General features: G+C 40.9%; 35 protein-coding genes and 1 pseudogene. 22 read left to right on the top strand and 14 right to left on the bottom strand.

The annotated features are described in order from the left end of the window. Positions 1–153: 153 nt before the first annotated feature. Positions 154–243, top strand: a pseudogene (locus Q0R88_RS27235) (hypothetical protein); the annotation flags it as partial. 453 nt (positions 244–696) lie between these two features. Further along, complete coding sequence (locus Q0R88_RS26035; RefSeq protein ID WP_295721534.1) at positions 697–2,064, top strand: AAA family ATPase; 1,368 nt, start codon at positions 697–699, stop codon at positions 2,062–2,064. A gap of 58 nt (positions 2,065–2,122) precedes the next feature. Here the strand turns inward: Q0R88_RS26035 and Q0R88_RS26040 are convergent, their stop codons facing one another. The 4 genes from Q0R88_RS26040 to Q0R88_RS26055 form a co-directional block, all read right to left on the bottom strand. Next, complete coding sequence (locus Q0R88_RS26040; protein WP_295721536.1) at positions 2,123–2,398, bottom strand: hypothetical protein; 276 nt, start codon at positions 2,396–2,398, stop codon at positions 2,123–2,125. Next, positions 2,374–2,766 (bottom strand): hypothetical protein, encoded by a 393-nt coding sequence (locus Q0R88_RS26045; RefSeq protein ID WP_295721538.1) that lies wholly within the window; start codon positions 2,764–2,766, stop codon positions 2,374–2,376. Before Q0R88_RS26045 ends, Q0R88_RS26040 begins: the two co-directional genes overlap by 25 nt. A 31-nt stretch (positions 2,767–2,797) precedes the next feature. Beyond that, positions 2,798–3,313 carry a hypothetical protein gene (locus Q0R88_RS26050; RefSeq protein WP_295721541.1) on the bottom strand — a complete coding sequence of 172 codons (516 nt, stop codon included), beginning with the start codon at positions 3,311–3,313 and terminating at the stop codon, positions 2,798–2,800. Positions 3,314–3,835: 522 nt separating this feature from the next. Continuing rightward, the gene (locus tag Q0R88_RS26055; protein ID WP_295721543.1) at positions 3,836–5,578 is read right to left on the bottom strand and encodes a hypothetical protein; all 1,743 of its coding nucleotides are present in this window, start codon (positions 5,576–5,578) and stop codon (positions 3,836–3,838) included. A 698-nt stretch (positions 5,579–6,276) separates the two neighbouring features. Here Q0R88_RS26055 and Q0R88_RS26060 point away from each other — a divergent pair. Continuing rightward, positions 6,277–6,849: a hypothetical protein gene (locus Q0R88_RS26060; protein WP_295721545.1), complete on the top strand. Its 573-nt coding sequence runs from the start codon at positions 6,277–6,279 to the stop codon at positions 6,847–6,849. A gap of 188 nt (positions 6,850–7,037) precedes the next feature. Here Q0R88_RS26060 and Q0R88_RS26065 read toward each other — a convergent pair whose 3' ends face one another. The 3 genes from Q0R88_RS26065 to Q0R88_RS26075 form a co-directional block, all read right to left on the bottom strand. Then, positions 7,038–7,478, bottom strand: a complete 441-nt coding sequence (locus tag Q0R88_RS26065; RefSeq protein WP_295721547.1) for a GNAT family N-acetyltransferase — start codon at positions 7,476–7,478, stop codon at positions 7,038–7,040. A gap of 143 nt (positions 7,479–7,621) precedes the next feature. After that, positions 7,622–8,056: a carboxymuconolactone decarboxylase family protein gene (locus Q0R88_RS26070; protein ID WP_295721549.1), complete on the bottom strand. Its 435-nt coding sequence runs from the start codon at positions 8,054–8,056 to the stop codon at positions 7,622–7,624. 91 nt (positions 8,057–8,147) lie between these two features. Further along, entirely contained in the window at positions 8,148–9,611 is a 1,464-nt protein-coding gene (locus tag Q0R88_RS26075) for a PLP-dependent aminotransferase family protein (protein ID WP_295721551.1), read from the bottom strand. Positions 9,612–9,689: 78 nt separating this feature from the next. On the opposite strand from Q0R88_RS26075, the gene Q0R88_RS26080 reads away from it, so the two are divergent. After that, positions 9,690–10,349, top strand: a complete 660-nt coding sequence (locus Q0R88_RS26080; protein WP_295721553.1) for an NAD(P)H-dependent oxidoreductase — start codon at positions 9,690–9,692, stop codon at positions 10,347–10,349. A 180-nt stretch (positions 10,350–10,529) separates the two neighbouring features. Then, entirely contained in the window at positions 10,530–11,480 is a 951-nt protein-coding gene (locus tag Q0R88_RS26085) for a DMT family transporter (RefSeq protein ID WP_295721555.1), read from the top strand. A gap of 91 nt (positions 11,481–11,571) precedes the next feature. Here the strand turns inward: Q0R88_RS26085 and Q0R88_RS26090 are convergent, their stop codons facing one another. From Q0R88_RS26090 to Q0R88_RS26115, 6 genes are all read right to left on the bottom strand, one after another. Then, positions 11,572–12,252, bottom strand: a complete 681-nt coding sequence (locus tag Q0R88_RS26090) for a YoaK family protein (RefSeq protein WP_295721557.1) — start codon at positions 12,250–12,252, stop codon at positions 11,572–11,574. A gap of 4 nt (positions 12,253–12,256) precedes the next feature. Continuing rightward, the gene (locus Q0R88_RS26095) at positions 12,257–12,730 is read right to left on the bottom strand and encodes a DNA starvation/stationary phase protection protein (protein ID WP_295721559.1); all 474 of its coding nucleotides are present in this window, start codon (positions 12,728–12,730) and stop codon (positions 12,257–12,259) included. 235 nt (positions 12,731–12,965) lie between these two features. Continuing rightward, positions 12,966–13,199: a DUF2630 family protein gene (locus tag Q0R88_RS26100; RefSeq protein ID WP_295721561.1), complete on the bottom strand. Its 234-nt coding sequence runs from the start codon at positions 13,197–13,199 to the stop codon at positions 12,966–12,968. A gap of 166 nt (positions 13,200–13,365) precedes the next feature. Beyond that, positions 13,366–13,575 carry a hypothetical protein gene (locus tag Q0R88_RS26105; RefSeq protein WP_295721563.1) on the bottom strand — a complete coding sequence of 70 codons (210 nt, stop codon included), beginning with the start codon at positions 13,573–13,575 and terminating at the stop codon, positions 13,366–13,368. A gap of 225 nt (positions 13,576–13,800) precedes the next feature. Beyond that, positions 13,801–14,361 (bottom strand): elongation factor P, encoded by a 561-nt coding sequence (gene efp, locus Q0R88_RS26110; protein ID WP_295721565.1) that lies wholly within the window; start codon positions 14,359–14,361, stop codon positions 13,801–13,803. A gap of 109 nt (positions 14,362–14,470) precedes the next feature. Further along, a complete protein-coding gene (locus tag Q0R88_RS26115) occupies positions 14,471–15,940 on the bottom strand; it encodes a two-component regulator propeller domain-containing protein (protein ID WP_295721567.1) in 1,470 nt (489 codons plus the stop codon). A 554-nt stretch (positions 15,941–16,494) separates the two neighbouring features. On the opposite strand from Q0R88_RS26115, the gene Q0R88_RS26120 reads away from it, so the two are divergent. From Q0R88_RS26120 to Q0R88_RS26140, 5 genes are all read left to right on the top strand, one after another. Beyond that, a complete protein-coding gene (locus Q0R88_RS26120) occupies positions 16,495–17,103 on the top strand; it encodes a sigma-70 family RNA polymerase sigma factor (protein ID WP_295721569.1) in 609 nt (202 codons plus the stop codon). A 47-nt stretch (positions 17,104–17,150) separates the two neighbouring features. Next, a complete protein-coding gene (locus tag Q0R88_RS26125) occupies positions 17,151–18,095 on the top strand; it encodes a FecR family protein (protein ID WP_295721571.1) in 945 nt (314 codons plus the stop codon). A 109-nt stretch (positions 18,096–18,204) separates the two neighbouring features. Then, on the top strand, positions 18,205–21,561 hold the full coding sequence (locus Q0R88_RS26130; protein WP_295721573.1) for a TonB-dependent receptor: 3,357 nt from the start codon (positions 18,205–18,207) through the stop codon (positions 21,559–21,561). Positions 21,562–21,597: 36 nt separating this feature from the next. Next, the gene (locus Q0R88_RS26135; protein ID WP_295721575.1) at positions 21,598–23,112 is read left to right on the top strand and encodes a RagB/SusD family nutrient uptake outer membrane protein; all 1,515 of its coding nucleotides are present in this window, start codon (positions 21,598–21,600) and stop codon (positions 23,110–23,112) included. A gap of 56 nt (positions 23,113–23,168) precedes the next feature. Beyond that, positions 23,169–25,007 carry an alkaline phosphatase gene (locus Q0R88_RS26140; RefSeq protein ID WP_295721577.1) on the top strand — a complete coding sequence of 613 codons (1,839 nt, stop codon included), beginning with the start codon at positions 23,169–23,171 and terminating at the stop codon, positions 25,005–25,007. Positions 25,008–25,271: 264 nt separating this feature from the next. Here Q0R88_RS26140 and Q0R88_RS26145 read toward each other — a convergent pair whose 3' ends face one another. Next, complete coding sequence (locus Q0R88_RS26145; protein WP_295721579.1) at positions 25,272–26,765, bottom strand: TonB-dependent receptor; 1,494 nt, start codon at positions 26,763–26,765, stop codon at positions 25,272–25,274. Between the two features lie 320 nt (positions 26,766–27,085). Between Q0R88_RS26145 and Q0R88_RS26150 the strand changes: the two genes are divergently transcribed. The 12 genes from Q0R88_RS26150 to Q0R88_RS26205 all read left to right on the top strand — a co-directional run bounded on the left by Q0R88_RS26150 (position 27,086) and on the right by Q0R88_RS26205 (position 43,797). After that, a complete protein-coding gene (locus tag Q0R88_RS26150) occupies positions 27,086–29,629 on the top strand; it encodes a gliding motility-associated C-terminal domain-containing protein (protein WP_295721581.1) in 2,544 nt (847 codons plus the stop codon). After that, positions 29,626–30,612, top strand: a complete 987-nt coding sequence (locus tag Q0R88_RS26155) for a type IX secretion system membrane protein PorP/SprF (RefSeq protein ID WP_295721584.1) — start codon at positions 29,626–29,628, stop codon at positions 30,610–30,612. Before Q0R88_RS26150 ends, Q0R88_RS26155 begins: the two co-directional genes overlap by 4 nt. A gap of 4 nt (positions 30,613–30,616) precedes the next feature. Next, entirely contained in the window at positions 30,617–32,338 is a 1,722-nt protein-coding gene (locus Q0R88_RS26160) for an OmpA family protein (protein WP_295721586.1), read from the top strand. Between the two features lie 247 nt (positions 32,339–32,585). Next, positions 32,586–33,929 carry a deoxyguanosinetriphosphate triphosphohydrolase gene (locus tag Q0R88_RS26165; RefSeq protein ID WP_295721588.1) on the top strand — a complete coding sequence of 448 codons (1,344 nt, stop codon included), beginning with the start codon at positions 32,586–32,588 and terminating at the stop codon, positions 33,927–33,929. Positions 33,930–34,221: 292 nt separating this feature from the next. Further along, positions 34,222–34,404 (top strand): hypothetical protein, encoded by a 183-nt coding sequence (locus Q0R88_RS26170; protein ID WP_295721590.1) that lies wholly within the window; start codon positions 34,222–34,224, stop codon positions 34,402–34,404. A gap of 211 nt (positions 34,405–34,615) precedes the next feature. Continuing rightward, positions 34,616–35,161 (top strand): GNAT family N-acetyltransferase, encoded by a 546-nt coding sequence (locus Q0R88_RS26175; RefSeq protein ID WP_295721592.1) that lies wholly within the window; start codon positions 34,616–34,618, stop codon positions 35,159–35,161. Positions 35,162–35,173: 12 nt separating this feature from the next. Then, a complete protein-coding gene (locus Q0R88_RS26180) occupies positions 35,174–36,343 on the top strand; it encodes a M20 family metallo-hydrolase (protein WP_366088043.1) in 1,170 nt (389 codons plus the stop codon). After that, entirely contained in the window at positions 36,318–37,658 is a 1,341-nt protein-coding gene (locus Q0R88_RS26185; RefSeq protein ID WP_295721594.1) for a sigma-54 dependent transcriptional regulator, read from the top strand. The genes Q0R88_RS26180 and Q0R88_RS26185 overlap by 26 nt, the downstream gene beginning before the upstream one ends. A 230-nt stretch (positions 37,659–37,888) precedes the next feature. After that, the gene (locus Q0R88_RS26190; protein WP_295721597.1) at positions 37,889–39,283 is read left to right on the top strand and encodes an outer membrane beta-barrel protein; all 1,395 of its coding nucleotides are present in this window, start codon (positions 37,889–37,891) and stop codon (positions 39,281–39,283) included. A gap of 146 nt (positions 39,284–39,429) precedes the next feature. Then, a complete protein-coding gene (locus Q0R88_RS26195) occupies positions 39,430–40,032 on the top strand; it encodes a hypothetical protein (RefSeq protein WP_295721599.1) in 603 nt (200 codons plus the stop codon). Between the two features lie 289 nt (positions 40,033–40,321). Then, complete coding sequence (locus Q0R88_RS26200; protein ID WP_295721601.1) at positions 40,322–42,556, top strand: sugar-binding domain-containing protein; 2,235 nt, start codon at positions 40,322–40,324, stop codon at positions 42,554–42,556. Between the two features lie 215 nt (positions 42,557–42,771). Next, positions 42,772–43,797 (top strand): substrate-binding domain-containing protein, encoded by a 1,026-nt coding sequence (locus tag Q0R88_RS26205; protein ID WP_295721603.1) that lies wholly within the window; start codon positions 42,772–42,774, stop codon positions 43,795–43,797. The last annotated feature ends 328 nt before the right edge of the window (positions 43,798–44,125 follow it).

The raw sequence follows: 44,125 nt of genomic DNA on the forward strand, positions 1-44,125 counted from the left end.
GGAAACCAGCTACTAATGAAAATACCTTTTAAATAACTATTTTTGTACACGCTTTTATAGCGTTTGCTGCACGCCCCACGTCAGCTAATTGCCTGGTCAGTTTGGCCCGGAATCAGGTGGTCAACATCTCCATAACATACATACCTATGCTCGGAAATAATCCAAAGACACGATGGTAAGATCTGGGTGGAAAGTGAAGTAGGTAAAGGGAGCACCTTTAAGTTCGCCATCCCGGTAGCCTGATATTATCGGAATGTTTATGCCAGACATGCTATTTAGCAAAGCGCCGCCAGTTCTTTGCGGATCATCACGCTTATCATTTCTCTAAAGCTTCATCAATTAGCGTTATAGATTGATCCCTATATGTAAGTCTTTTCGTTTTTGAGTTATGTGTTGTACTAGTATAAGCTATTTCGCACTTTCTGGATGCTGAAAGTAATTTTCCATCAGATATTTAAATCATTAACCTGTTTTCGTCTATCAAAATGAAACTGTATGCGTCAGCCTTTTAGTTTGAAAAAGTTTACCTCATTTGGAATAGAAACGAATTGTAAATTAGTGTGATATGTGAAAATATTAGTAACTCTACGATTTAACTGCCTTTATTCTATTACAGAAAATAATTAAAACAGGGTTTACTTTGTTACGAATTTGATGTAAATTTGCCTTTATTATGTTACAAACGTAATTTCTATTATGGCTTTTAAAAGGACTATCGAAATTAACCTTAATCGGTGGAAAATGGGCGCAACACGCAAGCCACTTATAATAAGAGGGGCGCGTCAGGTCGGCAAAACCACGTTAATCCGTGATTTTGCCAAAACATATACACATACCATTGTCCTTAACCTGGAAAAACCAGCTGACCGCCGCTATTTCGACGAATTTAACGATGTTCAAACCATCGTTGAAGCTTTATTTTTAGCCCATAATATTCCATCATCGGGTCTTACAAGTACACTCTTATTTATTGATGAAATTCAGGAAAGCCCAAAGGCTATTCAAATGTTACGCTATTTTTATGAAGAAATACCAAAGCTTCATGTGATCAGCGCTGGTTCATTATTGGAGTTTGCGATGCAGAAGGTACATAGTTTTCCGGTAGGGAGGGTAGAGTTTTTATACCTTCACCCTTTGAATTTCCAGGAATATCTGGAAGCTATTGGTAAGGATGCACTGCTGGATCAGTTGCACCAGGTGCCAGTAAAAGCCTTTGCACATCAAACCTTAATGGATGCTTTTCACCGATATGCGATTATCGGTGGGATGCCTGAAGTGGTAAAAACAGACGTTGAGAACCAGAGCCTTTCAGATTTGCGGGTAATCTATGAAAGCATCTGGGGTACATATAAAAACGATGTGGAGAAATACACTTCGAATGAAACGGAAAGGAAGATCATTAAACATTTAATGGATACCGCACCGCTGTACCTTGACGAGCGCATAAAGTATCAGGGATTTGGAAACTCTAATTACCGGTCAAGAGAAGTGGGAGAGGCATTCAGAACGCTTGACGAAGCTAAGATCGTGCGTTTAATTTACCCGACTACAGACCTGCTGCCGCCATTGAAAGCTGATCTGAAGAAAGCGCCGCGTTTGCAGTTTTTGGATACTGGCTTAGTGAATTATTCATTGGGCATACAAGCAGAAATGCTGGCTATGGATGACTTAAATAGTGCTTATAAAGGAGCCGTTATTCCTCATCTTGTAACGCAGGAACTCATATCGCTTCAAAGTATTTCAGCACATACACCGAACTTTTGGGTAAGGGAAAAAGCTCAGTCCAGTGCAGAAGTTGACTTGTTATACGTGTATAATAAGTTCGTTATTCCCATAGAAATAAAGTCAGGCAGTACGGGATCATTAAAATCACTTCACCAGTTTATCGAGGCGGCAGACCATCCTTATGCTATCCGTATGTATGGAGGTGCTTTTAAAGTAGAACAAGCTGTTACACCTAATAAAAAACCATACTATTTAATGAATCTACCATATTATGCAAGTACCGCATTACCCCAATACATTGAATGGTTTGTCACACAGGATAGTAAAACTGAACTATAGAAAATTGATTGATCAGATATAAGTATATATAAATCTGTTAGAACTGTCATTCAGCCCTTTATTTCCGAAGATACCATGGCAATAGTGGCCAGCTCTTTTTTTCAGGCTTGCCTGTATCCTGCGGGGCATTAAAAAAATAACTGCCAGATCTTTGCTCCTCATATTTCATGATCGCATCCCTGTCTATATGGGCCAGCCATTCGTCGGCCTTTTCGACCAAAGGGTCATACCAGTCCGCTTTATCTTTCGCCCATTGCACCCACGCTAATGTTTCTTCACTGGGCTGTTCAGCGGCAAGGGCTTGCTTTTCTACATGGTCGATATAACTACGCAATATATTGGCTTCTGCCAGCGGCCGGCATCCCTCATTGCTTTTTGAAAGGAACTGATCTCCAGTTTTTGCCGTTCCTCGGCAAGTTTTCGCAGGCGCTGCTTTTCTTCATAGGAGGCACTCCATATCTTGTTCTCAATAGCTTTAACACGCCCTTCCTCAGCCATCAGCTCCAGGCGAGCAATTATCTTCGCCAGTTGCTCTTCCATCGGCACAAGGCCGTCCCGGCCGGTAACAGTGGGGTCGTAGCTGCCGAACTTCAATTCAAGCTTGCCGTTCGGGGTAAGGGTTCGAGTCGACCAGCGATCGTCTGAAACCGTAGCTGTGCTTGTTTCCCGCATGACTACTTCTGTATTTTCTTCACCGATCAATACGTAACTGCTTTCATTTCGAAACGTGAACTCACGGCTTCACAAAAGCATCCATGATACAAAGTGCACGGTTGATCTGCGGGTCAGATACCCTGATATTAAGCTGGCCGCCCTCTGTTTGCAGGATGTCGCCTTCCCTGTAATATTGAGTTCTTTTAAGCAGGGTTGCTTGTGCTTTAATGATCAGCGGGTCCGGCTCAGCGAGCTTACCTGTGATATTCAGCTCGGCAGGATGGTCGCGCTCAAGTATCTGCTGCATCGCTGCCTGCGGTGTCATCCCGTCAACGGTAGCCGGATGATTCTCATCCCTCAGATATAGAATAACTTCTTTCTGACCGTAATGATCTTCGGGCAACGATTTGACCGGTGGCTGCTGTCCGTGCTGGATCTTAGCCCAGTACCCGGCTTTCGGCAGCGGCACACCCATGCGGTCACAGACCTTACGGAGACCCACATCGGAGATGTTATATTTCTGGGAAAGGGTTGACAGCGGTTCTGCCCATACAAGGTCGTACAAAGTCTTGCGGTCGAAAGTTTCTTTTTCCACGATTGATTTTCAGATGGTCGAAGGCTCAAGTTACAGGTTTTTGAGACAAAAAAATGCAATGAATCGTATTGTTAACTTTGATTAACGAAAACTATTGACTACTATTGCCAAGTTTTCCACACCCTGGTAACAGGATAGTACCAAAATTGACCTTAATTTAGGTCAAATAAATTGTTTCTAATTTGGTACTGAAATCTCATAATTTACTGATAATCACCGTATAAGTACTTTCTGTATCGGAAAGTAGTCGAAATAACTTATTGATTTTCAATTAGTTATAAACTGAAATAGAAAGTAAAAATCACTGTTTTATTTTATAGATATCATGATATCAGGCTTTTATAAATAAAGCCATTCGGTATATTTATGCTTTATGTTACTATTTGAAAGTAATTTCGTTTTTTTTGGGGTTCCCACGATGAACAACTGTTGGGTAAAAATAAGTCACCGGTGTTTTCAGAAAAAATGTACCTGTGTGCTATATAGTTCTACAGTCTTGATTTTTAAAGCTTAGTTAATTAATCAGAATACAGGTTTGTCAATGGCCGCATCTTTTATTTTCCAGGCGGCTGTTAACTGCTTTTCTACTTTGTTTAAAGCGAAGTCATCACCTGTGTTCTGATAAGCCAGCTTAAGCCCGGTCAATGCCCAACCATTATTCGGGTGAATAGCTAAATCTTTATTTAATACGGAGATTGCCTCCCAATACCTGCCGGTTTGTAATAACAGGTCTCCCAAATATTGCCTTGCAGGTATAGGCCAGTCACGGGGCTCGTTATAAATGAGTTTGTCTTCAGCAGTTACCGCCTTTTTTAAGATATCAGCAGCAGAAGCATAACGTTTTTGCGTTTTTGCTATAACACCTTGCAGGATAAGCTTAGCTACCCCTGCGGCTTGGTAAGCAGAACTGAAATTATCAATAGGTATCTGTAAGGAGGCGTCATGCATTTTAGCATTTAGTAGTTGCAATTCCTGTTCGGCCCGGGCCGAATTGTTTTTGGCACACCAGGCTAAGCCTTTTGAAAAATGTAATAAAATGGAGGCATAGGCAACGGTATCGATAGGTTTGATTTTCAGAATATCATCCCATTTACCAAAACGAACTAATGTTAATGCGGGCTGCATATAAATGTATTGAAAATAATTGCCGTCCCCGCCTTGGAAAGATAAATAAGCGGAAGGTATGATCGCTTTAAGGGAATCGGAAGTATTAATAGCTGTTTTATAATTACCCCCCATTTGCGCGCAGTTAATTTTTAAATGCAGGTTGTGGATCTGGTATAATACAGCCCCGTTTACCACTGGGGCATATTGTTTCAGATAAAGATCATATCCCCGGATTGCTGCCTCATTATCCTTTATTCCCCGCTGATAATCGCCCGTGCGGATATAGATGTGCGAGGGCATATGGGTGATATGCGATACCTGTGGCATCAGTGTATCCAGTAGATAGGCGCTTTTTAAAGCCATTTGCGGCGTAGCGGATGCCTCCATAGTATGGATATAGTAATGATTTGCGCCGGGATTTTTTGGGTTAATAGCGAGTGCTTTTTCTAACAGGATGCGTATCTGCGGTGTCCATGGCCTGGGTATAAAATTAGCTGCGTACAGATCCCAGGGGTGTAATAATAGTAAAGCATCTGCATAAAGTGTTACTATATCGGCGTTTTTGGGGTATTTGGCGTAAACCAGTTGCATAGCCTTAGCATAGCTGGTTCTCAGCTTCTTTACGCTGATGGTACTGTCCATACTGTAACGCTGCCGCATCGCTTTAATGAGTTCTTTTTCCAGTGGAGAACAAGAAAGGCTGAAAGTATTTGCCCGAACAGAGGCTTCATAAGCACCGGAGGGAGGAGTATAGCCATTAGGATAATTAATAGTGGGGCCCATAGCCAGTGATTTGCCATACCAGGCCATTGCACACTTTGGGTCAAAACGGGTTGCTTTGGTAAATGATGCGATTGCCTCTATCGAATGAAAAGCATAATACATGCTTATTCCCTGGTTGAAATAAAATTGAGCACTGTCAGACGCTGTCGTAATTTTCCATTGATAGTTACCCCAGCCTTTTAATGCCGGAATAGCTGAACCCGTGTCTGCAGCGTTATAAGCTGAACCACATACGGCGACACGCTTGCCGGAATCCTTAAACGAAAATTGTTTTGATGGCGCAACTTTCTTCAGATAATTGTAATAAAAAGATTGTGCAACAAAAAAAACTGCGACTAATGCAAAGGTTATTATGAATGTATATCTTAATTTCATTTGAATTGTTTTTGCAGGGTTTACAATGATTCAGCTTTGGATCTTCTATAAGACAAAATCCTCCTCGTATGATTATAGAAGGGTTTTAGATTTTTATGATAAAGTTAGTTAAAATACTGTTTTATAGATGTTTAATTAATAGTAAAAAAAGATGCATAAAGGGCGGGGCTGATTTATTATTAAGTTGGGGCGGATTTTCCGTGCTGCTATACCAGTATTCTGCGTTAGGAATTTTACCTTATTTACGGTGTGTTTTGTGTTTTCAAATAATCAAACTCATAACTTACTGATAATCATTGTACAGATATTTTCTGTATCGGCAAATAGTCGGAATAACTAATGGATTTTTTAATATTTATGATTTATTTGCAAGAATAAAAATCTTGTTTTATATTTATAAATAACAGATTTTCAAGCAATTGAAAATTAATTCCGTTGGTGTATTTTTGTTACTGATAGCTGTTTTTTTGATGATTGAAAACCGAAAAACAATCCGTTTTTATGAAAGAAACGAAACTAATAATTGGCATTATATCTTTAATAATGTCGGTTTATTTCTTTTATACAAGGGAAGATGTCGTGACTACGATTTTTAGCAGGGGCGTAAAATATGCCGAATTGGGATTGCTGATACTTCCCTTACTTTTATTTGTTATTGGGCTTTTTTTAATATTCTACAAAACTAAACCAAAACTCAAATGAAAAAGCTAATTCTTGCCGCACTTCTGTGTATTTCGATAGTAATGCCATCTTTTGCTCAGGATAAAGAACAACCAAGCTTTTTGAGCAGTATTAATAATTTCTTATCATGGATAAAAAATCTTGATAGTGCAATTAATTCAATAAATGACAAGGAGAAATTACGCAAAGTTTATAGATTAGTTGGGTACATTAATCTTGATCTTGATAATCTGCAGGGAGAGAATTATATATTCGCTATTAGTCTAAATAAGGCCAAAATCGATCAAGAGGACTTAAAATCTCAACTGACACAGATCACAAAAGACAATTCGAAACTGACGACTGAGTTAAATAGCCTGGCCGCCATACTAAATCAAACCAGTATTGATTTTAATGTAAATGGAGTAAGAAACCAGTTAGTAGGCTATTCAATGGTTGATCTTAGCAACATTGATAATGAATTGAATAAACAACTTATCGACAAAAAGAAAGTGCTCGTTGAAGCTAATCAATGTAAAGCCACAATTGAAAGTGTGAATATCGCATTAAGTAAAATGCGGGAAAAAGTTTTATTGGAATTAGTAAAATAAATATCTACCCCGCTAAATTAAAAAGCGGGCCGTCTTCACGATTAATGATGCAATTGGTAAAATCTAATCACGATAATGCCTTTAAAAGTCTCATTTAACCTAAGAAAATTACAATCTACAAAAAACAAAAAAGGGCGTTTCAGACACCCTCTTTTAAAATCAAACCCCTCAAATTCCCAATATTAGTGCTACTTTCTTAAATCACAGGAGAGATGAAGCGCTGTGAGTTGAAATCCATTGTTCAGGTACAACTTTTGTGCTGTATTATTATTGAAATTTGTATCAAGTACTACGGCATCTTTATTATTTGATATGGCAATAGCTTTCACATGTTTTAACAATTGAGAGGCCAGGCCTTTCCCCCTGTAAGATTCCAGCGTGCAGAGATCATCAATATAAATTATATTACCACTGTGCAATGACGTCATGATGCGGTATCCTGCAAATGCGACAACCTTGTCATTATCCATAATCCCGGCGATGCTGTATTTTTCATGTTGCATCATCTCTGAAATCATGGAAGGCCAGTTATTTTTATTCAGATGTGGCCTTAACAAAAATGCGACTTCCCAGCATTGTTCAATTTCAAAATCTGTCTTGATTATTTTAACCTGATATGTATTATTCATAATTGTTTGTTTGCCACAAAATTAGGCCACTAACGTGGATGCTAAATATGCCAATTACAAAATAAAGGGTGGCCCAGCGAACTTAAATATAAAAGCAAAGCCCTCGGTTAGAGGGCTTTAATTATCGATTTTCAGCATCAACGTTATGCTGGTATTAGGTTGGTTGTGATGCCAATTCTGTTCCATGCATTAATAGTAATAATTGCTAATATCACTTGTGCCAGGTAAGTTGCCTCCAGTACTTTAGCTGCCTGCTCATAAGTTTCATCTTTTACATGATTGCTAATTAAAGTAACTTCCTCGGTCAAGGCTAATATTGCACGTTCTTCTTCCGAAAAAAACGGAGTGTCGCGCCAGGCGTTGAGCGCATAAATGCGTTGTTCTGTTTCGCCGGCTTTACGGGCATCTTTAGTGTGCATATCAATACAAAAAGCACATCCGTTTATTTGCGAAGATCTGATTTTAATCAGGTCTTTATGTTTTCTTGTCAGTGGTGTGCTTTCAATGAATTTTTCCAGTCCAAGAATTGCTCTGTATCCTGCTGGCTCTGTTTTTTCAATGTTAATTCGTGTTTTCATTGCTTGAAAATTTATTTGTTTGAAACAAAATTAGAGCAATAACAGGGATGTTAAATATGCCAATTATGAGATAAAGGATGGCCCAGCGAACTTAATGCACTACCTTTTTCAGGATCCCGAGTGCTTCCACTATTTCATTTTCCTCAAGTGAAGCAAAGCCCAGTCTCAGCGCATTGGTAACAAAGGATTCGTTCTTATAAAAATTCCCATTGTCGATGTAGAGTCCTTTTTTTAATGCGTCTTCAGACATTTTGGTCAGATCGATCTTTTTATCAAAAGTAGACCACACCGCAAGCCCTCCTTCCGGAATTCTGAATTGTATCTCATCATTAAAGTCGGATTTAAGTATCTCACAAAAAAGGTTCCGGCGTTGCTTGTAAATTTTTAATGACTTCCTAAAATGTCTTTCCATCTCCCCATCGTCAAACATCACGGCAAATGCTTCCTCCAACAGTGTGTCTCCCTGTCGGTCTATCAGTTCTCTTAATGAAGATGCGGCATCAATAAATGCTGATGGTCCTGCCATAAACCCAATGCGCAGGGCAGGGGCAAAGGTCTTCGAAATCGAACCGATATAAATTACATTTTGATTATGATCGATACTTGCCAAAGGCAGGTAGGGCTTATTATCATAATGAAAATCAAAATCATAGTCGTCTTCGATAATGGCAAAACGGTGTTCTTTAGCAAGATTTAATAGTTTCAACCTCCGTTCGGTACTCATGGTTACCGCCGTTGGAAAATGATGATGTGGTATCACATATACTGCCTTTATTTTCTTATGCTGTAAAATCTCTTCGAGATAATCAACATCCATTCCGTTGTGATCAATCGGAATCCGCAGAAGGTTGGCACCGGCATGTTTGAAAACATCATCTGCAGAAGTATAGTTTGAAATTCCAACGGCTATATTATCTGAAGGTTGGAGCAGCAGTTGTGCAGCTAAGTAGATTCCCATCTGGCTACCCTTTGTAATCAGTATATTTTCAGAAGAAACAATTAAGCCCCTGGTATTGGAAAGGTACTTGCAAATAGCTACGCGAAGATGTTCTGACCCTTTGGAGCTGCCATATTTCAGAATGTTTTTCCCATGAAATCTTCTGGAAAGACTTCGATATTCGCGCATGAGCAGATCTACCGGCGCCAGGCGCACATCGGGAAAGCCATCATCAATAGCGAGCGTAGTTTTCTGTAGATTTTTGGTGGGTATGGCATTTGCAAAATTATTTTTCCATATGAAAGCCTCCTGAGCACTGTTGTTTTTGTTAGCTTCAGGTAGTATCCGTTTGGAACGTACCGGTAGCCTGGAAAGTACAAACACGCCCTTGCGCTCAATAGATTCAGCCCAACCCTGGCTAATCAATTCTTCATATGCCAGTTTTACCGTGTTTCTGTTAATGCTAATCAAATCTGCCAGTATACGGGAGCTTGGCAATATATCAGATGGCTGTAGTGTACCACTGGTGATTAATGATATAAAACTGTTGCACACCTGGATGTATAGTGATACAGCTGCATTTCTATCAATTTGGATTAATGATTTGTAGGGTAACATCTGGGCTGTGGTTTTTATAGAAACTGGTATGCAAATATAATCCAGCATCGCTATACTTTTGTATATAAAATTATCGAAATGAAAAAAGTATTGGTCATTAATTCAAGTGCAAGGGCGCTTAGATCTCATAGCAGAAAACTCACCGAAGTATTTATAGATCACTGGAAAACTATTCATACCGATCCAATTATCAATTTTCGGGAATTGGGAAGTACCGATGTGCCCCACATCAACGAAAATTGGATTGCCGCAGCTTTCAAACCTGCAGCAGCAAGATCAGAAGAAGAAATTGAAGCTTTAAAAACAAGCGATACTTATATCTCCGAACTCCGGGAAGCTGATGTTATTGTTCTTGCTTCTCCAATGTACAACTGGTCAATTCCCAGTGCGCTTAAGGCCTATATTGATCAGGTTCTAAGGGTTAATGAAACCTGGAAGTTTAACCCAGCCAATATGCAGAACCCGTATATAGGTCTGCTTGAAAATAAAACATTATTTCTTTTACTTTCAAGAGGTGCCCAGGGATATGAAAAAGGAGAATATAACGAGCATATGAACTTCCAGAGCAACTATTTGAAAACCGTATTTAATATTATAGGGATCAGCAATATTCATGTGATCGCCATAAACGGAGAATCATTTGCGCCGGAGGATTTTAAAAAGTCGATAGATACATCGCACCAAAATATCAAAGATTTGATTGAGATGGAATTGGCGCACATTGTGCTGGAAAATTGAACAAAGTTATCATCGTCACAGAAAAGCCCTTTTTTTGCCAACTCCTGCTTTCAATACAAATAAAGAGTTTTCTACAGATACCTTTGAATCGTTGGTCATTTTGGGGGCCGGCTGTATCAAATGAAACTTTTAGCAACAGAAAACTAAATCTGTAATGTTAGGTGACATAAAAACACATCAATGAAAAACAATGCACTTAAAGGAAGCATTTTGGTTGCGCTGGGAGCGTCGAGCTATGGAATGCTGGCAACCTTTGTAAAAATGGCCTATCATGAAGGATTCAGCACAGCAGAAGTAACGCTTTCGCAGTTCGGTTTGGGATTTGCAGGGCTCTTTATTTTAGCCTTATTCCGTAAACGGGGGGCGGTGCCAGAAACAAAAGCATCAGGCACTAATGGCATATTTAAGTTAATAGTTGCGGGAACATCTATGGGGCTAACCAGCGTTTTCTACTATATGGCGGTTCAGTACGTACCGGTGAGTGTTGCAATTGTATTGTTAATGCAAACGGTGTGGATGGGCGTTATCCTGGAGATGATTTTGCATAAAAAGGCGCCTGGATTACGTAAGATAGCGTCAGTTTTTATTATTATAGCCGGAACAATACTGGCCACCAGTTTGCTTAAACAATCCGTTAGTATCAGCTGGGCTGGATTTGGCTGGGGAATAATTGCCGCCCTTTCCTACACAGCAACTATGTATTCATCAAACAACATCGAACTGCATTTCCCTCCCCTAAAAAGAAGCCTTTATATGATCCTAGGCGGATTGATTATTATTGCTTTTATTTTTCATTCATCTTTGAATCAGCAGTTTTCATATGCCATATTTTTGCGCTGGGGCCTTCTGCTTTCATTGTTTGGAACAATCCTTCCGCCCTTGCTGTTTACCAGGGGAATGCCGCTAACAGGCATGGGGCTGGGAGCCATTATTGCAACTGTAGAAATACCGGTATCTGTATTAATGGCAAACATCCTGTTAAAGGAGCCTGTCAGCTTTCTGCAATGGGTGGGTGTTATTCTGATCCTGTTTGCGGTAGTGTTGATGAATATCGGAAAAAAAGAAAAAAAGGAGGAGTTAGTGTTAGTTAACGCAAAAGAAAAATCTGAACTTTTTCTGGTCGATTTGTAATTGAATCGTGACGGCTATTATTCCCCATAACGCAAGAAGGCCTGCATTTAAACAGGCCTTCTTCATAATATTATTTTCAGTATAATTTAAATTACACTGGTTGCACAGCGGCGGTTTTATTGGTGATCCAATAGCAAATGATCATAGCTACGCCGGGTAAAATAATTACTCCTAAACCGAAGTTTTTGGCCATCAGTGCGCCAAGGAGACAACCAATCAGGAAGCCCCCGATAGTGGTGCTTTGTTTTTTGAGACTTTCCCAGGTTAAAATATCTTTAAACCCAGATGTAATGATGCTGCCCAGATCAAGTGCTGCCTGTGTTACATTACCCGTCATCATGGTGGTAGGGCCGTATGTTTCTTTGGCAAATAGTTTACCAAATGCATTTTGCAGGCCCATTGCAAGTACAACCAGCATCACAACCGAATAGCCCACCCAATCCAGTTTAGGAACGTGGACGAAGGCAATTGCCGCCGCGCCACTTATTAATAATACTATCCCTTCCAGCAATAGGATCTTGTGCCTGTTTAATGCCCGGGATGCTATCTGGCCACCTATTATAACGGCTATGATAAATACAGGGAATGTTAAAAGCTTGATCCATGCCTGCGAATCTGACCCTTTAATGATCTGGTAGGCAAAAACGATAAAGTTTCCGGTTACGTGGGCAGAGAATATGGAATCGGCTGCAACAAATGTTACGGTATCACAATAACCGGCTACTGCTGCAAGTAGCAGGGTAACAAACCATACACCCTTTTGAGTCTCCATAAGGTTATCTTAAATGCGATCTCAGCATCCAGGCCATTTTTTCATGCGTTTCCATTAAGCCAGTTACATAATCGCTGGTTCCAAGGTCTTTTAAGTCATTGGCAAAGTAATTAATGTTTTCGCGCAGGTGGATGATCAAACTTTCATGGTCGGTTAAAAGCTCTGTAATAAAACCGGTACCATCATTTTTTTCGTGCAAAGTTTCCGAAATATGAGTCAGCTCCAAAAAGAGTTTAAGCGTGGCCGGTGCGTAGTGACCAAGCGATCTGATCCTTTCTGCAACACCATCCATAATTTCGTCCAGTTGCTCATACTGAGCTTCAAAAAACAGGTGTTTGCTATGAAAATCCGGACCTTCAACATTCCAATGTGCATTTCTTGTTTTTGTATACAGTAAGTACTCATCCGCCAGGATAACGTTTAAGGCATGCGCTACTTTAGCTAAATTGTCCTTAGATATTCCGATTTTTGGTTCCATTTTAATTTTAGTTTTATGTTGATTAATTTAAAAATTCAATAAGTAAATGATGGTATGATTTAACGTGCTGCCGATGCCGCGAAAAGGATGTTGTTGATGGCTTCATTCACGATATCTAAATTAGAGTTTAAAAAGCAAAACAGAAACACCCTATAGTACACCTAACGCCGAATAATTATTAACGGGCAGGTTGGGCTTCGTATTTGCCTTTAGTGAATAAGTTAGATTGCAGCGCCTAACGCTTGTAATTTTTAATGGTTTCCGCATCCCTTATTTCCGCATCGTCAGGATTATCACCGGCATTGCGCAATGCCCGGCGCTGTCTCAAAAAGTCCCAGCATTGTTCCAGATCGAGCTGTATTTTGTGCAATTGTTTGATGTCTTCGTCCGTCAGGTTTTCTTTCCCGTAAAGTTCTTCTTCGGTTACCGTTAGGTTTTTAATGTGGGATAAAACTTGGTTGTCTTCCATGATATGTTTTTTTATGATTAATTGATGTGGCTAAGATTTCAATAAAAGGGCCAATTAGTTAACTGGCTGATATTTAGTTTTGTACTTGTGTGTTGTTGCTTTAAGCCCTCACGATATATCATTGATTGGCGAAGGGTTTACTTTTAATGATGGTATTGATGATGCTTTACCTGTAAAATAGGTGCAGCAGATATATGGAATTGATATAAGCTGAAAGCAGCAGCCCGTGAACAGCAACCCATCCTGTTTTTAAAGATTGCTTATTAACAATATGGAGATCTCCGGTTGTTTCGTCAATTGACGAATATAGGCCTTTGCTCAACGCAAAGCTTTTCAACGAAGCCGGAATTGCTGATATAGGTTTTTGTGTTTCCATCTTTTCTGAGTTTTAACCTGTTCTCTGAATTTGATGACGTAAAATTATCGCGCCTTTATAATAATCATAGCTATAAATCGTCCAATGGGCAAAAAGTGTCGTTAAAGCCCTGTTGAAATTTGGTTGACGGATCGATTAACCGTTGATAGTAACCTTTAAAGAAAGACTTCAATAAAAAAGCGGCTTATATTGCTATAAGCCGCTCGGTATATCGTTTATGTAAACTTATTTAACACGCTCAAGGTATTCACCTGTACGGGTATCTACTTTTACCTTATCGCCCTGGTTCACAAAAAGTGGAACTTTTATTTCAACACCATTTTCTGTAGTAGCATATTTCATAGCGCCAGAAGAGGTGTCGCCTTTAACAGCCGGCTCGGCATAGGTAATTTCTAATTCAACATTGTTAGGTGCCTGGGCCATAATAGGTTCTTCACTTTCAAAAGAAACTATCACGTTCATTCCTTCTTTTAGGAATTTAACTGCCGGGCCAAATAATGCTTTAGGTATATTGAATTGATCATAGGTAACATTATCCATGATCACCATAAAATCGCCTTCTTCATACAGGTATTGGAAATCGTTGGTTTCCACACGGCAAATTTCAACCTGCTCGTCAGTAGCTAAGCGGGCTTCCACAATTTTCCCGGTTTTAATGTTCCGAAATTTATCTAAATAGAAAGCTCCACCTTTACCTGGGGTCCGGTGCAGAACTTCCGTAACTGTTACCAGTTCGCCGTTGTAACGTAAAATGTTTCCTACTTTAATTTCAGATGCCTTTGCCATGGAAATATAATTATAAAAATTTGAGCCCAAAGATAGATGCTTTTTGGCTATTTATTGTTTTTAATTATTGGCAGAGTTCCATATCAACTTCAAAATTTAATTAAATTCTCTATTTCTTCCTGATTCTTAGCAGGCCATTGGCTGTAGTTGCATAAATAACGCCTTTTGAATCCTGTACCAATTGGTAAATTGTATGACCGGGTGCCGATGAATTGTTGTTGTGATAGTTTTCCCAGCCGGTATTTAAATCAAACCTCACCAGGCCAGACTGATCTGTACCTATCCACAAAACATGTTCAAACTTATCATACAGTAAATTTGTAACATGGTTTGATGGCATGCCCGAGTTTTTATCATTATAATGCAGCCAGGTGCCATCAGCTTTCAGTACAGCTATGCCTTCATTATCATCGTCGTCCGTCGTTTTATTATCATCGATAAGGGAGAAATAAAGATTACCCTTTTCATCTTCTGTTACGCCAGAAATGCATGCGTTTTTTAACGGAGTATCTGATGTGTTAAATGTATTTGGCAAACGGTCATTCTCAATCATGATACTACCTTTTGAAGTACCTATCCACAAACGTTTCCGGCTATCAACATAGGCGTAATAAACATTACTTGAGGGCAACAGTGGTATGGTTTTTTTATTCAATACCACAACCTTGTCTTTTCGCACTACTACCATACCATCTTTGGTGGTAAAAAGAAGTTCGCCGTTGCGGCTTTTTAAAATGTGGGTAACGTTTGATTTTATAAACTTTTTAAAATCATAAACCTGCCAGCCGGCGTCGGTATACTTGTATATGCCATTGGCGATATAAACCCATTTGTTGTCGTCTTTGTCTACCGTAACATCCTGCACGGCAGTTTCAGAAGTAAACGGCGAGTTATATTCACTAACCGGGTTAAAGGTTGTTCCATCAAAGCGGGTTAACCCGTGGGCTGTGGCATACCACAAAACATCAGTGGCATCAATCGCGCAAGATTGACCTATGTTATCCGGCAGTGGCGAATTATACTTTGTCCACGTTGTAAATTCATAGTTTTTTAAAGATGGATTATCGTAAACAGCATTTTTATTATAGATCACCGGGTCGCCGGGTGGCTTTAACTGGGCAAGGTCCATTCTTAGCATCTGGCTTGATATTCTGCCATTGGCTATCCGGAAAATCACATTCACCGATGCAGAAACACGTTGGCCATTTTCGATAGCAGGTTTCCATATACTACCATTCAGCGCCCTGATCAAATCAGCAGTTAAGGGGCTGTTGGTAACATCAGTATGGCTCAATACGCAGCTAAAACCCGAAGGCTCAACCAAAACCTGGAACGTGATTGAACCGGCGGCATCCTTAAACTGGTATTTGCGGTTTATTCTATCGCATAGTTGATTAAGTGTAAACTGCGAACAGGTCGCTCTCGGGCTGCCGCAATCCATACAATAGTTTTCGGCACTGCATAAATCTATTTTTTCCAGAAAAAGATTTTGCGCGGAAAGCGCCGCAGGTAAAAAGAAAATAAAAAGGCATATAAGCGATAGCTTATAAGTTTTGGATGTGAATAACAATGCTAACATTACGTTTATAAAGTAAAGAAAGCAAACTCAAAACACCAAACTTATAATAGTTAAAAATGGTTAAAGTATTAGGCTGTGCTGTAACGCTTATAAAGCAACCCGGCAGAAAACAGATTGATAGTACAGAAGTGTTAAAAAATTATATTGTTTTTTGATATTGATTTTGCATTTTAGCCTTAAGCTTTTCACATATAAAAACCTTTAAAAAGCAATAAACTTTTTAGCATTTTTTAAATATGTTGCATTTGTAAGTTATTGATTTACTATTGTTTATATATGTATATTGATGCGTTGGATAAGAAGTTTTGTGAAATAGATAATCTTGATTGAACAGTTGCAGCCGATTCATTTATTTTTAATAATTTGCCCGGCAATTATAGCCTTATAAAATAAACTAGTACAGAAAATGAACCCGAAATGAATTGTATCATTTTTGTTAACCTGTGCGGTTTGTTTATAAAAAAAAGTTTTTTTCAGATTTTCTGAAGCATTAATACCTACTTAAATTTACTTTAACATCTATACCGTTACTTTGGCCCTATAAAATAAGTTTTGTGAAGCAATACCCCGATGATCAGCTTTTATTGGAATTACAAAGTGGCGATCACCGCGCATTCAAAGAAATTTATGAACGTTATGCCGATAAATTAATAGCTTTTGCCCTCAAAAAAATTCAAAACGAGGATGAGGCTATGGATATGGTACAGGAACTGTTTCTTTCTGTTTGGAAGAACCGCTATACCATACAGGTTAATGGAGCATTGGAAGCCTACCTAATGGTTTCTATTAATTACATGACTTATAAATGGTATAAAAAGCAGAGCTTGCAGCCACAATCTTTAAATGATATTATTGAATTACCGGGGATAGCTGAAGATAGCACGGCTCAAAAACTATCTTTTGCCGAACTGAGTTTTTTAATAAACCGTGAAATTGCCGATATGCCCGAAAAGATGAGGCAGGTTTATTTGTGTAGCCGGGAGCGGGACATGAACGGGCAGCAAATAGCAACAGAATTAGGCATTTCCCATCAAACCGTCCGCAACCAGATCAGCAGTGCATTGGGGCGGCTTAAAAAAATAGTACATCATTATTATAACGTTATTCCTCTAGATAACTTCCGCGAATTTTTGCTGCTGATACTTTTTTTTAATTTCTTATAGTACACATCGCCCTTACCTGTCACTTGATAAGTATAAAGGCTTTTTAAGTGAAAGAAAAGGAAATAAAACAATTACTTGATAAATTTAATGCAGGCAAATGCTCGGCTGAAGAATTAGCGTTACTACAATCGCTGATGCAGGAGTTTAACCAGGATACAGAAATAAAGACACCTGTAACTGAGTTAAAACAATCCCTTTGGAATAAAATAGAAAAACAAACCATTGCCAAAGGGACAGTTAAAAAATTAAACACCACCTGGTTAAAAGTTGCGGCAGTTGTATTGATCGCTCTTTTCGCGGGTATTTTCGGTTCCAGGATATTTGTTAACCACAAAGCCAATGATGTAATAGCCTACCAGGTTATTACAGCGCCCAAAGGGCAAATGAAACAGGTGTTATTGCCCGATAATACCCTTGTTCAATTAAACGCAGGTAGCTCCATCAGGTGCCCGGTTAAATTCAGCGAAACCAGGAGAGATGTAACACTACTAAATGGCGAGGCTTTTTTTGAAGTGAAGCATGATGCCTTAAAACCTTTCCTGGTACATACAGGCAAAGTTATTACCCAGGTTTTGGGTACTTCATTCAATATTGAATTTTACAGCGAACTACCCGATATAAAGGTATTTGTTAAAAGTGGTAAGGTTGAGGTGCATGATCAGCAGCATACTTTTGGTATGTACACCTCACAGCAACAGGTAACCTATAATAAACAAAATCAAAGCTTTTCAAGACAATTAATTGCCGGCGATCATTCGCTTAGCTGGATGCATGACGAACTTATTTTAGATAACGTAGAATTTAAAGAGGTAGTTGTTTACCTGCAAAACAGGTACAATGTGAATTTTAAATACACCGGCAAAAAGCTAAGCAAGCAACATTATTCGGTAAGGTTTTCAAATAAATTAAGTATAAACCAGGTGCTGGATATACTGCAGCTAATTGATGGCAGAAAATACAGGCTGCAGGGCGATATAGTAAATATAAAATAATATATAAAAGAGAAACCAATGCCTGCTACTAACAAGCACTGGCTAATTAAGTGTAACTGCCAAAATTAAAAGCAAGTCGGCCGTTACTAATCACTTTAAAAACAAATGTATGGAAAAAACTTTAACCCGGATTTCAAGAAAGTTAATGACCGCAATTTTATTGCTCTTAACAATTTTCACTTCATTGCTGCCAGGGCAAGCCCTGGCCGAGCGTAAAGCATCCCTGGTTGATCAGCCGGTAACCGTAAAGTTTGCCGATGAAACAATGGATGCTTCACTTGAAAAATTAAAAAAGGCATTAGCCACCGTTGCCTTTAATTACAAATTAGATGATGTAACCTTAGTAAAAGTAAAGGCAGGCACATTTATCAATAAGCCATTAAAAGAGGTACTTAATGCTTTAATAGCCAACACCCAACTGGAGTACAGGGAAAAGTATGCTACCATTATTATTTCACGTAAAAAAGTTGTACGTGCGCCGGATAAGATAGTAATAACCGGTACGGTATCTGATAAAGATGGCCCCCTTGCAGGTGTAGCCATCCGCAGCAAAAATTCACCGGCTTTTACTTCAACTGATATAAATGGTAATTTTAAATTATCGGTTGAGCACAACGAGGTACTGGTGTTTTCTTTTATTGGTTACAAAAGCCAGGAAATTGTTGCCGATCATTCGCCGCTTAATGTAACATTAACTGCCGATGTAACAGGCTTAAACGCGGTAGTGGTTGTAGGTTACGGAACTCAAAAAAAATCAGATGTAACCGGTTCTGTAGGTTCACTAAAAGTATCAAACGTTAAAGATCGTTCTGTTGGCTCGGTAACTGAAATGCTGCAGGGGCAAATTGCAGGTGTTACAGTCATAAACGAAAGTGGCGACCCCACCGCGACGCCAAGCATAAGATTACGCGGACAAAGCTCTTTTAATAGTGAAGGGCCTTTAACCGTAGTTGATGGTACCGTTTATAATGGCGGGCCAATTGATCCTAATGATATTGAGTCGATTGATGTGTTGAAAGATTCATATGCGGCCATTTACGGTGCAAGGGCAGCGGGTGGTGTGGTATTAATTACTACAAAGCGCGGCAAACAAGGCAAAACCAACCTGGATATTTCTGTTAAAGGAGGTACGCAAAATTCACTAAAAATATTGCGGGCTTTAAATGCGGCAGAGTATGCAGATGCTATCAATACGGCATATGATAATGCCGGTAAAACCCGCCTCCCGGCTTTTGATGCTACGGTTAATCCAGATTCGCGCGTAACAAGGACTAACTGGCCCGAGGCTCTTTTCAGAACAGGTTATGTACAGGATTACAGCCTGAACGTAAGTGGAGGAAATGAAAAATCAACATTTTACGTATCAGGTAGTTATCGTAAAAATGATGCTATCCTTTTAAATACAAATTCGGTTCGTTACAACTTCAGGGTTAATTCTGATCATCAGATAAAAGACTGGTTAAAAATGGGCGAAAGCATGACTTACTCTTACAGTAATGGCCAGGGAGCTAATACTTCAAGCGCTTATACCGGTGCAATTTTAACAGCTATATTTTATCCGCCCAACGCCTCAATTTATAATGCCGACGGAAGTTTTGGTGGCGTACCGGTTGCCTATGCAGGTTCATACGGCGACGTTATAAATCCTGTAGCTTATTTAAAACGTTTGGATAACAGTACGGCCGTAAACAGCTTTACCATCAACCCGTATGTTGAAGTAAGCTTATTTAAAGGGTTAAAATTTCGCTCAAATCTGGGAATTACCAAAAATTTGGGAACTGTTAAAAATTTTAGCACAAGGGTTTTAGAGCCGGGGAAAAAGTTTTTTGATAACTTCCTGTACCAGGAAAGTTATACGGCAACTACCCTCCTTGCCGAGCAAACCTTAACTTATGACAGGACGTTTGGTACAGATCACCACATTTCGGCTTTGGCAGGGTATACTTACCAGGATGATAAGTTTAGCAATTTTGGTGTAAACACTGACAATTACTTAAGCGAGGATGAAGCTTATCGTTATCTTATTAACGGAACGTTGAGTCCATCGGGCACTCCATTGATTGGCAGCCTAACCGAGTCGGCGCTTATTTCTTACTTAGGCAGGATAGGTTATGATTATAAAGGGAAATATTTTGTTAATGGAATTCTCCGCCGGGATGCTACATCAAAATTAAGCAGAAAATACCGCTCAGAAACTTATCCGGGTGTTTCCGCGGGATGGATAGTTAGTAAAGAGTCATTTTTCCCAGTTGATGGATTATTGTCTTTTGCCAAATTAAGGGCAAGTTATGGTCAATCAGGTAATCTCCCCGGTTTGCCCGATTTCCCAACATCTGTATCGTTAACCAAAACGTCGGGTTACCTGGGCAGCCCCGCTGCAATCGCTTCCGGTTACGGCATTGATGGTTTAGCCAATCCAAATTTAAAATGGGAAATAGCTACGCAAACAGATATTGGGTTTGATTTAGGTTTGATGAATGATAAGTTGAGCATCACGGGAGATGTGTTTGTAAAAAACAATACCAGATTTTTATTTGCGCCACCGGTAGCAGCCGTATATGGTGTATCAAATCCACCATTTTTAAACGGTGGAAAAATTCAGAATAAAGGGGTTGAGTTAGGTCTTAAATACCAAAACAGCGCCGGGCTGTTCCATTACAACTTAGCGCTAAACGGTTCATACATTAAAAACACCATTATTGATATATTACCAGGCGTACAAACAATACCCGGCAATCCAACAGTGCGGGATAACCTTGTGCCTATTCTTTTACAGAAAGGTTCGCCATTATATTCCTTTTACGGATATCGCACTGCAGGTTTGTTTCAAAGCCAGGATGAGGTTAATAACTATAAAGCAGCCGATGGTACACTTATTCAGCCTAACGCTAAACCAGGCGACATCAAATTTGTGGATTTGAACAACGATGGCAAACTTAATGTAAACGATAAAACCATACTTGGTACCCCGTTCCCTAAATTTACATACGGGTTTACTTCTAACCTTAACTATGGTCCGTTTGATATGAGCATATTTTTACAAGGTATTTTAGGCAACAAAATTTTTAATGCCGTTAAATACACCGGTTTAAATGCATCTATCCAAAACTATAACCTCCTGGCCGATGCTAAGAACGCCTGGAGTCCAGCACATACCAACACCAATATACCAAGACTTTCTGCAAGCGATAATAACGGAAACTTTGGTAACGTATCTGATTTTTACGTAGAAAATGGCTCTTACATGCGTATCAAAAACGTAACCCTTGGTTATACTTTGCCAAAAGCATTCATCACCAAAATTGGAATACGCAGCGCAAGAATTTTTGCCAATGCGCAAAACCTGGCCACGTTTACCAAATACACAGGTCTTGATCCAGAAGTTGGCATCAATCAAAACGGTGTCGATTTAGGTCTTTATCCGCAATCAAGAATCATTTTAGTAGGTGTTAACGTAGGCTTATAAGTAGTAATTCAATCAGAATTTAAGGAGATAATTGAGATGAAATTTAAAAATATAATTAAAAATAGCTTGCTGGGTATAATGGTTATTATGCTTGCGCAAAGTTGTAAAAAAGGTACTTTAGATAATATTAAACCCACCGGTACGCCAACCAGTACCAATTTTTGGAAAACTGCTAATGATGCACAACAGGCAGCAAACGGTTTATATGAAAAGCAAAGTAACAGCGAGGATCTTTACGGCAGGGGTTTCTTCTGGTTTATAAACGCCAGCGATGATATGGTAGTTGGCCGTACATCTGCCGATAGGGAAAATATTAAAAACTTTGTTTGTACCGGGAATGAAAATAGTATTTATGCGCCATGGTCATTACACTTTGTAGTAATGAAACGGGCTAATGATGTTATTGCAAATGTGCCTGCCATTAGCATGGATCAGGCGGCCAAAAACTTTATTTTAGGCCAGGCTTACTTTGTACACGCCGTAATGCACCTGGAAATTGCCGATTTATATGGTACTGATAAGCAAGGTGCACCGGTTCAAAACCGTACAAATCCAATTGCATTCCCGGCGCAACTGGCATCAGTTAAGGATAATTACGCTTATATCGCGGCTGATTTAAAGAAGGCAGCTTCATTATTGCCTTATTTTGATAAGCTTGCCACATCTGATTATGGCCGGGCCCATAAAACAGCTGCCTGGGCATATCTTGCCAAAACATACCTGCATGCAAAGGATTACCCCAATGCCGAAAAATATGCCGATTCGGTTATTTTAAGTGGCAAACATGCCCTGTTAACCAACTATGCCGATGTGTTTAAAATAGCCAATAACTATAGTTCAGAATATATATGGTCTGTAGCCAGTAATTTAAACGGACAGAGCATTTTACCGGGAGCCATGCTTGAAAATAAAGGCTGGGGTTTATACAATGGCTTTGGTTATTATCAGCCGACTAAGGAATTGGTTGACGAATTTGAAACCGGCGATAAAAGGTTGCCAGCAACTATCCTTCAAAATGGCGATAGTTTTCAATATTTCGGTCAAACGTATACTTACCCTATTGGCGGCAAAAGCAATAGCTTAACCGGTTACCAGTTTAACAAATACATGGAACCTTTTAGCTATGCAGGTGGTATACATGTAAGCCCTAATGGAGATGAGCCATCAACAGATTTGAATCTACCTTTATTACGCTACGCCGAGATTTTACTCATCAAAGCCGAAGCACAAATTATGCAGGGCAAAAATGCCGATGCCGCCATAAACATGGTACGCACCAGGGCAGGTTTAAAAGCTATATCGGGTGCAACGTTGGCGAATTTGAAACATGAACGCCGTGTTGAATTAGCCGGTGAGTGGAGCGATCGTAATTTTGACCTGGTACGCTGGGGCGATGCTCAGGCAACTTACGCAAAACCCTTACACGGTGCCAATGGATCGGTGGTGTGGAAAGCGCGAAACTTTGACCCGTCAAGGGATAATGTATGGCCAATTCCGCCTAAAGATATCCAGATAAGCCAGGGCCAGCTGAAACAAAATGCAGGTTGGTAATTTGAATTGAAATCCTAAAACCGGGCATCGCCCGGTTTTTTATATTTATAACCGAAATGAAAAACAGTACTACAATCCTCACACTTACAGTATTATTATTGCTGAATATCAGCATGAGGGCCAATGCTCAAATTAAAGCGTATACCGTAGCAGACGCGCACTCCCATAACGACTACAAAAATAATATCCCTTTTTACAGGGCCTATGAAAAAGGCTTTGGTTCGATAGAAGCAGATGTTTACGCGGTTAACGGGCAGTTGATGGTAGCGCATGATAAAAAAGATATTAGTGCTACTCGTTCCCTAAAGATCTTATATATCAATCCCTTAATCGAAAAACTTAACCACGACACGCAAAGGCATTTAAGGTTACTTATCGAAATAAAAGAAGATTATAAAGCGGTACTGCCCCTGGTAATCAAAGAGCTTAAACCGCTGGAGAAGTATTTTTCATATGATGGGCATCCGGGGCGGCTATCAATTGTGATGACGGGCGCTGTGCCGCCTGCCGCGTCAATGCCCGGCTATCCGGCCTGGATTTCATTTGATGTTGACCATTTGGATGGCTTTACACCCGATGAGTGGAAAAAAATAGGATTGGTGAGCTTCCCCATGAGCAAGTATGTGCACTGGAACGGTAAAGGCGTATTAAATCCAGAAGAGATCAGCAGGGTAAAGGGTGGGATTGACAGCGTGCACCGTGCAGGTAAAATGGTGCGTTTTTATGAAACGCCCGATACTAAAAGTAGCTGGCTGGCTATGATGCGTTTAGGTGTTGATGTTATTGGGGCCGATAAGATTGAAGAGCTTGGCGATTTTTTAAATAAAAAAGAACGATCTGAATATACTGCTCCCAAACCGTATGCCATATATCACCCTACCTATAAATCAGATGGGGCAGTAAAAAAAGTTAAAAATATCATCTTGTGTATAGGTGATGGAATGGGCCTGTCGCAAATATATGCTACCTATACCGCCAACCGGGGGCAGTTGAATATATTTCAGATGTTAAACGTTGGTTTTTCCATTACCTATTCGGCCGATGCTTATATAACCGATTCTGCAGCTGGCGCAACTGCTTTTGCTTCGGGTCAAAAAACAAACGATAGGGCAATTGGTGTTGATCCATCCGGCAAGCCATTAAAATCACTGGCAGATTATAGTGCGGAAGCCGGTAAAAAAACGGCAGATATAGTGGTGTGTGAGTTAACAGATGCAACCCCTGCTGCCTTTTATGCGCATGAGTATGAAAGGAGCAATGCCACAGCTATTGCAAATCAAATAGTTTCATCGCCGGTTGATATTTTTTTAGGTTCGGCCTATAAGGATTTTACTCACCAGGTAAATGGCGAAACCCCGATAGATAAAATGAAACAAAGGGGCTATACCATCATCCGTAATTTTGATGATTTTTTAGCCACGCCTTCAACAAAGATTCTCGCTTTGATGGATGATAGTGTAACCAGGCCTAAAATGGCGGGCAGAGGGAACTATCTGCCACTGGCATTTAATAAAGTAACTCAAACCTTTAAAAACGCGCCCAATGGTTTTTTTATGATGATAGAAGGATCGCAAATTGACCATGGCGGCCACAACAATAACCTGGAGCAGGTAATTACCGAAAATAGTGATTTTGACCGTATGGTTGGCGATGCCTTGCGTTTTGCCGATGAGGATGGCGAAACACTGGTTATTGTTACTGCCGATCATGAAACAGGTGGCTTAACATTGTTGGATGGCAGTATTAAAAATGGATACGTTTGGGGCGATTTTAGCACCAATGATCATACCGGCACGCCTGTACCTATATTTACCTATGGCCCGCATTCGCTTGATTTTAGGGGAGCTTTTAATAATACAGAGATCTTTAATAAAATTAAGGCCCTGTTGAAGTAATCCCATCCGGAGATAGGATTGGTCGAAATAAAAGAGGATAACCGTTCATATTAATCATGAATGGTTATCCTTTTATTATTTATTATCCTGTTCTTTTAAAAAAAATCTTTAAAATGCATGGGCGATGCCGCCGGTCATAACTGCGAGGTGTGCATTGATAAGCTGTTTAATAGTAACGGTACTATAAAACAAGTTATGCCTGCATGTGCAGGCATAAAAGCTCTTAAGTTAAATAAGTAAATCGATCAAATATTGGAGCCGAATTTAAATGCTACCTAAAGCAATTTCGGGGTCATTATTGTTGGTTGTAACATCTTCCTTAATAATTTCGGGCTCTGATGCATAGCCAAATAAACGCTTGTCCTTTATCATGGCAGCTACCTCTGGCGGAACAAATTCTTCCCAACCACTGGCACCTTGTTTTATGAGTTGTAATATTTTATCAGTTTCTGCATGCAGGTTGTTCTCATTGTAATGCCTGATATCTTCTATTTTATTATTGGCAATCAGGTAACGGTACAAGTCGATTAAATGTGGTGGCGGTGAAAATTTGAGGCAATTCCAGATCACTGCATTGCGTAAAGTAGGGTAAATAAACAGTTTTACTTTGCGGCTGAACAATGTAGCGAACGACTCCAAAATACCACCCGGCAGATCCTGGTAATGCTCTTCCGCAAAAATATACTCCAGGTTTGGATAACCCAAAACCACACCCAGTTTTAATTTAGTGATCTTTGACAGGTAAGCAACCAGTTTATAATACTCATGGAAATTAGAGATCAACACCGTTTGCCCAAGTGAACAAAGAATATCTACACGATCAAGGAAATCTTTTTCATCAATTTCGGCGGTTAAATCGGCGTTCCTTTCTTTTAATGACTGCAACGTTAGTTCGGTAATTACCATAACGTTTGCCTTATCAACATCGGGCTCCTGCATAAATTGCTTAACACCCGTGTTAAGCATATCTAAATGGACGTTAATAATAGGGCGGAAACGTCCGCGTATTACCACGATATGCTTTTTATATAAAACGTCAGAAGGTTGCTGGTTTTTACCGTTGGGACCAAATACGGCCGCATCAGAGAAACCATATTTTACCAGGTGCAAACTCATCAGGCGGTTATCTACCTTGGTAAAGTCGGGCCCTTCAAAACGGATCATATCAATCTGAATCCTATCCCGGGATAGGTTATCCATTAATGAAAGTAAAAATACCGGGGGAATATCGTTATAGTAAAAACAGGCATACATGAGGTTTACGCCTAAAATTCCTACCGCCTGCTGCTGCAGGTTATTGTCATTATCTAATAATTTTACGTGCAGTACTACATCATTAAATGGTCCGTTTGGCTCCAGTTGAAAACGTACGCCCATCCAGCCATGCCCGTCATTTGTTTTGTTGTAGTTAAGTGCCGAAACCGTATCTGAAAAAGCAAAAAAGGTTGTCGAATCTCCGCGCTGCTCGGCCAGGCGTTCAATTAACAGGCCATACTCATGGTCAAGCATGGAGATCAGGCGCGATTCACTTACATAACGGCGCACCTGTTGTACCCCGTAAATAGCATCAGAAAAGGTCATATCATAAGCCGACATGGTTTTGGCAATAGTGCCTGATGATGCACCGGCTTTGAAAAAATTGGCAGCCACATCCTGACCGGCGCCTATTTCTGCAAATGAGCCATAAATTTTAGGGTCAAGGTTAATGGCGAGCGCTTTTTGTTTTGTCCCTATATCTTTATTATGAATACTATTCATGCACGTTTTACTTGTTAGTTAATACCACCAAAATCAGGAAGTGATAAGATGCTATAAAATTACGGTTTTTTAGGTAATAGGTAAGTAAATATTAGGAAAAAGGCAAGGAAACAGGCCGTATTTTTTGATTTAGATAGCAGCGTTTGCTTCAGGCTTGATGAATTGTTAACAAATGTGGGAATATAGAAAGTAGATTTGAAAGGGAAATAAGGGCATGTCATTAAGGACAGTAAAATCTTTTTTTGCTTGTAACGAGCATTCCTAAATTTTTACCGTCATTTCGCCTGCTTTTTATAACTTACGGCTTTATAAAAATGTGCATGCTGAAAAGCGTACCCCTCACCAGCTATAAGCCTTTTCATTATTATGGATTACCTGTAATGAGTAGTTTCTTTACAGTGATTACAGTTTTGCTTGTCTTTTTATTATTACCCACTGGCTTGCTGGCCGAGGGTAGTAAAGAGCTCAATTCAAACGGGGGCAGCCGGGCTTACCTGTTTTCGAGCAATACAACAAACAATGCTTCTTTTCCATTCCCAACTTTGGGTACCATGAAGGTATATGTAAAAGTTGGCGAAAGTATTTATGCAGGTTCAAGTACACAGGGTATTAATTCAGGTTCCATCAATCTTAGGGCGCCGGATGGTGCAACTTATACCAGCGAGGCAGCAGGAAACAATGGTCTTATCCAAAATCGAGCCCAGGAAGTGGCCGGGCCGCTGCCCAACGCGGGTGGCTATACACCGTTTATTAAAACCGCATTGGCAGGGCAGGAGGGAATCTGGGAAATTGACTTTATTGCCGAAAATCCCGGTTTTGATCTCGCCGGTAACCCGCCCACTATACCCGCCAGTGCCAATTGGATGCAGCCTACTGCCGAGTACATTACAGCTTTTGATGTATCGGTACGTAACGCTGCTAACACCGGCTTTATAAGCGGCCGGGTTTATACCCAGGTTTTTTCGGGCATATTGGGTACATTCAATGTAGGGTTCAATGGCATATTTCATGTGCTTACCAAGGATGGCTACCAATACGTACTTAACAATAACGGGCAGGCGGGTAACGGTTTTACCTTTTTTGTAAACAATAAAGGCTTTAGGAATGCCGGCGGTTTGGCATCCTACAAAAGTATCAATGGCCTAAGTTCCAGTATTAACGTGCAGGACCCGCGGGCGGCAGATACAGAAACAGATATTACACAGAAAATATTTTTTAACACCCCGGCAGCTGATATGCCGGCTTCGGCCAATACACCGGGATTGGGTACAACCTGGCTTTTACGTGCTGCGGCTGTGCCGGCAATTACTAATGTAACCTTTACCGGGGCCGAAGGGACAATAGGCAAGGCCGGTACCAGCCCTTTAGGGGCCGATTTTAATTTTAACATCACCGGCAATGGCACCTATACAATTGCTGTTGATGTTAACCGTAATGGCCTGTATACCGATGCCATCGACCGGAAATTAACCGGCCAGGCTAATACAGGCATTAACCGGGTACATTGGGATGGTTTGGATGGATTGGGCAATAAGGTAATGGGTAATGGCGCAACAACTTATAATGCTAACATAACTATAGCTACCACGGCCGGGGAAGTGCATTTTCCGTTTTTTGATGTGGAGCGAAATGTGAATGGGTTGCTGCTTACCCGTACCAACGGCACTTTTGCACCCGATGATTCGCTTTATTGGGACGATACGCCTATAACGGTTGTGGGCACGTCATCAAATCCTATTAAAAACCTTACCGGGTTAAGCAGCGCCATAAACGGCCATAAATGGGGTAGCAGTACCAGTAATCCCCTTAATGATGCCGATTTTGGAAATAACAAATGCATTGATACCTGGAGTTATATCAAAAGTAACCCGGTGAATACTTCGGTTAGTTTTGTGATGCAGGAGGCCAATCTTTCTGTTGAAAATATTACCGCTATTGCCGCTTGCTCGGGCCAGCCGGTTACGTACAAGGTAAGCGTAAAAAATACCGGGCCATCTGATGTTAGCGCCGCGCAGTTTAGCTTCAATTTTCCTGCGGATATTAGTGGGCTATCAGTTACCAGCGTGGCAACTACCGGTACTTCTGCAACATCGGGTGGTGTAATCACATCAAACGCATATCATGCCAGCGTGAATTTAGTAAATGGGGCAGTACGTACATTTACCATCACCGGCAAAGTGGCGTTAAAGGCAAGCGGTGATCTTACTGTTTCGGCGGCAATTTTACGCCCGGCAGATGTGACCGATCCTGACGCTACCAACCCCGATGCCTCGCCGCCTGCCGATGCTGCTATGGAGTGCGATGCATCGCCATCTGGTACAGGGTGTAACAATATTAAAACCAATACAGTGAATATTGTTGTTGGTCCTGATGGTGGCCCCGATCAAACTATATTTCAATACGCCCAGGCTACAATGGCCGCTACGGGAGCAGGTAGCTGGACACAGGCCGGTAGTGATGCACTTGTTGCTACCATTACCAGCCCGGCAAATGCCACCAGTACCATAACAGGCTTAAATAAATTAGGCTTGTACCATTTTATTTATACCAATGCCAGCAGCTGCGCCGATACAGTGGTACTAAAAGTTATCTCCTCCGACCTGGATATACCTAACATCATCACCCCAAATAACGATGGCAAAAACGATGTTTTTAAAATTGGGGGCCTTGAAAATTATCCCGGTTCACAATTGCTCATCTTTAACCGCTGGGGTAATGAAGTTTACCGGGCCGATAATTATAAGAACGACTGGAACGGAAGCGGCCTGGCCCAGGCAACCTATTATTATATCCTGAACAGGAAAGAACATACAGGCGAAATTACGCCGCTTAAAGGCTGGGTGTTTTTAAAACTTACTAAATGATGCGCTGCTGTAAATTATATATGCTGATAGCCGGTCTGGTTTTACTCACGGTAAATTTGCAGGCCCAGCAAAGTATACAGTTTAGCCAGTATGTATTTAATGGTTTGGCCGTGAACCCGGCCTATGCTGGCTATAAAGAAGATTGGACGGTTAATTTAAGCAGCCGCATACAATGGGTGGGTATTAATGATGCGCCCAAAACGGGTACAGTATCGGTTGATGGTTTAACAAACAGTACTAATCAAAATATTGGATTAGGGCTGATAGCTACTTTTGACAGGTTGGGCCCCGAAAGCACATCATCGGTATACTTAAACTATGCCTACAGGTTGCGGCTTGATGAAGATGGTACCAAACGATTAAGCTTTGGTATTGGCTTTGGCGCCATACAATACCGTTTAGATGGAACTAAATTTAACGCTGCTGAAGAAGGTGATGCCAATGTGCCCGCAGGTATTCAAAGTAATATAACCCCCGATTTTCGTTTCGGTATATACTATTATTCGCCAAAGGTTTATTTTGGTGCATCAGTGTTTAATTTGTTATCGGGACTGGGCAATGCCGTTGATCATTTACAGCAGTATAAACAAGCGCGTACAGTTTATTTAACCGGTGGTACCATGATTCCGCTGAGCGAATTTATCGATCTTAAACCCTCAATCATGATCAAGGAGGATTTTAAAGGCCCTACCAATCTTGATGTAAGCAATTACGTAGTGATGAACAAAGCGGTATGGCTGGGTGCTTCCTATCGTACCGGGGTTAACTTATGGAATAAAAGCAACCTGCAAAGCGGACTTGATAAAACCGACGCAGTGGCTGCTATAGTACAGTTTTATGTCAATGATCATTTCCGGGTAGGTTACTCTTATGATTTTACCACGAGTAAACTGGCCGGTTCGCAAAGTGGATCGCATGAGTTATCGCTAAGTATCAGTTTTCCGGGTAAGAGTCAAAGGGTTGTTAGTCCACGATATTTTTAAGCAGATGAAGAAGTTTATATTGATCGGGATGTTTATGGTTTTGCTGGCGAAGGTAGCTTGCGGGCAAGAGCAACTATCCATAAAACAACAGGCCGATAGGCTTTTTGATCGTTATGAGTATTTTAAAAGCCTGAAATTTTACCTGAAACTGGCCGATAAAAAGAACCCCGATGTGAAGCTATTAGAACGTATTGCCACTTGTTACCGTTACATAAACCATTATCCGGAAGCCGAAGAATGGTACGCTAAGGCCCTAACTGATCCAAAAGCCGAAAAACTTAGTCATTACTTTTATGCTGAAGTATTGCTCAGGAACCAGCAGTTTGAAAAGGCCAAACAGCAATACCAACTTTATTTTACAGAGGATGCAGGCGCACTGGCGCTAAAAATTGCGGATTGCGATTCGGCGATGGTTTGGATGAAGAAAGCATCGTTATACAAGGTGAACAATGCCGGGAATATAAATACGCCATTTTCTGATTGGGGAGCAAGCTATGATGGCAAAAACGGTATCATATTTACATCCGACCGGGAGACTGGCGATGACAAAACAGATAATCGTACAGGCAATGGCTGGTTTAAACTATACACCTATGATTTAAGCAGCAAGGAGACCCGGGAGATGGCATTAGATGCCGGGAACAGCGCTGAGTTTAAAGATGCTTATCATGTTGGTCCGATGGCGTTGAACGGCGCAGGCGATACGGCTTACATTACACTTACTACCGAAATAGCGGCCAAAAAGTTGCCTATAGATAAGCGCATGGGCAAAAACGGGCAGAGGCTTTACACCCGCCGCCTGCAATTGGTAATGGCCGTTAAGAGGAATGATCGTTGGGTTATTTCGGGTAGCTTCCCTTACAATAATGTGCAACAATATTCTATAGGCAACGCTGCCTTATCCGGGGATGGTAAGCTGATCTATTTTAGCTCGGATATGCCCGGAAGCGTGGGTAAAACAGACCTGTGGTATTGTGAAAAAAACGCCGATGGGTCATGGGATAAACCTGTGAATTGTGGTAAAAATATCAACAGTAAAGAGGAGGAAAGTTTTCCTTTTATAGATGAAACTGGCGTTTTATATTATGCCTCTAAGGGTTTACCCGGCATGGGGGGCTATGAAATTTATGCGGCCCGTGGCCAAAAGGCTGATTGGGATATTCCCAAAAACCTGGAATATCCCATCAACAGCACAAGCGATGATTTTAATTTTATAACCCGGGACGGCCAAAGCGGTTACCTGTCATCAAACCGGGATAAGGGGCAGGGCAGTGATGATATTTACGCGTTTACCCGATTGAAGGAGACGATAACCACAACGCCCATAGCTGAGTTACCAAAACCAGTACCTACGGCAACAAGCCCCGATTTTTCTGTAAGAATGATCTACTATGATCTTGATAAATCATTCATTAGGCCAGATGCCGCGGTGGAATTGGACAAGCTTGCCGATGTTTTAAAGCAATACCCGGCATTAAAAATAACCTTGGCCTCTTATTGCGATTCAAGAGCATCTTATAAATATAACCTTGCCTTATCGCAACGGAGGGCAAAATCAGCGCTTGCTTATCTTATAAAAAAAGGCATAACCCCGGTAAGGATGACGGCCAACGGATATAGTGAAACCAACCTCGTAAACAAATGCGCTAACCAGGTAAAATGCACCGAGACTGATCATCAGTTGAACAGGCGGACGGAAGTGAAGATTGTTTTGGATAGGGAGTAAGGATTATTGGAGCAAGGAGCAAAGATTTTTAGATGAAAGACAGAAAGAAGAAAAATGTATCCTTTATCTTTTGTCCAAGAATGGCGTAAGTCCTCAACAAGGTTAATCCATGTTCCTTGTTCTAAAAGTCAAAAGACAACTCCTTGTTACTTATGACTATAAAATGTTCAATACTGTTTAGTTTATTGAAATTTATAGAATAATATTGCCGGTCAATAAAAAGGAAGATTTTTATACATCGCATATTATGAATTGGGAAACATTATTATCAGCTAAAAGGTGGGGTTATGAGGATAAATATATAGCGAGCCAGGCTGATGCGAGGTCAGAATTTCAAAGAGATTATGACCGCATTATATTTTCTTCCCCATTCAGGAGGCTGCAAAATAAAACCCAGGTATTTCCTTTGCCGGGGAGTATTTTTGTTCATAACCGCCTTACACATAGTCTGGAAGTAGCCAGTGTTGGTAAGTCATTGGGGCGCATATATTATAATAAATTAAAGGAAGAAGAGCCAGACCTGGATACCCGCCTGCCACTCATCAGCGAGATTGGTAACATCGTATCGGCGGCATGTTTGGCCCATGATCTTGGTAATCCCGCATTTGGGCATTCGGGCGAATCGGCCATATCTCATTACTTTACCGATGGCGACGGCATGGGTTATCAAAAAAGTGTTACCGGTGAGCAATGGAGTGATCTGGTTAATTTTGAAGGTAATGCTAATGCGCTGCGGATTTTAACCCATCCGTATGCAGGTAAAGGCTATGGAAGTTTTGCGCTCACTTACACAACCATCGCGGCTATTGCTAAATATCCCTGTGCTTCTGTAGCCGGTAACGATAAGACAAATATTTACACCAAAAAGTACGGCTTTTTCCAGTCGGAGCAAACAGGATTTGAAAAGATCGCTGCAGAGCTTCAGTTGAGCAAGGTGCAGGAATCTCCTTTGATTTATAAACGCCATCCCTTAGTTTACCTGGTAGAAGCTGCCGATGATATTTGCTATAATATTATCGACCTGGAAGATGCTCATCGCCTAAAAATATTATCATACCAGGAGGTAGAAGATATCATGCTTCCGTTATGTAACGATCCTAAAATGAAGGTAAGGCTGGAAGAGATTGATGATACCGATGCTAAAGTTGCCTATTTACGTGCCCGGTCTATCAATACGCTGATCCAAGCCTGCTCCAAGTTGTTTTACCAGGAACAACAAACCATTTTGGATGGTGATTTTAACCACTCGCTGATTGATATGATAGAGGAGCCTTTTCGTTCTATCATGAAAGATATCACAAAGCTATCGGTAAAAAGGATCTATAATTATTCATCGGTAGTACAGATAGAGGTTGCCGGTTATAAGGTAATGGGAGGTATTTTGGAGGAGTTTATTCCGGCCTATTTGCAAAATAGTTCCAAGTATCATCAAAAGCTGGTAGAATTGATTCCCAAACAATTCCTGACCAAGCAACAGGATGATTATTCAAAAATCCAAACCGTGCTGGATTTTGTATCGGGTATGACAGACCTGTATGCTGTGGAGTTATTCAGGAAGATCAAGGGGATCTCGTTTCCATCAATGAGTTAAATTTTAATACGGAATTGTAGAGACGCATAATTGCGTCTCCCGCAGGATATTCAGGCTTGCTGAGGTGTGATGTGTAATTACATCTTCAAAGGATATTCTACCCATCTCCTTAGTTTTCATTTTGATAATGCACTCCTCTCAAAATGATAGGGTTAAAAAAAAGCAATGGCTTGGTTTTTAACATTTTTGCCCCTTTTTAATAGGTTAGGCCTAATTAAGATCTGCTGATTTTTTTTTGGCATGCATATCGTTAAGTGGGATGCAATTGATTTATATATTAAAAAATTGCGTCATGACATCATTTTATATCGTGCTTAAAGTAATAGCTTTTATAGCCATAATCATAGTTCCGCTATCTGGTCCTAAAAAAAAGAAGAGTGCCACCAAAGGGGATATAGGCAAACTTGCAGTTAACGGAGAAGGTTACCTGGAGGCTGTTTCTTCAAGCCCGGCAAATCATCACCCGGTACTATAATTATTAAAACCGCTTAAATTGAAAATAAAAGCCTTTCATTTTGATAGGCTTTTTTTGTGCGCTTAACTGGCCTCAAAATATAAATTATTCATTTACACAGGCTAAACCTATAATTGAGGATAGACTGGCATAACAGGCATTCTTTTGGCATTAGGGTATTCGCAGTTATTAAACATTATAGTGTGGGTAACTGAAACTAAAAACAAAAGCAATGGAAGATGAACGAATTATTGTAAGGTCAGCCATTCCCGCTGATGTGATCTTCGCCGATCAGATTATTAGTGAAATGGAAAGTTCTGCGATAGCGAGGGGTTCCGGGATCTCCAAAAGGTCTGCAGCCTCTGTAATAGAAAAGATCGATAACGGCAAAGCCATCGTTGCCGTAACCGAAAATGGCGAATGGGTAGGTTTCTCTTACATCGAAGCCTGGGATAATGAGCAATTTGTATCCAACAGTGGCCTCATCGTTTCCCCCAAGCACCGTAACAATGGTGTAGCCTCTCAAATTAAAACCAAAATTTTTGAATTATCCCGTACCTGGTATCCTACAGCAAAAGTATTCAGCATTACATCGGGCCTGGCTATTATGAAAATGAACACCAAACTGGGTTTTGAACCGGTTACCTATGCCCAGGTAGCACAGGAACCTCGCTTTTGGGATAGCTGCAAAAGCTGTGTGAACTATGATGTATTGCAAAGTAAAAACAGGTGCAACTGCCTTTGTACCGCAATGTTGTATGATCCTCAATTAAACTAATTGAACATGGTTATGATAAATGATTTAAACCAGCGGAGCCTTTCAAGAGTTGGAGAAGGCATGCCCTTAAACCCTCATTTTTTTAGCGAATCTGTTGCCTTATTGCAGCAATTGATCAAAACCCGGTCGTTTAGCGGGGATGAAAGTGATGTGGCCGATATTGTACATCAGTATTTGTTTGGCTACTCAGTTAAAGTAAAGCGTAAAGGAAATAATTTATGGTGTTATAATAAGTTTTATGATGAAACCAAACCGACAATACTGCTTAACTCTCATCTGGATACGGTTATGCCAAACGAGGGGTATACCAAAGATCCGTTTTGCCCGGAAATAGCCGAGGGGAAACTTTACGGCCTGGGCAGTAACGATGCCGGGGGATGCCTGGTATCCCTGGTAGCTACCTTTCTGCATTTTTACAGTTACCATGGCCTTGGATTTAACTTATGCCTGGCCATAACAGCCGAAGAAGAAAACTCCGGGGAGAACGGTATAAAATGTATTCTGCCCCTGTTAGGCAACCTGGAGCTTGCCATAGTTGGCGAACCTACGCTACTACAAATGGCTGTTGCCGAAAAAGGCAACCTGGTTATTGATTGTATCAGTAACGGGCGCTCGGGGCATGCGGCAAGGGAAGAGGGCGATAATGCTATTCATAAATGCCTTAAAGATCTGGAGTGGTTTCGGAGTTATCAGTTTCCTCAGCAGCTAAAAGGATTGGTGCCGGTTAAAATGACAGTTACCACCATAAAATCGGGCTTGCAGCATAATATTGTACCGGCCCGATGTGAGTTTACCGTGGATATCCGCAATGATGATACCTATACTCAACTGCAGATACTGGATGTTATTAAAAAGAATGTGTCTTGCCAGGTAAAAGTGCGCCCGGGTTCATTGGGCGCGTCTTCCGTTTCGATGGATCATCCTATCGTAAAAACAGGTATCGCCATAGGATGCAAAACTTATAATTCGCCAACCACGTCTGATCAGGCCTGGCTATCGGTGCCGTCGGTTAAGATAGGCCCGGGCGATTCGGCGCGGTCGCACTCTTCGGATGAATTTATTTACCTCGAAGAGATCAAAAAAGGGATCAGCCTATACATCAGGCTACTGGATACATTGCCGCTGATGCTGATCAATAATCCCAACAAATACAAAAATGAAATCAAACATATTAATAATTGATGATGAGGTAAAGCTCAGCGAACTGATGGCCAGGATCCTGGTGCTGGAAGGCTATAACGTAATGCAGGCTTCCAGCGCCAAAGCCGGGATCCGCCTGGTTGAGCGTGAAGACATAAGGGTAGTATTAAGCGATGTGAAATTACCCGATGCTAATGGGGTTGACCTGGTAGAGCGAATAAAAAAGTTAAAGCCTTATATAGAAGTCATCAATCTTACAGCCTTTGGTTCCATTAGCGACGGTGTTTTGGCTATCAAGAACGGGGCCTTTGATTACCTTACCAAAGGTGATGATAATGATAAGATCATCCCCCTGGTTAGTAAAGCTATTGATAAGGCCAACCTGCAATACCAGGTGAGTGAATTACAAAAACAGAGCGAGGTGCAACATGGTTTTCCGATAGTTCTGGGGCAGTCGCCCGCAATATTGGAAGCCGTGGACCTGGCCAAAAAGGTAGCACAAACAGATGCTACGGTGTTGCTGCTTGGCGAAACCGGTACCGGTAAAGAGGTTTTTGCCGAAGCCATTCATACCGAAAGTTTAAGGAAAGATAAACCCTTTGTAGCTGTAAACTGCAGCGCTTTTAGTAAAGAGTTGTTGGAGAGTGAATTGTTTGGCTATAAGGCCGGCGCATTTACCGGGGCCATAAAAGATAAAAAGGGCTTGTTTGAAGAAGCCAGCGGCGGCACCATTTTTTTGGATGAACTGGGTGAAATGAGCCATGACCTGCAGGCTAAACTGTTAAGGGTATTGGAAAACGGCACGTTCATAAAAATTGGCGAAACCAAAACTACTAAAGTAAATGTAAGGCTGATCGCCGCTACGAACCGCGATCTGCAAAAGGAATCGGAGGAAGGCCATTTTAGGCTGGATCTGTTTTACCGCCTGTCGGGGTTTTCTATTGTTTTGCCGCCATTGCGCGAGCGGGTAGGCGATATAGAGGTACTTGCCCGGCATTTTATAAAACTATACTCGGCCAAGGTTAAGAAAAAACAACCGGGTGTAGATGAGCGCTTTTTTAAGCTGCTTAACCAGCATAAATGGAATGGTAACATCAGGGAACTGAAAAATGTGATTGAGCGGGTAATTATCCTGATGGATGAGCCAATGCTTACCCCTAAATTATTACCCAATGAATTTCATAACGGTGGCTATTATGACCTGGTAGCGCTCGACCTCAACAGCGTGGAAAAACACCATATCCGCAGAATATTGAAGTATGTTAAAGGTAATAAAACCGAGGCAGCCCGTGTGCTGGGGATAGGGCTAGCCACCCTTTACCGTAAAATAGAGGAGTACCAGATACTCATGAACTGATCAGGATGAGAAAGCTACCATCACAAAATGAGAAGGTTTTAGCCGAATCCGCAAAAGAAGAATCGTAATTGAATAATTATCTCCCTGATAATCAAATTAAAACAAACCAGCCTCAAAATCTGGAATAGCAATTGGCAGCCATGCCACAATTAACACAGCAAAAAAGGGCAGAGCATTAAAAAGCAAAAGCGCTTTGCCCTTTATGCTAACAAGTATTATCCATATTTAAAATGAAAAAATTTTTCTTATCAATTTTCTTAGGCACTTTATTAACTACTGCCTATTCCCAGGACCAGGCAGTATCCCTCAAAAAGGATAGCACCATCGTTAAAGATACCGTAAAAACCAAAGCCGAGCCATTTGCCTTTGGCGATTTTACCTGGCTAAATGGTAACGACCGCAGGCACAAAGCCCTGCTGGATACCAAATATTTTACCGGTCGTTTTTTGTTAGATTTTAATTACACCGCATCAAACAATAACCCTATTGACCATACCGTGGTAGGTTCAACCGCTTTAGCCCGCGACCATGAGTTTGAAATCTCAACTGTAGCCTTTGGTGGCGATTTCCATTACGATAATGTGCGTGCAAGTTTACTTACCCAATTTGGTACACGGTCCACTGTAGTGCCCCGGAACGATTTTAGCGTTACCCGTGGCCAGTTTGATCTTTCAACGGCATACCGTTATTTAAGTGAGGCTAATGCCGGTTACCACTTTAATGTGCTGAATGGTATTAACGTTGATGCAGGTATTTTCATGTCATACGTTGGCTTATTCTCTTATTACAATGCCGAGAACTGGGCCTACCAGCCATCATTCACATCAGATAATACACCTTGGTTCTTTAACGGTGTACGTGTCCAGATCTTTGTATCAGATAAGTTGAAGATTGAGCCATGGCTTATTAACGGTTGGCAGTCATACGGCATGTTTAATAGCAGGCCAGGTATAGGCGGCCAAATACTATGGCGCCCAAAAGAGTGGTTGCAGGTTTTAACAAACAACTATTATGGTGCCGATACACAGGACAAGCCCGGCCGTAAACGTTTCCATACAGATAATAGCATCGAGGTTCGTTATTACAAAAGCACCAACAAAAACTCGTTTGTAAACAGCGCTGCCTTCTCTGTAACCGGCGACCTTGGTGATGAAAAAGGCGACGGCGTTAACGGCTTCACATCCGATCCGGTTAAAGGCCCTGGACAATATTTTGCCAGCGCTATGCTTTATCACAGAATGGTAATGGCAAAAGGCCATTTAGGCTGGACAGTGGGCGGTGGTTTTATGAATAACCCGGGCCGTTACCTGGTATTATACCCAACCGGCGATGCAAACCCAATCCCGGCTATTAATACAGGTGCTGTAGGTACCCATCCATTCTCTGCCAATCCCGGCGATAAATTTAAGGCCTATGATTATTCAACCACGGTTGATTTAATGCCGAACGATTACCTCACTTTTAGAATGGAGGTTGTGCACCGTCATGCTAATGTGCCATATTTTGCAGGCCATGGAGGTGTTACTTCGCCGGATGGATATAATACTACCCCGGTAGGAAATTTTGTTCCAGACCTGGTTAATTCAGAGACAAGGTTCATCGCAGCGTTACTGGTAAGATTTTAATTTCCCAAAAACATTATAAAAACCGGCAATAACTTACGCTTGATTGTTTGGCTAAGTTTAGTAAGGTTGGAGGCCGGGTTTGCCGCCCGGCTTTTTAATAAGCTACTATCTACAAATAGTACATCATAACAATAAATCAAAATAAAATGAAAAATTCAATTAAGATGCTTGTCGCCATAATGGTGATCAGCGTGCAGGTCAACATGCTATATGCTCAAGGTAAAATGAACAGTACCGGTATTTATTTAACAGAGCAAGACTACAAAGCAGGCAAGCTAAGCTATGTTTTAGGTACAGATGATAAAATGCGTTTGAATGGTTTTTTAGAGGGCAGAAATGTAAGCCTTACCGTTCAGGGCAAAAAAATCAAGCTGTCTAAAAATGAAATATTTGGCTATCGCCAGGATAACTGCGATTATAGGTTTTACCAGAATGAAGCTTACCGTGTATTGGATACAGCCGGCTTCCTGCTTTACAGCAAAGATCAGTTAACCCAACAAGGCAAGGGCCCCAAACCGGTCCAAACGTATTTTTACAGTGTAAATACAGCAAAACCTGTTTTAAGCTTAACGCTTGAAAATATTTATAAAAGCTTCGCTGCCGAACGCGGGTTCCGTTACAATGTAGAAAGTAACTTTCACCAGGATGCCGACCTGATCACCTTTGATAGGGCAAACAGGCAATATCAAATCAAATACCTGTACCAGGAGTATAAACATACTTCCACAGCACAACATGCCTCACTTTAATTAACTATTGATACCCTTATGAACAGAAGCCCTGGTGTAATGCCGGGCTTCTTTTTTTTATAGGGAAATAATGTGGTTTTTGAATTGACTTTTAATTTATCTTTCGCCAAAAGTACAGGCATCCTACAAATCGTATCAACTTTTCTTCAAAACAAATCAATCATTCATCCTTACTAAAGCCGGTTCGTTTTTTAATATAATTTTAGCGCAAAGTAACCTGAACCATACCCCTGTGACTTTTTTTAAAGGAATAAGGAGTTGGACTAACAACCTGCATCGACCTTAAATTATGAACATTAAAAAACTTTTATCCATAGCTATTATAGCTATGCCTTCCCTTTTGTTTGCCCAGCAATGGCAGCCTAAAAAAGCTGTGTTGATGACCCGCTTCGCAAAAGATGTAAATCCGGATAGTGTGTTGCCCGAGTACCCAAGGCCACAAATGACCCGCGAAAAATGGCTTAACCTTAACGGGCTGTGGCAATATCAACCCGGTGCCGTTGGTGATGCTGTACCTGATGGTAAATTATCAAAATCAATACTGGTGCCTTTCCCGGTTGAGTCCGCACTTTCGGGCGTAATGGAACATCACGACAGGCTTTGGTACCGCCGTAAATTTGTTGTGCCAAGCACCTGGAAGGGCGAGCATATCCTGCTGCATTTTGGCGCGGTTGATTATGAATCAGAAGTTTTTGTTAATGGCAAAAGTTTCGGCGTACATACAGGCGGATATGATCCATTTAGCTATGATATTACTTCGGCTCTCAAAAGTGCTGGTCCGCAGGAAATAACCGTAAGGGTTTTTGACCCTACCGATGATGGCGGTTTTCCAAGAGGGAAGCAAAGTCTGCATCCGCAGGGTATTATGTATACTCCCACTACGGGCATCTGGCAAACAGTTTGGCTTGAGCCTGTGCCGGTAACCAATATCAACGATATCAGGATCACGCCCGATATCGATAAGTCGGTGGTTAAGCTTACAGTAAATACCGGGGGCAACAGCGCTGGTTATAGCGTTGCTATCAAAGTAAAAGATGGGCTAAACGTGGTGCAAACCATTACAGGCAATGCGGATGAGGAAATCAGTGTACCCGTAAAAAATGCAAAACTATGGTCGCCAGATTCACCTTTCCTGTATAATATGGATATCAGCCTGCAAAAAAATGGTAAAACGGTAGATGCTGTTTCCAGCTATTTCGGGATGCGTAAAATCTCTGTAGGGGTAGAGGATGGCTACAAAAAACTGTTCCTGAATAATAAGTTCCTCTTCCAGATCGGTCCGCTTGATCAAGGTTTCTGGCCCGATGGAATTTATACCGCGCCAACAGACGCGGCCATTAAAAACGATCTGCAAATGATCAAAAACTATGGTTTCAATATGGTGCGTAAACACATCAAGGTGGAGCCGTACCGCTGGTATTATTGGGCCGATAAGCTGGGTTTAATGGTTTGGCAGGATATGCCATCGGCAAACTCCTACACTGAGCATACCCCGCCGGTTGATACTGTCGCCTATGCATCTGAGCTTACCCGTATGGTAAAAACACACTGGAACTCGCCAAGTATTGTTACCTGGGTGGTATTTAACGAAGGCCAGGGGCAGCATAATACGCCGGGATTGGTAAATATGGTTCGTAAGCTTGATGATTCCCGCTTAATTAACCAGGCCAGTGGCGGCGGCCATTTTGGTGTGGGCGATTATATGGATATTCATAGCTACCCGCCACCGGCTGCACCGGCAAGCACTACACAGGTTTTGGCCTGCGGCGAGTATGGTGGCATTGGCTATATTATACCGGGCCATATCTGGAAATCGGGTCCTACGTATATCATGATTGATAACCAAAAAGACTATACCAACCTGTATGATACCTATGCCAACGACCTGGTGCTATACAAAACCAATAAAGGTTTAAGCGCGGCAGTATATACCGAGATTACCGATGTGGAAATAGAATTGAATGGCTTGCTCACTTATGACAGGGCTATTGATAAAGGCGGCGCAGCAAAAATCAAAGCATCAAACACCAAAGTAATTAATGATAAGTTGTACATCAACGATGTTTTGCCATCATCCCAAACCGATAGCCGTACCTGGAAATACACCTTTGATAAACCAGGCGAAAGCTGGTTTGCGGGTAAGTTTAATGATGCCGCGTGGAAAACCGGCTTGGGCGGTTTTGGCACAAGCTTTACACCGGGCGTTAACGTTAAAACGGTGTGGAATACCAATGATATCTGGATTAGGCAGGAATTCACCTTAAATGAAAAGAAGAATATAGACAGAGATAACCTTGTTTTATATATTCACCATGATGAAAATTGCGAGGTGTATATCAACGGCGTTAAAGCTGCAAGTATTGATGGCGCTACATCTGGCTATGCCGTTGCACCCATGAGCAAAGAAAGCAAGGCCGCGCTAAACCTCAATGGTAAAAATGTGATCGCTATTTATTGTCACCAAACAGTAGGAGGGCAGTATATAGATGCCGGCATCTCGGTTTTAAGTAAAACAAAGCCTTAAAGTTTTATAAGTTTTAATTTTTAAAATGGCTCCTGCAAATTGTGAGGGGCCATTTTTTTTGTTGATTTTTATCGAACTAAAAGTCCCTGTTTGGCAAGGTATTATTAGTTAAAATAAGTAAACCGAATTGTGATTAAAATAAATCGGGTGAAGGTTTCGCGTTATAAATTCAATTTGATATATTAACCTATATTTAAAATAACTAATATAAACGGGTGAAAAAGAAATTATCAATTGTTGATATTGCTAACGCGCTAAACGTATCAAAAACTACCATTTCATTTATTTTGAACGGGCGTGCACAGGAAAAGCGGATCAGTAGCGAATTGATTGAGCGGGTAATGAAATATGTTGCCGAAGTGGGGTACAAGCCCAATTCCCTTGCTAAAAGTTTACGTACAGGTAAATCCAATACCATCGGTTTAATGGTGGAGGATATATCAAACCCGTTTTTTGCAAGTATAGCAAGGCTGATTGAAGACCGCGCCTACAAAAATGGGTATAAAATTATTTATTGCAGTACCGATAATGATACCCACAAAACCCGGGAACTGATAGATATGTTTAGGGACAGGCATGTAGATGGTTATATCATGGCCCCGCCCGAGGGGATAGAGGAGGATATACAATCCCTTATAAACGATGGGATGCCGGTGGTATTATTTGACAGGCATTTGCCAAAGGTGAATACAGATTTTGTAGAGGTAGATAATTACTTCGGCGCCTACAACGCGACGAAACATTTTATTGAACAGGGGTTTAAGAATATAGCTTTTGTTACCTTTTTATCATCGCAAACACAAATGGTTGATCGTGTAAAAGGGTATGAGGAAGCTATAAAGAGCGAAAATTTGGAGGCTGTAGTAAAAGAGATTGCCTTTAACCAAAACGACGAACTGATCCTGGAGCCACTGCGTGATTTTTTAAAAACACATCAGGATATTGATGCTATACTTTCGGGGAACAATCACCTTGGTATCTGTTGCCTTAAAATCATGAAAGAACTCAATATACAAGTGCATAGCGATATCGCATTAATATCTTTTGATGATCATGATGTGTTTGAATTGCACTCACCGTCTATATCGGCCATAGCTCAGCCAGTTGAGGCAATTGCAGATAATGTGATAACCGTTTTATTAAAAAGATTAAACGCGCTATCTATACCAGAAAAATCACAGGCTATTATTTTAAAAACGGATTTGCAGATCAGAAATTCATCGATAAGAAAGCTCCTTTAAATATTCCTGCAGAGGAAGTTTTTATTTTGACACGGGTTTTAATGGTTTCCCTTTTTGGGAATGGCTTAGCCATATCTTAACCCAAATTATCGCTCCTCCATTATTTATTATGCAAAAAGAGGTCATTCTTGCTAAAATATGGCTAATGATTGCTAAATTGTTAGTTCAATAACATATGATACTGTATTACTTTTGATAAAAATATTTAAGAATGATAACTTTTGACTGGAAAGGCGTATTCCCTGCGGTAACAACCAAGTTCACCGATAGTGACGAAATTGATTTTGATGCTTTTGACATCAACTTAAATGCACAGCTTGAAGCCGGT

The sequence above is a fragment of the Mucilaginibacter sp. genome, from assembly GCF_025362475.1.
In the GTDB taxonomy this organism is placed as follows: Bacteria; Bacteroidota; Bacteroidia; order Sphingobacteriales; family Sphingobacteriaceae; genus Mucilaginibacter.

Excerpts from the sequence above, each read along its gene's own strand:
- Q0R88_RS26085 (WP_295721555.1), top strand. The coding sequence starts at position 10,530 with ATGAAAAACAATGCACTTAAAGGAAGCATTTTGGTTGCGCTGGGAGCG.
- Q0R88_RS26060 (WP_295721545.1), top strand. The coding sequence starts at position 6,277 with ATGAAAAAGCTAATTCTTGCCGCACTTCTGTGTATTTCGATAGTAATG.
- Q0R88_RS26140 (WP_295721577.1), top strand. The coding sequence starts at position 23,169 with ATGAAAAACAGTACTACAATCCTCACACTTACAGTATTATTATTGCTG.
- Q0R88_RS26200 (WP_295721601.1), top strand. The coding sequence starts at position 40,322 with ATGAACATTAAAAAACTTTTATCCATAGCTATTATAGCTATGCCTTCC.
- Q0R88_RS26150 (WP_295721581.1), top strand. The coding sequence starts at position 27,086 with ATGCTGAAAAGCGTACCCCTCACCAGCTATAAGCCTTTTCATTATTAT.
- Q0R88_RS26115 (WP_295721567.1), bottom strand. The coding sequence starts at position 15,940 with ATGTTAGCATTGTTATTCACATCCAAAACTTATAAGCTATCGCTTATA.
- Q0R88_RS26065 (WP_295721547.1), bottom strand. The coding sequence starts at position 7,478 with ATGAATAATACATATCAGGTTAAAATAATCAAGACAGATTTTGAAATT.
- Q0R88_RS26195 (WP_295721599.1), top strand. The coding sequence starts at position 39,430 with ATGAAAAATTCAATTAAGATGCTTGTCGCCATAATGGTGATCAGCGTG.
- Q0R88_RS26090 (WP_295721557.1), bottom strand. The coding sequence starts at position 12,252 with ATGGAGACTCAAAAGGGTGTATGGTTTGTTACCCTGCTACTTGCAGCA.
- Q0R88_RS26095 (WP_295721559.1), bottom strand. The coding sequence starts at position 12,730 with ATGGAACCAAAAATCGGAATATCTAAGGACAATTTAGCTAAAGTAGCG.
- Q0R88_RS26100 (WP_295721561.1), bottom strand. The coding sequence starts at position 13,199 with ATGGAAGACAACCAAGTTTTATCCCACATTAAAAACCTAACGGTAACC.
- Q0R88_RS26160 (WP_295721586.1), top strand. The coding sequence starts at position 30,617 with ATGAAGAAGTTTATATTGATCGGGATGTTTATGGTTTTGCTGGCGAAG.
- Q0R88_RS26145 (WP_295721579.1), bottom strand. The coding sequence starts at position 26,765 with ATGAATAGTATTCATAATAAAGATATAGGGACAAAACAAAAAGCGCTC.
- Q0R88_RS26135 (WP_295721575.1), top strand. The coding sequence starts at position 21,598 with ATGAAATTTAAAAATATAATTAAAAATAGCTTGCTGGGTATAATGGTT.
- Q0R88_RS26055 (WP_295721543.1), bottom strand. The coding sequence starts at position 5,578 with ATGAAATTAAGATATACATTCATAATAACCTTTGCATTAGTCGCAGTT.
- Q0R88_RS26170 (WP_295721590.1), top strand. The coding sequence starts at position 34,222 with ATGACATCATTTTATATCGTGCTTAAAGTAATAGCTTTTATAGCCATA.
- Q0R88_RS26075 (WP_295721551.1), bottom strand. The coding sequence starts at position 9,611 with ATGTTACCCTACAAATCATTAATCCAAATTGATAGAAATGCAGCTGTA.
- Q0R88_RS26130 (WP_295721573.1), top strand. The coding sequence starts at position 18,205 with ATGGAAAAAACTTTAACCCGGATTTCAAGAAAGTTAATGACCGCAATT.
- Q0R88_RS26190 (WP_295721597.1), top strand. The coding sequence starts at position 37,889 with ATGAAAAAATTTTTCTTATCAATTTTCTTAGGCACTTTATTAACTACT.
- Q0R88_RS26070 (WP_295721549.1), bottom strand. The coding sequence starts at position 8,056 with ATGAAAACACGAATTAACATTGAAAAAACAGAGCCAGCAGGATACAGA.
- Q0R88_RS26035 (WP_295721534.1), top strand. The coding sequence starts at position 697 with ATGGCTTTTAAAAGGACTATCGAAATTAACCTTAATCGGTGGAAAATG.
- Q0R88_RS26155 (WP_295721584.1), top strand. The coding sequence starts at position 29,626 with ATGATGCGCTGCTGTAAATTATATATGCTGATAGCCGGTCTGGTTTTA.
- Q0R88_RS26185 (WP_295721594.1), top strand. The coding sequence starts at position 36,318 with ATGAAATCAAACATATTAATAATTGATGATGAGGTAAAGCTCAGCGAA.
- Q0R88_RS26180 (WP_366088043.1), top strand. The coding sequence starts at position 35,174 with ATGATAAATGATTTAAACCAGCGGAGCCTTTCAAGAGTTGGAGAAGGC.
- Q0R88_RS26175 (WP_295721592.1), top strand. The coding sequence starts at position 34,616 with ATGGAAGATGAACGAATTATTGTAAGGTCAGCCATTCCCGCTGATGTG.
- Q0R88_RS26105 (WP_295721563.1), bottom strand. The coding sequence starts at position 13,575 with ATGGAAACACAAAAACCTATATCAGCAATTCCGGCTTCGTTGAAAAGC.
- efp (WP_295721565.1), bottom strand. The coding sequence starts at position 14,361 with ATGGCAAAGGCATCTGAAATTAAAGTAGGAAACATTTTACGTTACAAC.
- Q0R88_RS26165 (WP_295721588.1), top strand. The coding sequence starts at position 32,586 with ATGAATTGGGAAACATTATTATCAGCTAAAAGGTGGGGTTATGAGGAT.
- Q0R88_RS26080 (WP_295721553.1), top strand. The coding sequence starts at position 9,690 with ATGAAAAAAGTATTGGTCATTAATTCAAGTGCAAGGGCGCTTAGATCT.